This is a genomic window from Sphingobacterium endophyticum, assembly GCF_009733535.1.
In the GTDB taxonomy this organism is placed as follows: Bacteria; Bacteroidota; Bacteroidia; order Sphingobacteriales; family Sphingobacteriaceae; genus Sphingobacterium; species Sphingobacterium endophyticum.
Map to the genome: position 1 here is coordinate 171,865 of NZ_SMMI01000007.1, position 57,671 is coordinate 229,535.

45 protein-coding genes and 1 riboswitch (2 of these 46 only partly in view) are annotated in these 57,671 nt (G+C 34.7%); of the genes, 25 read left to right on the forward strand and 20 right to left on the reverse strand.

Going from position 1 to position 57,671, the window contains the following annotated elements; all coding sequences use genetic code 11:
• From E0Y80_RS11130 to E0Y80_RS11145, 4 genes are all read left to right on the forward strand, one after another.
• Positions 1 to 702: the 3' end of a ribulokinase gene (locus tag E0Y80_RS11130; protein WP_156307736.1), read on the forward strand. The gene continues 963 nt to the left of window position 1, outside the view; 702 of the gene's 1,665 nt are visible here — the last part of the coding sequence; the start codon falls outside the window, past its left edge; the stop codon is at positions 700 to 702.
• 7 nt (positions 703 to 709) lie between these two features.
• Positions 710 to 2,788 (forward strand): hypothetical protein, encoded by a 2,079-nt coding sequence (locus tag E0Y80_RS11135; RefSeq protein WP_156307737.1) that lies wholly within the window; start codon positions 710 to 712, stop codon positions 2,786 to 2,788.
• A gap of 40 nt (positions 2,789 to 2,828) precedes the next feature.
• The gene (locus E0Y80_RS11140; protein ID WP_156307738.1) at positions 2,829 to 3,824 is read left to right on the forward strand and encodes a LacI family DNA-binding transcriptional regulator; all 996 of its coding nucleotides are present in this window, start codon (positions 2,829 to 2,831) and stop codon (positions 3,822 to 3,824) included.
• Positions 3,825 to 4,076: 252 nt separating this feature from the next.
• Entirely contained in the window at positions 4,077 to 4,967 is an 891-nt protein-coding gene (locus E0Y80_RS11145) for an AraC family transcriptional regulator (RefSeq protein WP_156307739.1), read from the forward strand.
• Between the two features lie 362 nt (positions 4,968 to 5,329).
• Here the strand turns inward: E0Y80_RS11145 and E0Y80_RS11150 are convergent, their stop codons facing one another.
• Positions 5,330 to 5,836, reverse strand: a complete 507-nt coding sequence (locus E0Y80_RS11150) for a DUF6702 family protein (RefSeq protein ID WP_156307740.1) — start codon at positions 5,834 to 5,836, stop codon at positions 5,330 to 5,332.
• A gap of 113 nt (positions 5,837 to 5,949) precedes the next feature.
• Here E0Y80_RS11150 and E0Y80_RS11155 point away from each other — a divergent pair, with 113 nt between their 5' ends.
• Both E0Y80_RS11155 and E0Y80_RS11160 read left to right on the forward strand, forming a co-directional pair.
• Positions 5,950 to 6,525, forward strand: coding sequence for a HupE/UreJ family protein (locus E0Y80_RS11155; RefSeq protein ID WP_156307741.1), 576 nt, complete (start codon positions 5,950 to 5,952; stop codon positions 6,523 to 6,525).
• On the forward strand, positions 6,522 to 8,888 hold the full coding sequence (locus tag E0Y80_RS11160) for a M1 family metallopeptidase (protein WP_156307742.1): 2,367 nt from the start codon (positions 6,522 to 6,524) through the stop codon (positions 8,886 to 8,888). The genes E0Y80_RS11155 and E0Y80_RS11160 overlap by 4 nt, the downstream gene beginning before the upstream one ends.
• A 46-nt stretch (positions 8,889 to 8,934) precedes the next feature.
• Here the strand turns inward: E0Y80_RS11160 and E0Y80_RS11165 are convergent, their stop codons facing one another.
• The 3 genes from E0Y80_RS11165 to E0Y80_RS11175 all read right to left on the reverse strand — a co-directional run bounded on the left by E0Y80_RS11165 (position 8,935) and on the right by E0Y80_RS11175 (position 11,258).
• A complete protein-coding gene (locus E0Y80_RS11165) occupies positions 8,935 to 9,480 on the reverse strand; it encodes a GNAT family N-acetyltransferase (protein WP_156307743.1) in 546 nt (181 codons plus the stop codon).
• A complete protein-coding gene (locus E0Y80_RS11170) occupies positions 9,477 to 10,133 on the reverse strand; it encodes a TetR/AcrR family transcriptional regulator (protein ID WP_156307744.1) in 657 nt (218 codons plus the stop codon). The genes E0Y80_RS11165 and E0Y80_RS11170 overlap by 4 nt, the downstream gene beginning before the upstream one ends.
• Before the next feature lie 69 nt (positions 10,134 to 10,202).
• Entirely contained in the window at positions 10,203 to 11,258 is a 1,056-nt protein-coding gene (locus E0Y80_RS11175; protein WP_156307745.1) for a helix-turn-helix transcriptional regulator, read from the reverse strand.
• An 805-nt stretch (positions 11,259 to 12,063) separates the two neighbouring features.
• Between E0Y80_RS11175 and E0Y80_RS11180 the strand changes: the two genes are divergently transcribed.
• Both E0Y80_RS11180 and E0Y80_RS11185 read left to right on the forward strand, forming a co-directional pair.
• Positions 12,064 to 13,161 (forward strand): slipin family protein, encoded by a 1,098-nt coding sequence (locus E0Y80_RS11180; RefSeq protein WP_156307746.1) that lies wholly within the window; start codon positions 12,064 to 12,066, stop codon positions 13,159 to 13,161.
• Positions 13,162 to 13,244: 83 nt separating this feature from the next.
• Positions 13,245 to 14,666: an RtcB family protein gene (locus E0Y80_RS11185; RefSeq protein WP_156307747.1), complete on the forward strand. Its 1,422-nt coding sequence runs from the start codon at positions 13,245 to 13,247 to the stop codon at positions 14,664 to 14,666.
• Between the two features lie 26 nt (positions 14,667 to 14,692).
• On the opposite strand, the gene E0Y80_RS11190 is transcribed toward E0Y80_RS11185, so the two are convergent.
• From E0Y80_RS11190 to thiS, 7 genes are read right to left on the reverse strand one after another with little or no spacing between them, the layout of a single operon-like run.
• Complete coding sequence (locus E0Y80_RS11190) at positions 14,693 to 15,391, reverse strand: HesA/MoeB/ThiF family protein (protein ID WP_156307748.1); 699 nt, start codon at positions 15,389 to 15,391, stop codon at positions 14,693 to 14,695.
• Positions 15,392 to 15,409: 18 nt separating this feature from the next.
• Positions 15,410 to 16,528: a 2-iminoacetate synthase ThiH gene (gene thiH / locus E0Y80_RS11195; protein ID WP_156307749.1), complete on the reverse strand. Its 1,119-nt coding sequence runs from the start codon at positions 16,526 to 16,528 to the stop codon at positions 15,410 to 15,412.
• Between the two features lie 3 nt (positions 16,529 to 16,531).
• A complete protein-coding gene (locus E0Y80_RS11200; protein ID WP_156307750.1) occupies positions 16,532 to 17,305 on the reverse strand; it encodes a thiazole synthase in 774 nt (257 codons plus the stop codon).
• A complete protein-coding gene (locus E0Y80_RS11205) occupies positions 17,277 to 17,924 on the reverse strand; it encodes a thiamine phosphate synthase (protein WP_156307751.1) in 648 nt (215 codons plus the stop codon). Before E0Y80_RS11205 ends, E0Y80_RS11200 begins: the two co-directional genes overlap by 29 nt.
• Positions 17,921 to 18,517 (reverse strand): thiamine phosphate synthase, encoded by a 597-nt coding sequence (locus E0Y80_RS11210; protein ID WP_156307752.1) that lies wholly within the window; start codon positions 18,515 to 18,517, stop codon positions 17,921 to 17,923. The genes E0Y80_RS11205 and E0Y80_RS11210 overlap by 4 nt, the downstream gene beginning before the upstream one ends.
• A complete protein-coding gene (thiC, locus tag E0Y80_RS11215) occupies positions 18,514 to 20,325 on the reverse strand; it encodes a phosphomethylpyrimidine synthase ThiC (protein WP_156307753.1) in 1,812 nt (603 codons plus the stop codon). Before thiC ends, E0Y80_RS11210 begins: the two co-directional genes overlap by 4 nt.
• 18 nt (positions 20,326 to 20,343) lie before the next feature.
• Positions 20,344 to 20,550, reverse strand: coding sequence for a sulfur carrier protein ThiS (thiS, locus tag E0Y80_RS11220; protein ID WP_156307754.1), 207 nt, complete (start codon positions 20,548 to 20,550; stop codon positions 20,344 to 20,346).
• A gap of 59 nt (positions 20,551 to 20,609) precedes the next feature.
• Positions 20,610 to 20,708: riboswitch (TPP riboswitch) on the reverse strand.
• Between the two features lie 436 nt (positions 20,709 to 21,144).
• Between thiS and E0Y80_RS11225 the strand changes: the two genes are divergently transcribed.
• The 3 genes from E0Y80_RS11225 to E0Y80_RS11235 are packed head-to-tail and all read left to right on the forward strand — an operon-like array spanning position 21,145 to position 27,207.
• A complete protein-coding gene (locus E0Y80_RS11225; protein ID WP_156307755.1) occupies positions 21,145 to 24,369 on the forward strand; it encodes a DUF1553 domain-containing protein in 3,225 nt (1,074 codons plus the stop codon).
• A gap of 4 nt (positions 24,370 to 24,373) precedes the next feature.
• The gene (locus E0Y80_RS11230) at positions 24,374 to 25,885 is read left to right on the forward strand and encodes a DUF1501 domain-containing protein (RefSeq protein ID WP_156307756.1); all 1,512 of its coding nucleotides are present in this window, start codon (positions 24,374 to 24,376) and stop codon (positions 25,883 to 25,885) included.
• On the forward strand, positions 25,882 to 27,207 hold the full coding sequence (locus tag E0Y80_RS11235; RefSeq protein ID WP_156307757.1) for a c-type cytochrome domain-containing protein: 1,326 nt from the start codon (positions 25,882 to 25,884) through the stop codon (positions 27,205 to 27,207). The genes E0Y80_RS11230 and E0Y80_RS11235 overlap by 4 nt, the downstream gene beginning before the upstream one ends.
• Before the next feature lie 61 nt (positions 27,208 to 27,268).
• Here the strand turns inward: E0Y80_RS11235 and E0Y80_RS11240 are convergent, their stop codons facing one another.
• Entirely contained in the window at positions 27,269 to 28,051 is a 783-nt protein-coding gene (locus tag E0Y80_RS11240) for a hypothetical protein (RefSeq protein WP_156307758.1), read from the reverse strand.
• A gap of 223 nt (positions 28,052 to 28,274) precedes the next feature.
• On the opposite strand from E0Y80_RS11240, the gene E0Y80_RS11245 reads away from it, so the two are divergent.
• A complete protein-coding gene (locus E0Y80_RS11245; RefSeq protein ID WP_156307759.1) occupies positions 28,275 to 29,129 on the forward strand; it encodes an EamA family transporter in 855 nt (284 codons plus the stop codon).
• Between the two features lie 73 nt (positions 29,130 to 29,202).
• Positions 29,203 to 29,451, forward strand: a complete 249-nt coding sequence (locus E0Y80_RS11250; RefSeq protein ID WP_156307760.1) for a DUF7218 family protein — start codon at positions 29,203 to 29,205, stop codon at positions 29,449 to 29,451.
• Between the two features lie 7 nt (positions 29,452 to 29,458).
• Here the strand turns inward: E0Y80_RS11250 and E0Y80_RS11255 are convergent, their stop codons facing one another.
• Entirely contained in the window at positions 29,459 to 30,202 is a 744-nt protein-coding gene (locus tag E0Y80_RS11255; RefSeq protein WP_156307761.1) for a DUF6882 domain-containing protein, read from the reverse strand.
• Positions 30,203 to 30,674: 472 nt separating this feature from the next.
• On the opposite strand from E0Y80_RS11255, the gene E0Y80_RS11260 reads away from it, so the two are divergent.
• Positions 30,675 to 32,363, forward strand: a complete 1,689-nt coding sequence (locus E0Y80_RS11260) for a tetratricopeptide repeat-containing sensor histidine kinase (RefSeq protein WP_156307762.1) — start codon at positions 30,675 to 30,677, stop codon at positions 32,361 to 32,363.
• A 6-nt stretch (positions 32,364 to 32,369) separates the two neighbouring features.
• On the forward strand, positions 32,370 to 33,035 hold the full coding sequence (locus tag E0Y80_RS11265) for a response regulator (RefSeq protein ID WP_156307763.1): 666 nt from the start codon (positions 32,370 to 32,372) through the stop codon (positions 33,033 to 33,035).
• A gap of 361 nt (positions 33,036 to 33,396) precedes the next feature.
• On the opposite strand, the gene E0Y80_RS11270 is transcribed toward E0Y80_RS11265, so the two are convergent.
• Complete coding sequence (locus tag E0Y80_RS11270) at positions 33,397 to 34,089, reverse strand: response regulator transcription factor (RefSeq protein ID WP_156307764.1); 693 nt, start codon at positions 34,087 to 34,089, stop codon at positions 33,397 to 33,399.
• Between the two features lie 574 nt (positions 34,090 to 34,663).
• Between E0Y80_RS11270 and E0Y80_RS11275 the strand changes: the two genes are divergently transcribed.
• The 3 genes from E0Y80_RS11275 to E0Y80_RS11285 all read left to right on the forward strand — a co-directional run bounded on the left by E0Y80_RS11275 (position 34,664) and on the right by E0Y80_RS11285 (position 39,003).
• Entirely contained in the window at positions 34,664 to 36,055 is a 1,392-nt protein-coding gene (locus E0Y80_RS11275; RefSeq protein WP_156307765.1) for an RtcB family protein, read from the forward strand.
• A gap of 5 nt (positions 36,056 to 36,060) precedes the next feature.
• Positions 36,061 to 36,684 carry a peptide chain release factor H gene (prfH, locus tag E0Y80_RS11280; RefSeq protein ID WP_156307766.1) on the forward strand — a complete coding sequence of 208 codons (624 nt, stop codon included), beginning with the start codon at positions 36,061 to 36,063 and terminating at the stop codon, positions 36,682 to 36,684.
• Between the two features lie 138 nt (positions 36,685 to 36,822).
• Entirely contained in the window at positions 36,823 to 39,003 is a 2,181-nt protein-coding gene (locus E0Y80_RS11285) for an alpha-galactosidase (protein WP_156307767.1), read from the forward strand.
• A gap of 38 nt (positions 39,004 to 39,041) precedes the next feature.
• Here E0Y80_RS11285 and E0Y80_RS11290 read toward each other — a convergent pair whose 3' ends face one another.
• The 6 genes from E0Y80_RS11290 to E0Y80_RS11315 form a co-directional block, all read right to left on the reverse strand.
• Positions 39,042 to 40,541: a RagB/SusD family nutrient uptake outer membrane protein gene (locus E0Y80_RS11290; protein ID WP_156307768.1), complete on the reverse strand. Its 1,500-nt coding sequence runs from the start codon at positions 40,539 to 40,541 to the stop codon at positions 39,042 to 39,044.
• A 21-nt stretch (positions 40,542 to 40,562) separates the two neighbouring features.
• On the reverse strand, positions 40,563 to 43,670 hold the full coding sequence (locus E0Y80_RS11295; RefSeq protein WP_156307769.1) for a SusC/RagA family TonB-linked outer membrane protein: 3,108 nt from the start codon (positions 43,668 to 43,670) through the stop codon (positions 40,563 to 40,565).
• Between the two features lie 95 nt (positions 43,671 to 43,765).
• Positions 43,766 to 46,084 carry a glycoside hydrolase family 95 protein gene (locus tag E0Y80_RS11300; RefSeq protein ID WP_197091564.1) on the reverse strand — a complete coding sequence of 773 codons (2,319 nt, stop codon included), beginning with the start codon at positions 46,082 to 46,084 and terminating at the stop codon, positions 43,766 to 43,768.
• A gap of 10 nt (positions 46,085 to 46,094) precedes the next feature.
• A complete protein-coding gene (locus E0Y80_RS11305) occupies positions 46,095 to 46,952 on the reverse strand; it encodes an SMP-30/gluconolactonase/LRE family protein (protein ID WP_156307771.1) in 858 nt (285 codons plus the stop codon).
• Between the two features lie 10 nt (positions 46,953 to 46,962).
• On the reverse strand, positions 46,963 to 49,164 hold the full coding sequence (locus tag E0Y80_RS11310) for an alpha-galactosidase (protein ID WP_156307772.1): 2,202 nt from the start codon (positions 49,162 to 49,164) through the stop codon (positions 46,963 to 46,965).
• A 30-nt stretch (positions 49,165 to 49,194) separates the two neighbouring features.
• Positions 49,195 to 50,145, reverse strand: coding sequence for an aldose epimerase family protein (locus E0Y80_RS11315; protein ID WP_156307773.1), 951 nt, complete (start codon positions 50,143 to 50,145; stop codon positions 49,195 to 49,197).
• A 161-nt stretch (positions 50,146 to 50,306) separates the two neighbouring features.
• Between E0Y80_RS11315 and E0Y80_RS11320 the strand changes: the two genes are divergently transcribed.
• The 7 genes from E0Y80_RS11320 to E0Y80_RS11350 form a co-directional block, all read left to right on the forward strand.
• Complete coding sequence (locus E0Y80_RS11320) at positions 50,307 to 51,194, forward strand: AraC family transcriptional regulator (protein WP_156307774.1); 888 nt, start codon at positions 50,307 to 50,309, stop codon at positions 51,192 to 51,194.
• An 82-nt stretch (positions 51,195 to 51,276) separates the two neighbouring features.
• Positions 51,277 to 52,593, forward strand: a complete 1,317-nt coding sequence (locus E0Y80_RS11325) for a sugar porter family MFS transporter (protein ID WP_156307775.1) — start codon at positions 51,277 to 51,279, stop codon at positions 52,591 to 52,593.
• A 24-nt stretch (positions 52,594 to 52,617) separates the two neighbouring features.
• The gene (locus E0Y80_RS11330; RefSeq protein ID WP_156307776.1) at positions 52,618 to 53,406 is read left to right on the forward strand and encodes an SDR family NAD(P)-dependent oxidoreductase; all 789 of its coding nucleotides are present in this window, start codon (positions 52,618 to 52,620) and stop codon (positions 53,404 to 53,406) included.
• Position 53,407: 1 nt separating this feature from the next.
• Complete coding sequence (gene dgoD / locus E0Y80_RS11335) at positions 53,408 to 54,556, forward strand: galactonate dehydratase (RefSeq protein WP_156307777.1); 1,149 nt, start codon at positions 53,408 to 53,410, stop codon at positions 54,554 to 54,556.
• A 7-nt stretch (positions 54,557 to 54,563) separates the two neighbouring features.
• The gene (locus E0Y80_RS11340) at positions 54,564 to 55,322 is read left to right on the forward strand and encodes an HpcH/HpaI aldolase family protein (RefSeq protein WP_156307778.1); all 759 of its coding nucleotides are present in this window, start codon (positions 54,564 to 54,566) and stop codon (positions 55,320 to 55,322) included.
• Between the two features lie 155 nt (positions 55,323 to 55,477).
• Positions 55,478 to 57,271, forward strand: a complete 1,794-nt coding sequence (locus E0Y80_RS11345; protein WP_231596023.1) for a class I mannose-6-phosphate isomerase — start codon at positions 55,478 to 55,480, stop codon at positions 57,269 to 57,271.
• 22 nt (positions 57,272 to 57,293) lie between these two features.
• A protein-coding gene (locus E0Y80_RS11350; RefSeq protein ID WP_156307779.1) for a glycoside hydrolase domain-containing protein crosses the window boundary here: on the forward strand, positions 57,294 to 57,671 show its beginning. It continues 1,869 nt past the right edge of the window; only the first 378 of its 2,247 coding nucleotides appear in the window; it begins with the start codon at positions 57,294 to 57,296; its stop codon lies off the right edge, out of view.

Here is a 57,671-nt window from a genome sequence, read left to right on the forward strand (position 1 = left end):
GGGTCTATTGTTCCCGAATTCATTGGTTTGGAGGCTGGACAATCTGCTTTTGGAGATGTCTATAATTGGTTGAAGAACTTGCTGTTGTGGCCAATTGGGAATAACATGAAAGGTATTGCATCATCGGGTAGTCAGGCCGTTCTTGAACTAAAAGAAGAGCTTGAGCAAAATTTACTTTCAAATCTTTCCGAATTGGCGAAGCAACAGCCTGTAGGAATTGATTCCGAACTAGCATTGGATTGGTTTAACGGAAGACGAACTCCAAATGTAGATCCAATAGTAACAGCAGGCTTGATTAATTTAAAACTTGCCACAGGACCAGTTCAAATCTTTCAAGCCTTGGTAGAGGCTACCTGCTTTGGGTCTAGAGCAATTGTGGAACATGTTGAAGCACAGGGAGTGGTTATTGAAGGGGTAATTGGTATCGGTGGGATTGCTAAAAAATCGGATTACGTAATGCAGACTTTAGCTGATATTCTGCAAAGGCCTATTAAAGTGCATCGATCAGAAGAAACATGTGCGATGGGAGCGAGTATGCTTGCTGCAACTGCGTCAGGGATTTATGATAACCTCGAGGAAGCCATGGATAAAATGGGGTCAGGTTTTGAAAAGATGTATTCCCCTTGTTTAGAAAAAAAAGAACTATATGACTTGCGCTTTAAAAAATATCAAGATTTAGGGAGTGCTATTGCAAAGATTTAATTTAAAAATGAGCTGTTTAAGTAAAAGTATCATGTTGGGAATATGGATTGGGATGCTCTTGTGGTCCTTCCAATTACTTGGGCAAAAACTGCCAACAAGTTTAGATCCCTTTATATCCAGCATTGACTTCAGCTCAATAGAAGGGAAAAAACCAACCATTGAAATCCAAAAAATGGATTCAAATCTGTATAGGTTTGAGGTAATTTGGAATATTAAGAAGGACTTGCCATTAAAAAATTTAAGTTTAAATATATTTCCAGATTTCAAGCCAATTTATCATTGGGCACCACATTTAACACCTACAGAAAATCATATTATTGCGCAGCATGTTTTTCGGTCACCTGCGTTGATAGTGAGTAATTCGGAATATTATTTAGGAATTGTCCCGGATCTGACACTTTTAGAAACGAAGCCGGCAATACCTTGGTATCTGGATTTAGATGCTGTCAATAACAAATTGACATTGGGATTTTCAAAGTCTAAGATTACTGAACATGTCCTTTATGAAAAAGAAGATATAACATCATTTTCGAAAGGTATTTATCGATTAGCCTTTTATGTAATGATATCAAGGGCAGAAGAAGATTTTGAAAATCCATTTGCTCGCATAAACAGTTTTATGTGGAAAAATTGGGGATCTAAATTGTTTGAAAAAGGAGAGCCAATCAGGAACAATAACTTAGAACCCTATATAGAAAACACTTATGCTTGGGCTTTTAAATATTGGCGCGGTGCTGTATGGCAACAGTTCGAGATCAATGGAATAGAAGTGGGAGCTCCTACATTTATTGTGAATGTCACTCAAAGTCCAAACTATCCTAATGAGGTCAATGAAAGAGAGTTTCGATCAATTTGGAACCAAGCATGGTTTAACTCTTTTAGGTCAGCATCTGGGTTGTATCGATATGCTAGGCGAAAAAATATAGATTCCCTCAAACGTTATGCTGAAACGACAAAGGAATTGGCCTTATCTTTTCCACAAAAAAATGGATTCTTCCCCGGATTGATTGCGACTGAAATGGTAGATGTAGAAGTTGCTGGCAAGAAATATAGACGATCCGCAGGTTGGGAGACAAAGTATTTTGGCAATTCCAACCGTAATCCATTTACTTGGGATGCTAAGCATGCACCATATCATGTCTTGGACATGAGTTATACGGTTCTACTGATGCTGGATTGGTATACTGAACTGGAACAGGATCAGCGGTTGTTAGATTACGCGAAGAATTATGCAGATGCCTTAGTAAAGGTACAGCGTGAGGATGGATATTTTCCAGCATGGTTGGATCTGAACACACAAACAGATATGGAGGTTTTGAGCAAATCTCCCGAATCAGCACTTTCAGTAACCTTTTTATTAAGGCTATTTCAAATTACAAAAAAAGCACAATATAAAATTGCGGCTCTCAAAGCATTACAGATAATCGAAAAAGAAATCATACCTGCAGGAAAATGGGAGGATTTTGAAACTTATTGGTCTTGTAGTCGCTTTGGTCATGATTCGCTAGTAGACCAAAAGGTTAAACGCAATAATATGTATAAGCAGAACACTTTGAGTATTTTCTATACTGCTCAAGCAGAGATGGAGGCATTCAAATTGACAGGAGATAGACATCATCTAAAAGTTGGTCAAAGGGTTTTAGACGAATTATTGATGTGGCAATCAGTGTGGCAACCATTATTTATTTATATCCATGCTTTAGGAGGTTTTGGGGTTATGAATGGCGATGCAGAATGGAATGATTCTAGGCAAAGCCTATTTGCTGAATTAATTATGGAATATGGGTTGAAGCTTGATCGTAAGGATTACCTTGAAAGAGGCATTGCAGCATTAGAAGCATCATTTGTGATGATGTATACTCCCGAAAATAAAGAGACAAAGGAGCAATGGCAACAGCGCTGGCCGTTTTTAGGAGTTGAAGATTACGGATTTATGATGGAAAACTATGGTCACGATGGTTTTACGGATTCGAATGGGATTGGGATCGGAGAGTTCAGCATTTATGATTGGGGTAGCGGGGCTGCGGCAGAAGCTTATAATCGAATAATTGATCATTGGGGAGAAAGTGTGCTTATTAAGAGGTAATCAGTATAAATTAATAAACTATAAATAATATATTTACAAGATGGTGAAAAAAGTGTCATTAAAGGATATTGCGCTGAAGATTGGAGTCTCTACGGCATTGGTATCTTACGTATTGAGTGGCAATGAAGAAAAGGGTAGAGTGGGGAAAGAAACCGCAGAAAAAATAAGACAAGTTGCCAAAGAATTAAATTACCAACCCAACCACATCGCCAAAAGCTTAAAAACTGGGAAGACCAATACAATCGGACTTATAGTTGCCGATATTTCCAATCCATTTTTTGCGTCTATAGCAAGAGCTGTTGAGGATGAATCAGGGAAATATGGTTTGACCACCATTATTGGAAGTTCGGATGAGAGTCCTGAAAAATTAAAAAACCTGGTCGAAGTTTTCATCAAAAGACAGGTAGATGGATTTATCATTTCACCGCCAGACCATTCAGAAGAGACTATAGAGTACATAATTTCTTTGGGAATTCCTATATGTTTAATTGATAGACATTTTGACCACGTAAAATCAAGTTATGTAGTTACAGATAATAAAGAATCCATGCAGAAAGCTGTAAGCCATTTATTAGGAATGGGCTATAAGAATCTTGCTTTTATAGCATATAATAGTACACTGCAACATATGAAAGATCGAGAGCAAGGTTTTTTGGATGCTACATCAGAAATATATTCCCAAGTTTATAAAATCAATTTCAGCAAACAGCATGATGAGCTAGCCTCAACAATTGAAGTTATTTTAAATGAGCAGAAAGCTGATGCTATTGTTTTTGCTACCAATACCCTTTCAGTTGCAGGGTTAAAATATTTAACTCAACATAAAGTTAAAATACCTCAAGATCTTAATGTGATGTGTTTTGATTTTAGCGAGGTATATGATTTCTTCTACCATCCAATAATTCATGTAAAACAACCTATTGAGCAATTGGCAAAAGAAAGTGTTACCATTTTGTTTAACCAAATGAAAGAAGAACATCTTCAACAGCTGGTATTAAATTCTGAATTAATAACCAAAACAAGAGTTATGGTCTAATTTTTAATTGTATTTCGTATTTAGGCTGGGAGTATATTTTTTTATTTGATAAGAATTTGATTTTCTGATGTTTAAATTTTCAATTATTAAATATATTTCTTGAAATACTTGGGATGTTTAGTTTTAAGTATATAATATTTTCAAATTATAGTATGCATTTCCAAAAAATTGATATTTTTGTTTTAACTAAATTATGAATATCATATTCTTCAGTTCGTCTAACCAACGAAATGGGGAAAAAAATTGGAATGTATGGAAGCGTTAAAGACCATGGAATCGAGATATCCGATTGAATTTACTGTGCCTGCCTTTGGTGCCGGATCATTTTATATTCAAGAGGACCTAAGGAATGAATTCTACAGTCACTACCATAGGCACAAAGAAATCCAAATATCCTATATTTTAAAAGGTCGCGGTTCTGTTGTTATTGGCAACTTGATTCAACCATTCTTTGAAAATGAAATTTATATCCTGAAAGCCAATGATCCCCATATTTTTATTAAGGAGACACCGGATGATGAACAGATACATGTCGTGCATATATTTGTTGCTTTTGATAAAATGCAAGCATTTTTCAATATGCAGGAGCTACATAGAATCAGGGATATTTTTAAATTATTAGATTCAAGTAAGAAGCTCCTCCAAAAATACAGTCTTCCAATCCGATCAATCTTTCAATCCTTATTACGAGAAGACGGCCTGCCGAAATTAATGCGCGTTCTAGAAATATTCGATTATTTAATAGCGAATGAAAAAGAGATGATTTCTTTATATTCAGGACTACCGGAATCTAATTTCAATGATAAGGTCGGTGTACGGATTAATGAGGTATTAAGATATTCCTTAGAAAATTATAATAAGGAAATCAGTATTGATGCGGTTGCAAAGTTAATTCATATGACACCTTCAGCCTTTTGTAAATACTTTAAAAAGCATACTATGAAAACGTATGTTACTTTTTTAAATGAAATTAGGATTGAAAAAGCCTGTCAATTATTGATCAATAAATCCACGGAGAATATTTCAGAAGTTGCTTACCAATGTGGATTTAATACAGTTGTTCATTTCAATAGGGTTTTTAAACATATTTTACATAGCTCTCCGTCAGAATTCTTACATAGACATGCTGTTAATTTGGCATAGGATTGGAATTAATGACTAGACAAAGTCTAACATTCTGTTTATTAGCAACAAAATTTGTTTTTTGGCTTAGAATTTGTTATATTATTAGCAAACAATAAAAGAAAGGTTAATAATATGATTAAAAAAGAAAGAACAAAAAGAGAAAAATTAATCCAGAACCCATTTTCATTTTATGTAACGAATGTCGGGTTTATTGGAAACCAACCAAGTCCACAAAATAGAAGTGTTAACAAAAAGAGTTAACTCTTCTTACAAACAAACCAAATTAAAATTAGATGTGCTTTTTGAGATAAAAGCATTTTGTGTTTCTAATGAGTTCGCTTTCAACTAACTCAATTTTCCCTTCATATTTTAATGCAGTCTTAAAAAATAAAAGAGGCAATTCTCTTGGGGTTATCAAGTTTTGTACTTTTCTTAACGTTATTTACGTTGATATGCATGATGTTGGATTGGGATTTAAAATCCTTATAAAGCAATTGATTTATTATATCCATCTTATGGATATTCTGTATGTCTGAAACCTCGAAATAACACCAGGCCACATCTTCTTCTATTTCATAACCAACATACTTTAAGTTTCGATCCTTATTGTCTAAAGCTAACTTAAGGTTCTGTCGAATGTACCTAGCTATAGCAGAGTCAGTTACTGATTTATTTTTTGGGTTTATAATCTCTATTTTTTTACCTGAATGTTTTTTAAGTGCCACTTCAAGATCGTCATAAAATAGGCGGCAGGAAATTTCTACTCGTTTTTTACTCGGATTAAAGTCTATAGCAGTTATACTAACATAAAATGGGTGTGCATAAGCCAAAAATGTAATGCATAGACATAATGATATTAATCCTATTTTTATTTTATTCAATTTCATTTTCCTGTTTTTATGCAACAATTATGTGCTAAATTATTTAAAATCTTTAAATGCATTTGTCAATATTAAAATAATATTAATTTTGTTATGTTTTTATTACAAGAACCTAAATAATGAGTGATTTTTCCATCTATTTTCAACTTGGTTGGCAACATATTCTAGACCTAACTGGTTATGATCATATTCTTTTCGTACTAGTCCTATGTTGTAGTTATACCTTAAAAGATTGGAGACGGCTATTATGGTTGGTAACAGCTTTTACAGTAGGACATTCCATTACATTGGCTTTAGCTGCATTCAAAATTGTTCGAATAGATACGAGTTGGATAGAATTTTTAATTCCAATCACGATTTTAATTACAGCATTATATAACCTACCAAAAAAGCGGAAGCAACGCAATCCATACATTTTATATGTGATGACCCTTTGCTTTGGACTTATTCATGGATTAGGTTTTTCAAATTATTTACAATCCTTACTAGGACAGGAGGCCAATGTTGTATTGCCATTACTGTCTTTCAATATAGGATTAGAATTCGGACAGTTAATCATTGTCTTTTTTGTAATTCTATTATCCGAACTTATGCTTAAGATTTTTGCAGTTTCAAATCGAGATTGGAGTTTCTTTTTATCTTCTGCTGTGATCGGTATTTCATTTATTATGGCCCTTGAACGTATTCCACTATGAAACCAAATAGTCAATTAATCAAATCACTTTGTTTGGCATTGCTAGGATCAGTAAGCCTACAGTCTTCACATGCTCAAATGCAGCATAACCCTGGTTCAAACCATGGGAATAAGTTTGAACAATTGGGCAACCTACTTTCTGATCCGAATATTTTCAGGACAGCCTCGGGAGCTCCTGGATCCATGTATTGGCAGCAAAAAGCTGATTACGTCATCGATGTTGAGGTTGATGATCAAAATCAAACCTTAAAAGGCTCTGAAACCATAACTTATACAAATAATTCTCCTGATCCGCTCAGCTATCTTTGGTTACAGCTAGATGAGAACGAGCATGCTGACCAAGCTGAGAGTAAAAGATTTGATCAGAGTAGCCTCCAAGAGAGAATGTCTTTGGATGAGCTAAAAGAGATGGTCCCACAAAAGAAAGGCTATGGGGTCAATATCCATAAGATAACGGATGGTGCGAATAAAGCATTGGATTATACAATCAATTACACGATGATGCGTGTAGATTTGCCAACACCTTTAAAACCGGGAGCAAAGATCGTACTCAAAATAGATTGGGACTATAAGATATCGGACCGAATGGTTGAACACGGACGAGGAGGTTACGAACATTTTGCAAAGGATAATAATTATTTATATACCATCGCACAATGGTTTCCTCGCATGGCCGTATATTCTGATTTCCAGGGCTGGCAAAATAAGCAATTCACCGGTAGAGGAGAATTTGCCTTAGTCTTTGGAGATTATAAAGTAAATATTACAGTTCCATCTGACCACATTGTGGGAGCGACAGGTGAATGTATCAATTACAATCAAGTATTGAATTCTACGCAACTTGCACGTTGGAAGCAAGCCCAAAACTCCAAAGAACCCATTGAAATAGTGACTCTAGATGATGCTAAAAAAGCAATTCAACAAAAAGCAACAACAAAGAAAACTTGGGTTTATGAAGCAAAGAATGTAAGAGATTTTGCTTTTGTTACATCCCGTCGTTTGATTTGGGACGCATTGAAAGTAAACGAAGGTATTGAAGGGAATCAGCCATTAGCTATGTCCTATTATGGACCAGAAGCCTATCCCTTATATCGTAAATATTCAACCAAGGCAGTTGCACATACATTAAAGACCTATTCAAAGTATTCAGTTCCTTACCCATATCCAGTTGCCATTTCAGTTGAAGCAGCAAACGGAATGGAATATCCCATGATTTGTTTTAACTACGGTCGTGCGGATGAAGATGGGACCTACACAGAAGCGGTTAAATATGGTATGATCGGCGTAATTATCCACGAAGTTGGCCATAACTTTTTCCCGATGATTGTCAATTCAGATGAACGGCAGTGGACATGGATGGATGAAGGATTGAATACATTTCTACAGTATCTAACAGAACAGGAGTGGGATAAGGATTTTCCTTCTCGTCGAGGTCCAGCATATAAAATTACAGATTATATGAGATTGCCGAAAGATCAGTTGGAACCAATTATGACGAACTCAGAAAATATTGTCCAATTTGGACCAAATGCATATGCAAAACCTGCAACAGCATTAAATATTTTAAGGGAAACCATCATGGGCAGGGAGTTATTTGATTATGCTTTTAAAGAATATGCAAAACGATGGGAATTTAAGCATCCAACACCTGCAGATTTTTTCCGAACGATGGAAGACGCATCAGCTGTTGATTTAGATTGGTTTTGGAGAGGTTGGTTCTTTACGACAGATCCTGTAGAAATTTCTTTGGAAAACGTAACGCAGTATAGAATGACGGGTGCTGAACCTAAAAGTACACAGAAGCAAAGAAAAGAGGCCTTTGATAAAGATTTGAACAGTATTACCCGCCAACGAAATATGGCCGAAAACATGGCATTTCTTGTAGAAAAAGATACTTCATTATTGGACTTTTATAACAAATGGGATCGTTTTGCTGTAAAGCCTTCTGATGAAGTAAGTTATCAACAATTCTATAATACGCTGAATGATCAAGAGAAGGATATATTTAACGGTAAGACATCCTTCTATGAGCTTAACTTTAAAAATAATGGTGGGTTAGTTATGCCATTGATAATAGAGTGGACATTTACAGATGGGAGCAAAGAAATCGATAGAATTCCTGCATATATTTGGAGATTAAATGAAAAGGAAGTTACTAAAGTATTTGCAAAGGATAAACAGGTGGCATCAGTTCAGTTAGATCCATTGAGAGAAACAGCTGATATTGATGAATCCAACAATGCATGGCCAAGGACATCACAACCATCCAGGTTTGAGCTTTACCAACAAAATGGGAGGGCTGTACGTGGACAATCTGCAGAAAGCAACCCTATGAAGGAGGCTAGAAATCAAAACAATAATTAATTGTTAATTAAAATAAAAAACCGATTCTTTTTAAGGATCGGTTTTATTATTCCGTTTCGGATTTCAATTTACTGAATACCAATAGATCTCGAAATTGATAATTGCCAATCCATTCGCCATTTCTTTTGGTTCCTTCCAACTTAAAGCCCAAACGCTTTGGTATATTTATGCTTTTCTCATTACCTATTGCACAGCAAATTTGAATACGTTCCAGATTTAGATTATCATAAAGTTCATTTATTAAAATATCTACAGCGCGAGTCATAATGCCTTTTTGCTGGTAGTCTTTGGAAAGCCAATAACCAATCTCCGTACTTTTATTTATTAGATCAACTTCCTTAGTTCCAATTAATCCTATCATTCGGTCATTTAAGCAAATTTTGTACACATAATCCTTCTTTAATTTTCTATTTAAGACGGCCATTTCGACGAAACCTTTGCTGTCCTCTACTTTATTTGTGAATTGTACAAATGGTAACCATTCACCTAAGTATTCACGTTCAGAATCGATGATGTTATACATTCGGATGGCATCACTTTCAACAATAGCCTTAAGGGTTAAATCAGGTGCTATGGTAATAATCCTTTTCATGAATGGTCTTTGCTCAAAATATTTTTCAAAGCCAGAACAATTCTCTGCCGATCGGATTCTGTACTTAAGTCTAATCCACAGAATGTACTTCCATTAGTCTGGGCATGCATAGCAAGATAATATAGGCCAGCTGTCTGTAATGCCAAAGTCGCTCGGATATCGGTCTGCTGATTTCCTGGTTTTCCCTTTTCGTATTTCTGAATTAATTGTTCTCCAATCTCTTCCCGCTGGTCAGCTAATTTTCTAAGGATTTCTTTATCTTCGGATAATTCCCACTGAAGGATCCGCTGTAAGATTGTATCATTCATAACCGTATCAAATTGTCCGATCAGCAATGCCTGCATTTCTTCTTCACTAATTGTTTCTTTTGCCAGCAGGGAAGAAATCGTTGTTTTTGCCTTTGTTTTCCAGTAATCACGTTTTTGGATGTAAATTTCTACGAGATTATCTAAATTGTCAAAGTAGGTGTAAATCAGTTTTCTATCAACTTTTGCTTCAGACGCTATATTCGCAATAGTAAGACCTGGATATCCTTGCTTTTTTAATACTTTTCCAACAGCATTGATGATTTTATTCATCGTTCTGGCCTTTTCACGAACAGGTCCAGAGGTGACTTTTCTGGATTTCTCTTCCGAAGGGTAGATTTTTTTCATTCTTGTTTTAAAAATAGATGATTAAATGTACGCATTAAGTCACACCCTAGAGAGAAAGATGAGAGAATTCTAATTCTTGTCATCTTTTTTTTCGACTTTTTTATATGCTATTTCTACATATTTATTAAGCGCTTTGAAATGCCTGTATTGGATTCGCTTCTGTAATGATAATGGAGCTAAAACCTTAATACATTCTCCAAAACCAAGTATTTCTCGTTCCAATTCCAAATTCAGGATTACATCAATTCTAATAATTATGCTGCCATCCTCATTTTTATTTAGGATTTGCTGTGATGAATGCAAAGGTTTTGTTTCGACATAGGGTGCATTGGATTTGTCTATTTGTAACAAAACTTTATTAGCGCGGTCCCTTTCAGACTTTGTTACTCCAATGACATCTTCAAAATATTTATCTAGACTAACTCCAACATGGGGCATAAAACCACTTTTTGACATTTCATCAATTTCTTCGATTCGGTCTAAAGCAAGTGTGATAATTGTACTTCCATTTTTTTGTTTGCTGATCAAGAACCATCGGTTCCTGAATTCCTTCAAAAGGTAAGGGTAATATATCTTTTCAATAGCTTGTTGCGACCTAAAGGATTTATACTTTATTAATAAAGGAATCTCTTCTTTAATTGCATGATAAATCGGACTGATCCATTTCAGGCCTTTCAATAATGGATTTCCCTCCATCTGAACAATCGACTTTCCATTAGTTGAACTGGAAAATAGGTGACTTTCCAAACGGACTATCATATCACTCATTTCATCAAAAAAAGAAAAACCATTCAAGTGTTTAAGTACATCCACAGCATCTTTCATCTTTTCCATATCAACAATAGAAATTGGAGAATTGCTGATGCTGTATTTCGGGTCCTCATAAGAATAATATCGTCGCTCTCTGACAACAATGGGAGCATTATACCCTAACTTATTACTTCGCATGAGTTGAATGTCTCCTTGTATTGTCCTTTTGCTGATTCCATTATTAATTCCCTCAAGTTCATAGAGTCCTTGAGATACCTTTTCAATCAAATCTTCTAAAGTCCATTTCCTATGCTTTTGTCTTAAGCATTGGTCGATGATTTTATATCTAATTAAAGCGAGCTTATTTGCGGACATATTCGTATTTCTAATGAATTGATATTTCAAATTTAATTAAATGAAAACAACTGCGCAATTAATCTGCGTAGATAGCATTATTTAAAACATATTTATAAAAATAAAATAAAAATATTTCTCTTATTATTAAGTGTTTATGATGAATTTAAAAAATATTTTTATTTATTTTTTTATTGCGCATTATGATTGCGTAGGGTCGCTTGCATCTTTGTGTTGTCGGAAATGACATTGTTCTTTGATTAATCAAGCGAAAGCTTTTTATAACGATATATATCCGTATGGATATATGTTCTATAATATGGATTTACTATTCAAGTCACCTGTTTCTGTATAGCAGGGTAGTGCTTTGCTTAAATAGCAAAAGTATCCTGATAGGAATGAAATTTTATAGATCATAATTTGTGTGTTGCAGGTTCGAATCCTGTCACTGATTCTTCAGTGTAATTCAATGGCTGAATAACAAATCCGAGGAGTATTCCTCTCAACATTTTTCTGTTGACCGACGTTTTATACGTCCTAATTAGAGTTTGATCTTCTCTAAAAAGATCAGAAGCAATTCGTTCCGTATTCGGTCTAGGTAAAATTAACCAGAGGCAATTGGTGACAATCTTTGTAGTTTTTTGCTAGACCTAAAACAAAGGAAAACCATTTTCTAATCCCCATTGATCAAAAATGAAGAGCCAATGAATTAGAAAAAATTTTCCAAATGTTTTAGAACTACCTTAAGATTCCGATCTGAACTGATGAATATGGAACAAATGCTTTTTGATTGTATAATTCAATAATGATAAAATAAATAATAGCTATGAAAAGGATAGTAATTAACAAAAATGAAGCAGGTATGGTAGTTAAGAACAACGTTGTAAAACGTGTGTTGACTGAAGGGTCCTATTGGTTAGGATTTAGAGAAACCTTGAAAATCTATGATATGGCAGAATCTTTCAACGTGAATCATGACATTGATGTTTTGTTAACTATTCCAGAATTCAAAGCACTTGTGGAAGTTGTAGAAGTAATGGATACTGAGGTTTGTTTAGTATTTGTCAATAATCATTTCAAATTCTTATTAGAGGCAGGAAGGCATGTTTTCTGGAAGGGAATGAATGAATATCGCTTTCAAATTGAAAACATGGAGCATTATGAAGTTCCAGAAACAATCAGCAAAGCGTATTTGAAGGCAAATGTTTTCAAGAAGTTTTTATCCAATTTTCAAGTTGAAGTTTATCAAAACGCATTGCTTTTTGTAAATGGAGAATTCGTCAAAGAATTAAAAACTGGTGAATACTTTTTTTGGAACATGTTCAATTCTATTAATGTAAGAACGATTGACAGCAGAATACAACAGATGGAAATCCAAGGTCAAGAAATCTTAACGAAAGATAAAGTTCAGGTCAGGTTAAACTTTAATCTTCAGTTCAAGGTGGTTGATATTAGAATAGCATTAATAGAAAATGTTGAATATATAAATCAGTTGTATTGTTTGATGCAAATGGCTATAAGATCTTATGTTGGAAATTATACCCTAGATAATTTGTTAGAAAATAAGGATAGCCTTTCCGAATATATATTGAACGATAATGTAGAAAAAGCTGAAAGATTAGGGTTGAACTTAATTTCAGCAGGTGTAAAAGATATAATCCTGCCGGGAGAGATAAGAGATATCATGAATCAGGTTTTGGTTGCTGAAAAGAGGGCGCAAGCCAATATCATAACTCGAAGGGAAGAGACGGCTTCCACTAGAAGTTTAATGAATACAGCCAAGTTATTGGAAGAAAATGCTATGCTTTTCAGACTGAAAGAGATGGAGTACGTTGAGAAGATTGCTGAAAAAATCAATAACATTTCAGTTTCAGGGAATGGTCAGATTGTGGATCAATTGAAACAATTGTTTTTACATAAATAAAAAAGATGTGCAGCAGAATAAAATGGTTCTGCTGCTATTATTAAGAAATCAGATTTGAGAAAATTTTAATAAATTAATTAGAAATGGAAAACAGAAGGATTAATGGTAATGATTTAATTGCCATAGGATATAAAGAGAATGAAGCATTAGGTGTTGCCTTACAGATCAATAAAAAAAGATTAGGATTTAATCGGGAAGAAATGCTTCAAAAATTTAAGGAAGTCTTAGAGAATCCAGAGGGGTATTTAGAAGATAAAAATTTTGCATCGCTATCCAAAATGTTGTTAAATGTTACTCGATTGGAAAAAGAATATATTAAGCTAAAAACGGAGATAGAGCCTTATCAGATTTATGGGGAGGAGCATATCGAGGAAGGAGCCAGGAAACAGATGAATACCGCGATGAAATTGCCAATAACCGTTGGAGGAGCATTGATGCCAGATGCGCATCAAGGCTATGGTCTTCCTATCGGCGGAGTTTTGGCGACAAATAATTCCATTATTCCATATGCAGTTGGGGTTGATATTGGATGTCGAATGGCATTATCTATTTTCGACTTACCTTCATCCTATATCGAAACTAATCGGGAGGAGCTGAAAAGGATAGTTTTAAAAACAACCCGATTTGGAGCGGGAAATGGATTTTTAAAACATGAGCGTTTGGATCATGAAGTTTTAGAAAATTCACTTTTTCAGGAGAATGATCTGGTAAAATCATTGAAGGATAAAGCTTGGACTCAACTAGGTTCATCTGGAGGAGGTAATCATTTTGTTGAGTTTGGAATGATGGAATTCAAGGAAAATGATGTTGAATTAGGAATAGCAAAAGGGAGTTATTTGGCACTATTGACTCATTCTGGATCGAGAGGTTTGGGAGCTACTATTGCAGGTAAATATACCAAGATTGCGATGGAAATGTGTAAGCTTCCTTACGAAGCGAAGCATTTAGCCTACTTTGATTTGGATTCAGCGGAAGGGCAAGAATATTGGTTAGCAATGAATTTGGCAGGAGATTATGCTTCAGCTTGCCATGAGGTGATTCATGAAAAAGTTTTGACAGAGCTTGGCGCAGAACGATTGGCAAAAATTGAGAACCATCATAATTTTGCGTGGAAAGAATTTTGGAAAGGAGAAGAAGTTATAGTCCATCGGAAAGGAGCGACACCGGCAGCAGAAGGTGTAATGGGTATCATTCCGGGATCAATGGCTACTGCCGGTTTCTTGGTGAGAGGTAAAGGTCAGGCCAAAGCTATTAATTCGGCATCACATGGGGCAGGTAGATTAATGAGCAGAACAATGGCAATAAAAACCCTTTCTAGGAATGATGTAAATAAACAATTGGAAGATTTGGGTATTACGTTAATTGGTGCTGACTTGGATGAAGCTCCAATGGCATATAAAGATATTCACACTGTAATGAAGGCTCAAACCGACCTTGTAGACGTCGTGGCTAGTTTTCATCCAAAAATCGTAAGAATGGCGGATGATGGTTCAAAAGAAGATTAAGTAATTGGTCACATTAAAATCTACCTTTAAAATTTTATTTGAGTGAATTTCCATTCATAGCAATCTATTATTGTCAATAGGTTGCTTTGCACTGGAAGTTCGATGATAACTTTTAAAGCTAACATAGCCATCATGCTTCCAACGATTCCGGGTAATGCACCAAGCACACCGAATTGGTCACAATTTTGTATATCCTCATCTTTTGGAGCTTCAGGAAATAGATCTCTTAGGGATTTACTTCCTTTATAATTGAATATTGCTACCTGACCTTCAAAAGAAAATATACTTCCGTAAACTAGGGGTATTTTTAATTTGACACAAAAGTCATTGATTAAATAGCGGGTGTCAAAATTATCTGAACAATCCACAATAAGATCATATCCTTCAAAAAGATCTTGGATATTCGTTGCAACCAATTTTTCATGGATTGGAATAAATTCAATGCTGGAATTAAATTCGTCTATGAAATTCCTGGCGCTCTCAACTTTTGGCTGTCCAATAAACTTCTCTTGGTGAATTACCTGCCTATTGAGGTTATGGATTTCTAAGTCGTCAAAGTCAACAACCCCCAACTTTCCCACTCCCGCAGCGGCTAAATATTGAATTACAGGAGATCCTAAGCCACCCGCCCCTATAATTAGCACCTTTGCGGTATTTATTTTACGTTGTCCTTCAATGGAGACTTCTTCCATAAATATTTGTCTGCTATAACGCTTAAAGTCCATACCCAAAAGTTGTAAAATTTATTGAGTTGACGAAAAACATATATCCCAATCTTTCATGATTGGGTCATATCCATGAGAGATGATCCTCTTTTTGATCTCGTCCATTGATCTTTCATCCGAAATTTCAAACTGCTCTAAAGATTGGGGGTCAACGGCATATCCTCCAGGATTCGTTTTAGATGCCGCGCTCATTGTTGTAGCACCCAATCCTATGATGTGATTTCGGAAGTTTTCATTCTCACGCGTTGATATGGAAATTTCCAGATCTGGATTCCAGATTCTATAAGCACAAATTAACTGAAGAAGATGCTTGTCCTCCATTATAAAATTTGACTCAACAAATCCTTCCGCTGGCCTTAATCGGGGGAATGAAACAGAATATTTGGTCTGCCAATAGGTGCGATGCATATATTCTAGATGCATTGCATTATAGAAACTATCAATCCGCCAGTCTTCCAAGCCTAATAAGACACCCATTCCAATCTTGTGTATTCCTGCATTTCCAATTCTTTCTGGCGTATCTAACCTGTAATTGAAATTTGATTTTTTCCCCTTTGGATGATAGGATTTGTAAACTTCCTCATGATAGGTTTCTTGATAAACTAATACCGAATGTACCCCTGCTATATGTAATAGCCGATAGTCCTCTTCTGATAAGGGCTGAACTTCGATTGAAATGTTGGCAAAATAGGGTTTCAGAAGTTGAATTGCATTAAGAAAATACGGGGTGTCTACGATTTTATTAGCTTCACCAGAAACCAGTAAAATATGATTTACACCCATATCTTTTAATGTCATAGCTTCAATAATAATTTCCGTATTACTAAGGGTCTTTCTTTTGATTTTATTGTCCATACTGAAGCCGCAATAAGTACAAATGTTTTGACATTCATTGCTCAAGTACATTGGTGCAAATAATTGAATGGTTTTTCCGAACCGCTGCTGGGTTAATTTCTGGCTTAGGGTAGCCATTTCTTCAAGGAAGTTTTCGGCGGCCGGAGAAATCAGATTCAAAAAATCATAAGTATTTTTTTTAGTTCGTTTTAAGGATACTTCAACATCAAATGCTGTACAGTTCTTAATTTTTTCTTGAACTTCAGACCAACTAATCTGATTTAAATAAGTCTTAATGTCCATAAATTAATCCAGTAAAAATGAGGTTAGGGGAGAAGAAGCAATAGCATGTTGGTTTTGAATAGAGAGCCCCGATTCAAATGCTATTCTTCCGGAAATTACAGCAAGTTTAAATGCTTCAGCCATTTTTATTGGGTTTGTTGCGGTAGCAATAGCAGTATTAACAAGTACAGCATCGGCGCCAATTTCCATCGCTTTTGCAGCATCCGATGGACTGCCAATACCCGCATCAACCACAACCGGAACCTTAGCCTGATCTATGATAATTTCCAGAAAATCAATTGTTTTCAATCCTTTATTACTGCCTATAGGAGAGGCTAGTGGCATCACAGCTGCAGTGCCTGCTTCTTCCAATTTTTTGCATAATACAGGGTCTGCATGAATATATGGCAAAACAACGAAGCCAAGTTTAGCCAATTCTTCTGTAGCAACTAAGGTTTCAATTGGGTCTGGAAGTAAATACCTTGGGTCTGGATGGATCTCCAGTTTTACCCAATTTGTTTCAAAAGCTTCCCGAGAAAGCTGAGCTGCTAAAATAGCTTCCTTGGCATTTCTTGCACCTGAAGTGTTGGGTAGTAGATTAATATTTTCTAAGCTTATTGAATCAAGTAAAAGATCGTGGCCGGACTGATGGTCTATTCGTTTTAATGCCAATGTTACCAACTCACTGCCAGAGACCTGTATGGATTTTGACATCTGTTCCAAGTCTCCAAATTTTCCCGTACCTAAAAACAATCTTGACTGAAAGGTCTTATCTGCTATTTTGAGTAGATTCTTCATAATAATTTTTCATAATGGATATAGAACTTGGATGATTATTAATGCTGCTAGAAATAGCAACACCATAAATATCAGCTTCAATTAAAGCTGGAATATCGTTTTTGTTAACACCTCCAATTGCAAATATTGGAACGGATTTGATTCTATCTTCGCGTAGTATGGATGTCATATTTTGGTAGCCCTCAAGTCCCAAAATTGGACTTAAGTTTTCTTTATTTGTTGTAAAACGCAATGGTCCAAGTCCTATGTAGTTGCATCCCTCGCGATTCCGCTGTAAAATATCGGGATAGGAATTTGCTGTTCCTCCAATAATTTTTTCTGTTCCTAATGTCAACCTAGCTTGGAAAACAGATTCGTCTTTTAATCCTAAATGGACCCCATCCGAATCGAGATCTTTAGCTAAGTCTATATGATCATTAATAATATAGGTCGATTTGTAGGATTTACAGAGATCTTTAGTTAGAGAGGCCAATTTTAATAGCTCTTTATAGCTACTGAAATTTTTCCATCGTAATTGAACCCAAGAAACTCCAGCATCCAACGCTGTTTTAATATTTTTTTCCTGTTCAGTCAGGCTTTTTCCACTGGATATATATTGTATTCGTGTTAGCTCTTTCATATTTTATAAAGGCAGTCGGCAGATTTTTTACATGATAAAAAGTAGTCAGATGGATTCGATTGACTCCAAATTGAACCCATTAAAGCAACAGAAAGATTGTTTTGTAATACTGTAGCTATGTTATCTTTATGAATCCCACCTAAACCTACGGCACGAACATCTTTATTACTGATGGAAATTAATTGTTCCATCAAATGGCTTTGATTTCCATATCCGGGTTTAGAAATGCTGGGAAACAATGGGCTAATAAATGCATAATCCCATTCTGATCCCATATTATTAAATTCTGATATACTATGTGTGGAGGTTGAAAGAGCATATTGTTCAATGTGTCCTTTGTATTCATTGTTTACTCTGGCCATTGAATTAAAATGAAGCCTATTAATACTAAAATGCTCAATTAAATAATGATGGGTATGAAGGACTATTCGGTCAAAATAATGTAGGTTAAATTGAGCGAGGTAGTTTATTGCATCATCTTTTTCCATTCCATATTTTCTAAAATGAAATAAATCAAGACCATGATCTAACATGGTTTTTACATGATTTATTTCATTCTTAATAGTTTTTTCAGGGGAAATGACTATGATCATAAGTAAATTTCTTTCCCTTTTTCAATAAATTCTTTTGATTTTTCTAACATTCCTTCTTCTGTTGCGTCCCTGATTTCCTGGGTAATTTTCATTGAACAAAATTTGGGTCCACACATGGAGCAAAAGTGAGCAACTTTGGCAGCATCAGCAGGCAGGGTTTCATCATGGAACGATCTAGCGGTATCTGGGTCAAGGGATAAATTGAATTGGTCTTCCCATCTAAATTCGAAGCGAGCTTTGCTGAGGGCATTGTCTCTATATTGTGCTCCAGGGTGGCCTTTTGCCAAATCAGCTGCGTGAGCTGCCAACTTATAGGTAATTACCCCATCCTTTACATCTTTTTTATTGGGAAGTCCAAGGTGTTCTTTTGGTGTAACATAACATAGCATGGCACATCCATACCAACCTATCATTGCTGCACCTATGGCAGAAGTAATGTGGTCATATCCTGGAGCAATATCAGTAGTAAGTGGTCCTAAAGTATAAAAGGGAGCCTCATCACATTCTTTCAACTGCTTTTCCATGTTTTCTTTAATCATGTGCATTGGAACATGTCCAGGGCCTTCTATCATAACTTGAACATCATGTTTCCATGCTATTTTTGTTAACTCACCTAGGGTCTCCAATTCTGCAAATTGTGCCTCATCATTGGCGTCCGCAATGGAACCGGGTCTTAACCCATCACCTAATGAGAAAGCAACATCATATTGTTTCATGATTTGGCAGATGTCTTCGAAGTGCGTGTATAAAAAGTTTTCCTTATGATGATATAAACACCATTTAGCCATGATAGAACCCCCGCGAGAAACTATCCCGGTAACTCTCTTGGCAGTCAGGTGATTGTATCTTAATAATACCCCTGCATGGATTGTAAAATAAGAAACGCCTTGTTCTGCCTGTTCAATTAAAGTATCTTTAAATATCTCCCAAGTAAGGTCCTCAGGTACGCCTTTTACTTTTTCCAATGCCTGATAAATAGGGACAGTTCCAATTGGAACAGGAGAATTTCGAATGATCCATTCTCTAGTTTCATGAATGTTTTTTCCAGTGGAAAGGTCCATAATTGTATCAGCTCCCCATCGGCATGCCCAGACGGCCTTTTCAACCTCTTCCTCAATGCTGGAGCTTACGGCACTATTTCCAATGTTCGCATTTATCTTAACCAAAAAATTACGGCCTATAATCATGGGTTCACTTTCAGGGTGATTAATGTTGTTTGGAATGATTGCACGGCCAGCTGCAATTTCTTGACGGACAAATTCTGGACTAATGTATTTAGGAGTATTGGCACCAAAACTTTCTCCAGCATGTTGTTGTGCCATTCCTTTTGTAGCATGTGCTAACTGATCATTCTTCTGATTCTCACGGATTGCTACATACTCCATTTCAGGAGTAATAATCCCATTTTTAGCATAGTGTAATTGAGTAACGATGTTACCTAACTTGGCTCTTTTAGGCTTGTGGTTATATGAAAACCTGAGTTTGTCCAAGCTGCTGTCTTTTAATCTTTGTAGGCCATAGGATGAACTTATTTCCTCCAAAACGTCCACATCTTCTCGGTCCAAAATCCACTGATCTCTAATTCTATCTATTCCATTACGAATATCAATATCTGAGGTTTCATCCGTATATGGCCCTGAAGTGTCATATATTGTGATGGGAGGATTTATCTCAAAACCTCCATTGCTCAGCTTGGTAGGGCTTAAGGTTATTTCCCTCATTGCTACTTGAATGGGATGGATATTTCCGGGGATAAAAACTTTCCTGGAATTTGGGAAGGGGTTTGTTGTGATTTTTTGGTCTGTCATGTCTTTAAATATTTTCTGTTATCCACCTGGGGTAGCTGTAATTATTAAAATAGAATCATTTTCTGAGAGTAGGGTAGTTGACCAACTATCCTGAGGGATAACTTGATTGTTAAGGGCAATAGCAATTCCTTTGGTTTTGCCTTTCAGCTCCAATAGAATAAGTTCCGCTAAGTTTTTCGGTGGAAATGCAAAGTTTATTAATTGTTGATTGATTTTAAGTACCATTCCAAATTAGTTTAAGCAAAGAAGCTTTAGGAATGGCGACAATAGGTACAGAACACCCATGAAGACATTTTACTTTTCCCTACGCTAGTATGATCTAGATCAGGTTGTAAGGGTAAAATCTCAGCCTGCAACAATTGCAGACACCCCTAAAGCAGGGGCAAGTTAATGAATATGATTAACTAAAAGAAATTTTTGTGATTTTTGAATTTAATGTATGTACATGTATGCTTTACTGGTTCTATGTTTGGATATTTCAAATATATTATTTACCTTAAAACGTAGATACCCTCATTTATCTCATTATTTATCAATTTATAAACTTAAATTCTATAATTTTCAATAAGAAGAATTAATGTGTGTACATTTTAACTTGTATATATTTCTGATTCGAAGATTATTTAGAATTAAATAAATTAGACAGTCAATTCTAGGGCAAAAACCTAAATTAATTTTTAAAGAAGAATTCGGCTTTGACTGTATTAATTATGATAAATCTAAATCTTTTGATCTGTTCTATTTATATAGATGATTGCGCAAAATAAAATTTTTGAGATTAGAACTTTAGGAATAAAATAGTAAAAAATAAACGTGTACATGAAGAAAATAGCATTCATATTTATTTCTATAGTAGCACTTATTTATGTGATCACATTTTTCTTTGGCTCTGAAAAAATAGAGCTACCTGAAGACGTTGAAGAAGCGTATAGCACCTTGCCAAAAAAACTGGATTACAATGTGGATGTTAAACCGATTCTATCGGATAAATGTTTTGCATGCCATGGGCCAGATGTGGCCAGACTGGAAGCCGGACTTAGATTGGATGTTGCAGCATCTGCGTATGCTGAACTCCCTGAAAATAAAGGGAAATATGCCGTTAAACCGGGTAATTCTGGAAAAAGCGAATTGTCGCATCGAATTCTTTCAGATGATCCGATGTACATAATGCCTTCGGCAAATTCAAACCTTTCCCTTTCTGCCAAGGAAAAAGCGATCTTAATTAAATGGATTGAAGAAGGTGCAGAATATAAACCACATTGGGCATTTGTTAAGCCAACTAAAAGTAAGGTTCCTTCAGTAGATAAGGACTTCAGAGTAAGTAATGAGATTGATAATTTTATTGTCGCAAAAATTGTTGATAAAAAATTAACCCAATCTAAAGAAGCAGATAAAGAATTATTATTAAGGCGACTCTCGTTGGATCTTACAGGATTACCTCCGACTATCCAGGAAATAGATGATTTTTTAAATGATAATTCATCCAATGCATATGAAAAGCAGGTAGACCGTTTATTGAATTCCCCTCATTATGGTGAAAAGATGGCTACTGACTGGTTGGATGTGGCTCGGTTTGCGGATTCTCATGGTTATACTGTTGATAGAATTAGAGATATGTCCCCCTATAGAGATTGGGTGATTAATGCCTTTAATACTAACATGAACTATGATAGATTCTTGCAATGGCAACTTGCAGGCGATCTCATGCCCAACCCCAGTAAGGAAATGAGGATTGCAACTGCTTTTAATAGGAATCACCAGCAAAATATGGAAGGCGGTATCATTGAGGAGGAATTTCAAACCGAATATGTTGTAGATCGGACAAATACCTTTGGTGATGCAATGCTTGGGATAACAGTGAGTTGTGCAAAGTGTCATGACCATAAATATGATCCTATCTCACAAAAAAACTATTATGAATTGTATAGTTTCTTTAACAATGTAAAGGAGGCGGGGCAAATATCATTTGATGATACTATGCCTGCACCAACCATGTTATTGCCATCCAAAAAACAAGAGATAATCATTAAAACCTTGAATCAAATGATTCAAGAACAGGATTTAAAAATTAATACTGTAGAAAAAAAGAAAGAATCTGAATTCAAAAGATGGCTTGAAAGTAGTCAATTTGCATCATTGACTCAAGAGAATTTCTTGGCACACGGCCTTCAGGCATCCTATTCATTTGACCATCATTTGAAGGATGCAGTAGATAGTAGAAATTCTGCCGAATTGAAACGAGATGGGGGTCCTGGTGATGCGCCAAATTATGTATCAGCGCATTCTGGAGCAGGGCTTAAGTTGAATGGTGACGGATGGTTAGATTTAAATCCTACAGGTATTTTTGCTAAAGATGATCCATTCAGTATCAGTATATGGGTTAATATTCCGAAATCGTTAAAAGAGGGAGTAATTTTCCATAAAAGTAATGCTGAGAGACTTTATAATTTTAAAGGTTACCATTTATTGCTTAAGGACAATAAATTGGAAATCAACCTTTCACATGCCTACCCTGCAGATGCAATTACAAAATTGAGTATTGATGTAGCACCTCGGGATAAATGGATAAACTTGACCATGACGTACAATGGGACTTCCAAAGCATCAGGATTGAGGTTGTATGTGGATGGTATAGAATCTAAAATGGAAACTGTAACAGACCGACTTGTTAAAGACATTTTGTTTCCAGGTTGGCAGCCGGCATTGCAGTTAGGAGCATGGGCTAGAGGAAAAGGGTTTACAGATGGACAAATTGATGAGGTAAAAGTATATAGCCGAAATTTAAGTCCAATAGAAATTGAATGGATAGCGGGAATAGGTAAATCCAAGGCTAACTTAGTTGGCAATGACCTGTCAGATATAGAAAGAAACTCTTTTAGACAATTTTATTTCGAAACCATTGACCGTGAATCCAAAATTGAAAGGTCTATTCTTCAGCATTATAAAGCAGAACTAACAAAGAACATTGAACCAGTTCAAGAGCTTATGGTGATGGAGGAGATGGACAAACCAAAGAAAGCATATCTTCTGAAAAGAGGAAATTATGATATGTTGGGAGAGGAAGTATTCCCCAATACTCCCGAAAGTATTTTGTCCTTTTCCAAGGATTTACCAAAAAATAGATTTGGATTGGCACAATGGTTAACTGATCTGGAAAATCCATTAACTGCAAGGGTTGCAGTCAATAGGTTATGGCAAAACTTCTTTGGGGTTGGACTTGTAAAAACATCTGAAGATTTTGGTAATCAGGGAGAAATGCCTAGTCATTTAGAATTGCTGGATTGGCTTGCGGTAAAATTTATGGAATCAGGCTGGGATATAAAGGCAATAAATAAGAAGATTGTCATGTCGGCAACATACAGGCAAGACTCCAAGATGAGTGATCAGGCTCGACAAATTGATGTGGAAAATAGATTATTGTCATGTGGACCAACCAATAGATTGACTGCAGAAATGATTCGTGATAATGCTTTGTTTGCCAGTGGTTTGATGAATAATAAGATTGGAGGTAAAAGCAGTAAACCGTATCAACCGGAGGGTTTATGGGAAATAAATAATACTACCTACCAACAAGACAAGGGTCAAGATATTTATAGGCGAAGTTTGTATGTCATAGTCAAGAGGTCAGTTCCAAATCCAACTCTTTCAACCTTCGATGCTACATCCAGGAGTTATTGTGTAGTAAGAAGGCAGAAAACTAATACACCATTGCAGGCATTGGTAACATTGAACGATCCAACCTATTTAGAGGCAGCTAAGGTATTGGGTGAGGATATGGCTAAAAAGAAAGATATCAATCAAGCCATTCAAGATACCTTTAGAAAGCTAACGGGAAGAAATCCCTCGGTAAAAGAATTGGACTTATTAAGGAGGTTGCAAGAAAATGAATGGAAGAAGTTTAAGCATAACCCTCAAAAAATAAAAGGATGGATACATACAGGGCAATATCTTATTGACCCCTCGTTGGATTCAGTAGTTATAGCTGCGAATGCTGTAGTTGCCAGTACGATTATTAATTCTGACGCCTCAATTACTAAAAGATAAACTTATGGGACATCATCACGAAAAGGATTTTAGGTTGCATGGTGAAGAGTTTGATCCATTAAACAATAAAATGGATAGGAGAGACTTCTTTATAAAAACTTCAATGGGAATTGGAGCCTTAGCTCTCGGGTCCTTATTTGGGAATAAGTTTTTCGCAAAAAATCGACCTGCGGTATCTGCTGCAACTTCTGATTTGGAAAATGAAATTCTGCGTGCGTTACCTCATATAGCCCCTAAAGCAAAACGGGTTGTTTATCTTTTCATGAGTGGAGGGCCTTCCCAATTAGAAACATTTGATTATAAACCTAAACTAGTAAATCTGTTGGGTCAAGATCTTCCGGACTCAGTCAGACAAGGTCAAAGGCTAACAGGAATGAGTGCCAACCAAAGCACACTTCCTATGGTTCCTTCTTTTTGCAAGTTCCACCAGCATGGAAAAAGTCAAACTTGGGTGAGTGACTTATTGCCTTTTACTTCAAAAATAGTGGATGATATTTGCTTGGTAAAATCTGTCCATTCTGAAGCAATAAATCATGATCCCGCGATTACTTTTTTTCAAACAGGGAATCAGCTACCAGGACGTCCTTCAATTGGTTCATGGCTAAGTTATGGATTGGGTTCTGACAATGAGAATCTACCAACATTTATTGTCCTTGTTTCAAAAAATGCACCTAAGGATCAACCTTTATATGCTCGATTATGGGGGAATGGTTTTTTACCTTCCAAACATCAGGGAGTTCAATTTGGCTCAGGTAAAGACCCGGTACTTTTTTTAAATAATCCAGAAGGTTATGATGGTGAGGATCGTCAGGAAATGCTTGATTATCTTTCAAAATTGAATGAAATGCAAGAGAGTGCCTATGGAGATCCAGAAATCGACACCAGAATCTCACAATATGAAATGGCCTACAGGATGCAAACTTCTGTACCCGAAGTGATGGATGTATCAGATGAACCTGAAGAGGTGTTTGAGCTTTATGGACCAGATAGTAAAGATCCTGGGACTTATGCAGCTAATTGCCTTTTGGCGAGAAAACTCTTAGAAAAGGATGTTAAATTCGTGCAGCTATACCATCAGGGCTGGGATCAACATAACAGCTTACCTTCAGGAATTGCCCAGCAATGCAAAGCTACAGACCAGCCTACAGCAGCTTTGATAATGGATCTCAAAAGAAGAGGACTATTAGAGGATACTTTAGTTATTTGGGGAGGAGAATTTGGACGGACTGTTTATTCTCAAGGTAAGCTAACTGCTAATGATTATGGAAGGGATCATCACCCTCGCTGCTTTACGATGTGGTTAGCAGGTGCAGGGGTGAAACCCGGTATTAGTTTCGGAGAAACAGATGATTTTAGCTATAATATAGTGAAAGATCCAGTTCATGTACATGATTTTCAAGCTACCTTGCTTCACCTTACAGGTATTGACCATGAACGTTTAACCTACAAATTTCAAGGTAGAAGATTTCGATTAACGGATGTTGAAGGAAAAGTTGTAAAAGAGATTCTAACATGATGCTTTTAGATATTTTTACTTTCTCTGGTCGATTACATCCACTAATCGTTCATCTTCCTATTGGATTTTTGATCATAGCAATTGTTTTTGATATTTTAAGCTATATTCCCAAATATCAAAATTTAAAACCAGCTGTTTCAATTACTCTTTTCTTAAGTTTTATCGCAGCTATTTTGGCATCTGTATTTGGCTATTTGCTATCATTAACAGGAGAATATGACCTTAACATATTAGAATCCCATAAATTTTCCGGAATCTTATTCGCTTTATTGACAGGAATTTATTGGTTAGTCAGCATAGATACTTTTAATTTAAGGTCGAAAATGGGTAATCGGTTAAATTCAGTTCTTTTAATAGGCCTAGGTGTGTTATTGGCTTTTACAGGACATCAGGGAGCAAGCCTTACCCATGGTCAGGAATATTTAAGTTTTAAAGTATTAACTTATAAATCCCGGAATAAACCGAAGACAATTAATGAAGTCTTAATTTATGAGGATCTAGTTGGGCCAATTTTAAAAAGTAAATGCGTTCAATGCCACCGTGCTGATAAGATGAAAGGAGATCTTAATTTAGAGTCTTTTTCTGAGGTAGGTAAAGGTGGTAAATCTGGCCATGCTGTGGTAGCAGGTAATCTTGAAAAAAGTGAGTTGTTTCGACGGGTTACTCTTGATTCAGACCATAAAGAATTTATGCCAAGTGATGGGAAACCAGCACTAACGAAGGATGAAGTGGAAATTGTAAAATTCTGGATTAATGCCGGTGCCTCAGGAGATAATGTGCAATTTATTTCGATGAAAGATCATCAGAGAATTAGACCTGTAATAGAAAGTTATGTAGGGTTATCTTCTTCCTCAAATAAACTGGAGGCGATTCCTTCTGATTCTAGCTTATTAAATCCTGATATTCCAACTGATATTAACATGGCAGACATTAACGCTTTGAGAGAAAAGGGGTTGAAAGTTCGAATAATGCTGAATAAACCTCTGATGCTAGATGTAACTTTAAGATCAAATTCCGGAATAAAACTTCCTGAAATCAGTCCGGTTCTTTTAAAAGTTTCAAAAAACATCATCTGGCTCAACCTCTCAGAAAATGAAATTGCAGATACAGATTTGAACATATTAAAGGAATTCCATAATCTTGAAAAAATTCGGCTTGACAAAAATCCCATTACTGATCAGGCTAGTGAATTTCTTGTTGGATTAAAAAAGTTGAATGCTGTTAATCTAAATGAAACAAATATTACAGAAAAATCTTTAAATATATTAGCGAAAAATCCCAATATCAAAACTGTATATTCTTGGAATTCAAAACATAAATAGTCAACAGAAAATATAGTTGAATTGGCGGGCAATTTTTTTATAAGATGTTTGCAGAAATATATTATTTCAGGATAAATTGATTTCCAGATCCATTATCCTTGAATTCTTTATAGGATTTTTTAACATATACATGTAGATCATAGGATGTCCAAGTTTTGGCAACTTCGAATTCTGGGCGATATGCAACCATAAAACGCTCTAATTCATCGTTATCCATAGGTATAATATCATATATGCTGACCTTATTGAAGATCTGATCTATCTCCATGTTTTCTAATTCTTTATCCATGAAATCATTAAATCGACGAGCATTTTTGCCTGCCTTACTGAATTTTTCATAGAAATAGGTGATTGGAGAACCACCAAATGGGTTAAGCAAATATAATGGAGGTTTCCCATTATAAAATATTCCACCTTTAACATCATAATCACGTTTCATATTTTCCAGTTCCCTGATTTTTCCCGCTTTGGTATTTCCCATAATCACAATCTCTTCAAGTACTATTGGTTTCTTTTGTAGAAAGATTTGATCTGGGAGGTAATATGCTTCAATTTTTATGCTGTTCCAATGTGGATGCACAAACATGATACTATCGTAAGGATGAGCATCAATCGTAAATAAACCAAAATTGTCAGAATATAAGGTTTGCTTAGTTCGCTGATTAATAATTTGGACATTTTTTAAAAGTAATGTACTATCACTGGAATAAATGGTTCCGGAATATTGATATTGGGTTTGTGCGAATGAGAAGGTGAAAGTTGATAGGATAGAAAGTAAAATAAAATATCTTAAGAGGAATTTCTTTTTGAAAATAATATCTAGAATGCTTTTGCTGAAATTCATAACCAACAAAATTAATGTGCTAATAATTAGCTGTAAATTACAAGTTTTATTGGAGTAATTTTTTTGCTTTAATCTTATTTAACATTTATTTCGTTTTGAAAAAGTTAAACTCTTTTTTTGTTTCTTTTCATATTATGAAATAGGGTGATAAACATAATATTAAAATCCTTGAATAGTTTAATATTTGACCTATCTTTGAAACCGTTAACCTGCGAAATATCTGATGATTCGAAATTCAAATATTGCTGTATTTGCGGCTATTCTTTCCATGATTTGTGTTCAGGGCGGGGCATCATTTGCCAAACAACTATTTCCAGTTATTGGTCCAATTGCAACTACCACGCTTCGTATAGGATTAGCGGCAATTCTTTTGTATCTGATTAATAGGCCAAAGATATTTACGTTTAACAAACAGCAATGGTTGTATTGTGGGATTTATGGTGTTGGAATTGCCGTAATGAACTTAATATTCTATATGGCTATTCAGCGAATTCCATTGGGATTAGGGGTAACGATTGAATTCGTTGGGCCGTTGTTTTTGGCCTTTGCACTTTCCCGAAAATGGCTGGATATCCTTTGGGCCTCCTTAGCTTTGACAGGAATATTATTAATAGTTCCATGGCAAAGTAATGGGATAGATTTGCTAGGTCTAGGATTAGCATTATTGGCAGGGGCATTTTGGGCAGTTTATATTCTGATGGGTGCAAAACTATCGAAAATTATGGATGGAAGGCAGGCTGTTACTACAGGTATGATTATCGCAACGGTTTTTATTCTTCCATTTGCATTTTGGGATGGATCAATAATGAATTTAAACTTAGGATTATTTGGGAAAGGGTTATTAGTTGCTATCCTGTCATCGGCATTGCCATTTTCATTGGATATGTTTGCCTTGGGTAAAATGCCAGCAAAAACGTTCAGTGTGCTTGCAAGCCTTCAGCCAGCATTTGGAGCCATATCTGGATTATTGATCCTAGGTGAGTTTTTGAGCTTTTCTCAGTGGCTTTCGGTTTTCTGTGTAGTATTAGCAAGTATAGGTACAACTGTGTTCAATAATAAGTCAAATAAGGCAGTTTAAGAGTAAGAAATTAAAATCATTTTCAACTTTTTTCAATTCAACTTGTTGTATTGATAGAAACAAATGTTGTATTATGCCGAAAAATAAGACTCCGCAGTTAAAAAAACCTGACACTTATGAAGCCTTGGTAGAAGAGGGTATGAGTAAGGAAAAAGCTGCAAGAATTTCAAATGCCCAAGCTGCTGGTACCATAGATCATAACTCAAAAAGATTAGAAAAACGTTCTAAAATTGAACTCTTAACTGAAGCAAAAAAAATTGGAATAAAAAACAGACATAAAATGACGAAGGAACAATTGATAAATGCAATTAGGGGTAATTGATACCCCTTTAACCTTCTAGATTGATAACACGATTGGACGAATCCAATGTTGCTGTACAAACATTATTTTCTTTTGTTCCGATTATCTGATCACCTTTTTCTTCAATCTTATATCCTTTATCTCTAAGATAAGATATTAAAGTGTTTTTATGGTCAACCTCAAAATTTGAGATCACTTGGGGGAAAGTAGTAAAAATTCGATAATGAACATTATTTCTATTTTGCTTAATTCGATCTGATTTTACGGTCATTAACATGATTCCACTCCCATAATCCGCCAAGTAATAGCCGTCAGCATTAAACATTCCTACTGCTATAAGACCAAGTCGATGAAGGTTTTCCTGATCAAATGAATATTCTGCTTTTCTAAGCTCATCGATCTTAAATTTATTGCCATAGGATTTTAATTCCTTTGCGTCTTTAATTAATTCATCAGGTAGATTTGATTGCGTATTTGCCCAAGCCCATAGCCAAGTATTGACAGAATAAGAGAAGCTACCAATTATCTGAAGCGGAAATTCTAAGTCATCTCCAAATGTAATCGTCCCTTTTGTCAAATCAGCATCCCAACTCTTTTCATTTGTTAATTCAGAGAAGTCCACTTGTTTCTCAAAGCCCATAGCAACGTAACGTTCTAACAATTCTATTTCGGTTTTAATGGGTTCGAACTTCGGAGTATCTTCAATGGTTTGGTGTTCTTCTTTTTCTTTTTTAGGTGTAGATTTTCCAAATAATCTATTTAAAAATCCCATAATAAATTTTGTATGTTGCTTTTATGAATTTAAGTTAAGAAAGGATGTGGGAAATCCATAGAAAGACTTGAGTATTGATTAAAGAAATTCATTTTTCGTAGTGTTATATCTACTGTTTGTAGACGAAAGTCTATATCGACCAAAATCAATATAAATTAATCTAAATAATATATTTAAATACTAAAATTTAATACCTGTGATTAAGTATAGTTTTTGTTAAATTAAAGCTTCAATATTTCAATTCAATTTAATAATAGTGAATATAAATAAACTTAATATTTGATTTGTTTTACTCTGTATAAAACATTGATAATGTTGTTTTAAATATTTTCTAAATAAGTATCTATTTTTGAATATGTTAGCATGGATTGTTTCTCAATCAGACATTTTTTTTCATGAGTGTCATTTTTAGCATAAAATTTATTAATAATCTATCCATAAATGATTATTTTAGAAAAATAAATAGTTACCTGTGAGACCAATGTTAATCTTTGTATGGATATTAATTTTAATATCCTGCAATAAAACTGTAGTTAAAGAATTAAATCCCATTGAAAGTGAACATCTGGAAAAAGCGTACGGCTTTTTAGACAATAATGAGTCTGATAGTGCTTATCTCTATTTTGATAAAGCGAGGATATCTGCTATAGAACAGAATGATACGGCTACAATTGTAGCGAGCTTAATCAATATGGCAATAACCCAAGCTGAATTTGGTGATCATTATACTTCCCAGGAAACATCGACTAAAGCATTGGAATATCTGAACGAGCAAGATACTGCCGATCATTCTTATTTAAGTATGCTTTATAATAATTTAAGTAATGCGTCAGATTATTTAAAACAACCTGAAAAATCAATAGAATATATACAATTAGCAATTGACTATGCTAAGGATCCAAGGAATATTAAAGTTTATAAGAATAATTTAGCGAATAACTACGCGGATCGTAAGGAATATGATAAATCAATTCAATTGTATGAGGAAATTATTGCTACAACGGATTCAAACAGCACGGATTATGCGAGATTCATTACGAATTATGCAAGAATTAGGAATCGAATAGACTCTAATTTTAACCCATTGCCATTAATGAAAAAAGCCTTGAAAATTCGATTTGATCAAGATGATTATTGGGGACTGAATTCCAGCTATTCAAATATTGCTAATTATTACATGAAAGTTGATCAAGATTCAGCTTTAAACTACTCAAATAAACAATATGAAATAAGCAAAAAAATAAAAAATCCTGAAGCACAAATAGCTTCATTACAACGAATTCTATCACTTCGAATTAATTCAAAAGACAAAGATTTATTTAAAGAGTTCTATAAGTTAGATGACAGTGTTCAATTGGCACGACTTTCTTCCAGAAATCATTTTGCATTAATTCGGTTCGAGACTGAAAAGAATAAGTTGCAAAATATTCAACTGAAAAATGAAATAGTTAAAAAGCAATACAATATAAACCTACAGAGAATTGGCATTGTCGCTCTATTCATTATAATAGGTTTGACATCATACTATGCTTGGAATTGGCATAAAAGGAAAAAACAAAGGATTGAATTAGAAGCAGATAATAGGATTAAGGAAAGCCAGCTGAAGACATCTAGGAAAGTACATGATGTTGTTGCAAATGGAATTTATAGAGTGATGGCAGAACTTGAAAATAGAGAAAGTATTGATAGGGAAGAGATACTTGATCGGCTTGAATTAATGTACGATAAGTCGCGTGATATTTCATATGAAGCTGAAGACAATATCGATAATAGGGTAGGTTTTTATTTACAAATTTCTGAATTATTAAAATCTTTCGCCAATGATCATCGAACAGTTTTGATTGCTGGAAACGAAGAGGAAATGTGGAAATTATTAAGTAATAATCAGAAATCTGAAATTGAAAAAATCCTACAAGAATTGATGGTCAATATGCAGAAACATAGTTTTGCAAATGAAGTAATTGTCAAATTTGAATATGATAGTTCAGATCTTTTAATCAATTATAAAGATAACGGAATAGGTATCAAAGAAGATTCTAAAATTGGTAACGGTTTAAATAATACGGAAACCCGTATAAATAATCTAAAAGGTAAAATTACTTTTGAACATCATTTAGAAAGGGGATTGGAAATAAGGGTTTCCATACCCATTATTAAATAGACTTTTATGTTTAAAAAAGTATTAATAGCTGAAGATCATGAAGTTGCAAATCTTTCTGTCAACAAAACTGTTACGGAGCTAGGGGTTTTAGAAACTAAATATGTGTATTACTGTGATGATGCCTTGAACTTGATTCAAAAAGCACTACGTGAGGGGGAACCTTACGATCTTTTGGTTACAGATTTAGTTTTTGAGATGGATACCATTCCTCAACAAATAAATCATGGGAAAGATTTAATTAAAGCAGCTAAAGAAATTCAACCTGATCTTAAGGTAATCGTATTTTCTTCCATCGATAGGATAAATCTCATTGAAGATCTTTTTAGAAACCTTCAGATTGATGCATACGTACGAAAAGCACGGCATGATGGTCAGCATTTTAGAGATGCAGTTCGAGCTGTAGCTAGCAATAAAATTTACCAATCTCCAGATATCAGATTAGCTATGAGGTCTAAAAACTCGCATGAATTCACTAATATGGATATTCAAATTATTCTTTCATTGTCTAATGGTATCCTTCAAAAAAACATTCCTCAGATCCTGCAAGAAAAGAACATCCGACCTTCAGGTCTAAGTAGTATAGAAAAAAGATTGAATTTGATGAAAGAGGTCCTGGGCTTTACAAAAAATGAGCAGTTAGTTCTGTATTGTAAAGAGAAGGGATTGATTTAAAATAAAATCCGAATAAAAGGGAAACCGTAAAAACTTGTTTGAACTTTAATTTATTTTTGTTCATCATTAGGTGATGCCAAATCAGATTAACCAATAATAAAGAGAGAGCCGTCCCAAAATCTAATTTTGTTACGGCTTCTTTATTTCCTTTAAATTGATAAATAAATTGATTTATCTGTACAATTGCTTGAACTCTTGTTAAAAAATGTTAATCCAGATAGGGTTACATACGTTCGGCACTAGCTTTGCGTTTATAAGAGTACAAACAGAGTAAAAGAGTAATGAGTAAATAATTTCATAATTTAGGTTAATAATTGGTTAGTTAGAAAAACCTGAGCTTCCCCAGCTCAGGTTTTTTATTTTATGTCAATTCAAAATTGATAGCAAATTTTAATAATTCGGCGAAAGACTTACAGGCGATTTTTTTACTGATGTTTTTTCTATGAGTAGCAACAGTATGACTCGAAATATATAGTTGATCAGATATCTCCATGGTTGATAATCCATGCGTGAGCATTTTTATAATCTCTTTTTCCCGATTGGTCAATAATGCATATTTTTTGTAATTAATTTTTAGATACTCGTTGACTTCAAGGGTTTTATTAACTCTTTGCATTAAAAAATCCATGCCATCTACGGGGGTTGACAAAACAATTAACTTATTGTCATTGGAGAATTCTAATAATTTGCAGGTAGTTAAACACCATACAAAAGATTGAGTGGAATAATTGTGAACACGTTGGAAAAAACTGTAGGTTTTATCGTAATCTCCTGCAACGATAAAATGGATTAAACCATTGGTAAAGTTGTCTATTTCTTCTTTAATGAAGAATTTGTCATAATAAGAAGAACCCATTTCAATAATCTCTTCTGGACAGGTACCTAAATAATTGGTTCCCCAATTATTCATATAACTACATGCAACAGGTTTCAACTCCACGAGGTCATGCATCATCAAACTAGCAGGTAATATATGCCCTAAATCAGGAACAGTATACTCACCATGTTGAATACTCCTGGAAATTTCAAATAAATGCGAGACTAAAGCATTCATCCTATCAAGAATTAGTTTGGTTCTTTAAATTGTTTAATTATGATACAATTTACTTAAAAATATGAAAGGCAAAAATTATTTAATGTAAAATTTTAATTAAATATTAAATCATTTATGTTTTATATTAATATTTGATTTGCTAGTGTACTCCCCAATATGGAGGTTGAAAATCTATATTTGGAAGTCCATATAAAAGTCTTTCATTTTTCAGGTAGTCATGATTAGTAATAAAAAGATCTAGAAAATAATTTGTATAAATGGGAATAATTTACATAGTTTTGTGGCGATAAATAATTTTTTACCCTTAAAAGAACGAAGATATGTTTGTGAAATATACATCAGAACTAGCTTTAACAGCAAATGGATTTGCTGAAGCTTCTCTTCGTGCTTTATCTTTGCAATAATATTTTCTAAAATATATGATAAAAGCCCGAAGAAATTCGGGCTTTTTTATTTTCGCAAAATTGGGAAATCCTTGCGATTTCTAACCTCAATTTCATGATTTAATCTTGCCCGAATTGTCAAAAACTAATGCTGCAAAACATGCAGTTTTTTTTAAACAAAATTGATAATAATGGGAAGTAAACTTTCTGGGAAAGACCTTATTAAATTGGGATTTCCAAAAACAAATGCAATTAATATTGCTCTTGGACAGATAACACGCTATAGAAAACGTGAGAAAAAAGATCATATTTTAATTGAAGCAAAAGAGGTGTTATTAGATCCTCAAAAATTTTTAGGTCATGGTACATGGGGAAAAGTTGCAGAGGGGTTGGTAAAACCTGTCGATGTTAGGATGCAACAATTGAAAATTCATAGGGCTCCATTTACGATTTTTGGAGAAAATGAAATTGATGAATTGGCAAAAAGACAACTTTATGATGCTTTAAAGTTACCCATTTCCTATCAAGGTGCACTTATGCCAGATGCTCATGCAGGATATGGTTTACCAATTGGAGGAGTCTTGGCTACTGAAAATGCTGTTATACCGTATGCTGTTGGTGTTGATATTGGATGTAGAATGAGCCTGTCTATTTTTGACTTGCCAGCAAGTTATATCGTGGGGCGTAGTTTTCAACTGAAAAATATCCTTAAGGAAAATACAGCTTTTGGATTGAACGAAACACAAAAATCCAGAGTTGACCATGAGGTGTTTTCAAGATCTGAATTTCAAGATATACCTATTTTGAAATCTCTAAAGGACAAAGCCTATAAACAATTGGGTTCCTCTGGTGGAGGTAATCATTTTGTCGAATTTGGAATTGTTGAATTGTCTGAAACTAGAGAGGACTGGGGATTAGGTAAAGGATCCTATTTGGCAATCCTTTCACATTCTGGTTCTAGAGGATTCGGTGCTAATATTGCCAAACATTATAGTTATTTAGCAACAAAGCAGTGTCCATTACCAAAACACGTACAGCATCTAGCTTGGCTGGATTTGGATACCCATGACGGTCAAGAATATTGGTTGGCCATGAATTTAGCTGGTGATTATGCCAAAGCCTGTCATGACAATATTCATCAGAGATTGGCGAAAGCTTTAGGAAAGCGGCCAAAGATCACTATTGAGAATCATCATAATTTCGCATGGAAGGAAATAATGAATGGAAGGGAGTGCATTGTTCACCGCAAAGGTGCAACGCCAGCTTCGAAGGGTGTTTTAGGTATTATTCCTGGATCAATGACCGCTATGGGTTATATTGTTGAAGGAAAAGGAAATGCAGAGAGTCTGAATTCAGCATCCCATGGTGCCGGTAGAATCATGTCTCGAGGCGCTTGCAAAAATAACATCACTAGAAGTGAGATGACTCAGATTTTAGAGAACAACCATGTTGAATTAATTGGAGGCTCTGTCGATGAAGCACCCATGGCATACAAGAACATCGAGAAAATAATCGGATTACAGGCTGAATTAGTCCGTGTTTTGGGAACCTTTACACCAAAAATTGTAAGGATGGATAAATAATTAATATGGAACAGAATTTACAATTAAGTACAGGGAGAGGACCAAAAGAATGTTGTTTAGCCCTACAGCATGTATTCAATACATTGACATCCGAATGTATGGATAATGGAATAAGAGTTTTGGTATTAAAACAGGAAATGACAGGTGATTTACCAACTTCAATACTTTTAAAATTAGAAGGAGATAATTTATGTTCAATCCGAAATAGATGGTATGGAACAATACAATGGATATGTTCCAGCCCGTTTAGACCAAAACATCCAAGGAAAAATTGGTTTGTAGCTGTGCAATATTTAGATAATTCTCCTCATCAAGTGGAATTATCAGAATTAGATGTGGAGTTTCAAACCATGAGAAGTAGTGGGGCAGGGGGGCAACATGTTAATAAGGTCAGTTCAGCAGTGAGAGCGATCCATAAACCAACAGGGTTAACTGTACAAGTGATGGATAGCAGATCTCAACTCCAAAATAAACAAATTGCACTACAAAGGTTAAAGCATCAATTATTGGGAGAATTTGAAAAAGAAAAATCAAAATATCGAAAAAATAATTGGACGGAACTGGTTCATATTGATCGAGGCAACCCAACGTTGATTTTTGTCGGTGAAAAGTTTAAGGAGAAAATCTAAATTGGAAGGAGTGCTCGAAGGAGCACTTCTTATTTATGTAATTTAATCCATCATTAAAATATTATTGTTCATTTAAAATTGTCTTTTACGTACTATTTTTATGAAAGGACAGCACTAAACCCTTAATAATCTTTAATTATGATTCGAGAACTGATTGCCTTATCGTTGTTTCTAATTTCAAGTATTCAAATATATGGTCAGAATAAACAAGAAACTTTTTACCTAACTAACACTAGGTTGGATTTTAATTTAGAGGAAGGTACTTATTCTCTCGGTTTCGGAAATGGCTTAACAATGAAAGATCTATGTGCGACTATTGTTTTAGATCAATACGACACGTTAAACTCTATGCAATTTAATAAGCACTTTGTACAAGTAAAAGATTATTCCGACAAAATGGGTGAAGGGAAAATTATTACTTATCAGCATGAAGATGATAACGGGTTGATTTTAAAAAATAATTTCATTCAATACAAGAATGAAAATTTCATAATGATTCAATTAGAAGTTAGCCACATTAAAAACGAGGTTTTAGAATCGAATTATTTAAGTCCATTAAGCAGTAAAACCTTTCCTAACAGTAAGATTCAATTTGGATCTGAAAAGCCTATTCTTGTCGATTTTCCATTTGATAATGATAATTGGTTAGAATTACTTGCATTACCGTGGCCAAAAGACCATGAAAATCCAATTTATGGTGTTAGCCACGAAATTTTTATGATCTATGATCAAAATAGTATGAAGGGGTTTGTTTTAGGAAGTCTAGAACATGACTTTTGGAAAACGGGTATACAATACAAAACTGATTTTAAAAAAGGCGAGTTAAATGAATTTATTGTTTATTCAGGAGCTTCGAGACCTGATAATCCTAATCTACCTCCTAATTTCGGTGGTTTGGATGGCACCCATGACCTAATTGCACATGGTAAAATGAAATCCAGGGTTTTAAAATCTGCATTAATTTTTATCGATGCATCGAGCGATTTTAGAAAATCTGCCCAGCTATTTGGAAAGACTCAAAGTAAACATGTTGGAATTTTAAAATGGCATCATTCAACACCTTTTTATTGGAATAGTTTCCCAATAGAATCGGTGTTGGGACATGAAAGCATTATGATGCCAAAAGATGTTTATGCAATTGTAGATAGTCTTAAAAAATTTAAAAATTTGAATAAAATTGGACAGACCTATTTAAGTATAGACTCATATGATCAAAACATTTATTCCACTGAGGTATTAAAGAGAATAGGCGATTATGTAAGGAAAAATGGGCAAGAATTAGGTTTTTATGTAACTCCATTTTCCTTGTGGACCTGGTCCAATCAAATTCAAACTGCTAAATTATTAGGTACCGATGTTCCATTAAAAGAAGTTATCCTTAGAGATCATGGAGGAAAACCTATTCCATTTAAAAAAGGAGATTGGGGTGCATTTCCATTGGACCCTACTCATCCTGCGACAAAACAGTCCATGATATCTCAAATTATGAAAGCTAAAGCAATAGGTGCAAAACTTATTAAAGTAGATTTTGTAACAGCTGGCTCGTTAGAATCTTCATCTTGGTACAACCCTGAAGTAAGATCAGGTATGCATGCCTATGATTATGGGATGAAACTATTTAAGAATTTAGTCGATTCAATTATGGGTGATGATGTTTTTTTAACCCTAGCAATTTCTCCAATGTTCCCCCATCAATATGCACATACACGATTCGTATCTACGGATGTTCATTCTCACCTAAGAAATAGTCAGCCGGGTTTTACGCATTATGGAAGTACAGCATCGTCTATGATTACTGCTTCGCATATGGGTTGGATTCAGGGAACTTTATGGCCATATACGAATATGGATGCCATAGTTATGCGAAGATTTCAAAAAAATTTAGACCTTAAGGAATCTGAAATAAAAGCAAGAATAATTTCGCTTATAACTCTAGGTAGTATTTTAGGCGATGGAACAGATTTTAGGGATCAGCTTTCCAATGAAAGAGCTATAAAATATTTAAATAATGAAAGGATAACAGATTTTTTTAAAAATCCTCGCGCATTTGTGCCACTAAAGTTATCAGAAGGGATAAGTATGGACCAACAATTGACCTTCTATAGGTCAGGTGAAAAACTATTGTTAGCTGCATTGAACTTTCATGACAATAATGAGTTTGAAGCATCTTTTGATTTAAAAGAATTAGGTGTTTTTGGAAAAGACTTAACGGTTATTGATTGTTTCACAGGAGAAGAGGTTGCGAAAATCAATAAAATGGATAAAATATTTAAAATTAAAATTTCTGGAGGAGAATCTGTTCTTTTAGAGGTAAAATAGAAAAGAGGAAATTAATGTTTTCCTCTTTTCTAAATATATTAATATCCTGGATTCTGGTCGCTTTCGTTGATAGCGTCATTTTGTTTTATTTCAGATTCTGGGATTGGGTAACGATTATGAAACTCTTTTATATTTCCAGAAGCTTTTGCCCAAGGGTTTCTTTGAGAGACATACTTCAGCAAATTTCCAGTACGTATTAAATCCATTCGTCTCCAGCCTTCAAATCCTAATTCTCGTATCCTTTCATCCATTATTCGTTCTCTTAATTGGGATTGGGATGATCCTACCCATGTATATCCCGTTGGTATTTGGTTGTTGAAAGCTCTTTTTCTTACGGTTGTATTTAACAGGGTTATTGCTTCAGCGGTTCTATTCAATTCATTCAAACATTCGGCTTTAGATAAAATGATATCGGATAATCTTAAATAATAAATTAGACCTCCAGAATACCAAAAATTCTGTTTTCCTTGAGTTCTAATATCTTCAAATTTTTTGGTGTGAGGACCTAATTCATCCTGTTGTCCGGTCCATGTTACTTTAGGTTTTCTTCCATCAGGCAATGTGAAATCATAGCGAATACTAGCTAATTTGCGGCTATCTCCGGGTTCCCAAACTCCACCTTTATCAATATCATTTGCATAATAATCTGTAGGCATTATAAGGTCATATCCACCAAAATATGTGTTTCCGTCTAAATCCGCTACTGCACGAGATCCAGCATGGTGTTGCGCCATATTATTATCAGGACTTAGGTTTATAAATTGAAATGCATAAATGGATTCTGTACTATTCTGATTTAATGTTGTATTAAATAAATCCGCATAATTATCAAGTAATTTGTATTTCGGAATTACTTGATCAAAATAGGTTATTGCTTTTTCATAATTTCTAATACCGGTTGCAGCTGGGGCATATAGATAGACTTTCCCCAACAAAGCCAAAGCTGCTCCACGTGAAGGTACTTTTTTATCTGTTGGTGAATCTTCAAGATGTTCAGCTGCATATTCCAAATCTTGTATAACTAATTCAAATACATCTTTTTCAGGCTGTCTTGCCTCCCGCATATTTGACTGGTCAATTATTGGAATTGGTCCCCATAACATAACAAGCTCAAAATTTAGAGTTGCACGGATAAATCTTGCTTGTGCTTGCAAACCTGGAGTTTTTGCATAATATGCTGCCTTCGCAGCGGCAGTGATAACTGGCCAACGCTTACTCCATTGTTCTGCTAAGGATGTATTACTTGCATTTAACGCGTTACTATAAGTGTCTAATGATCCTTGAACATTGTTCTCAACTATTTGCTGCCCACCTTGTTTTGCTTCATCGGTTCCTAAAGTAAACATAAAACCGCCACGATCTTGTTTTGTATTCCTCCATTGAGTGTACAAACCTGAGATTAATAACTTAATATTTTCCTCGTCATCATATACTTGTTCTTCTGTTAACATGGTCTTTGGCAACTCATCTAATGAACAAGCATTTAGTGATAGTAATAATGCTAAGCAAATTGCTGATTTATATAATGGTTTTTTCATGATTGTATCTTATTAAATGGTTTATAGTCCTATGTTTAATCCAAAGACAAATGTCCTAGCTGTAGGATACCAATCCCCATTCTCAGGATCATATCCCTTATATTTTGTAATGTTAAATAGGTTATTTCCTGAAATATTAAATCTTAAACTTTTCAATCCTAAAGTTTCAATTGTATTTTGAGGTAATTGATAACCTAATGATAAAGTTGCCAACCTTAGAAATGATGAGTTTTGAACCCCCCATGAAGTTTCTCCAGAAGAGAATCGCTGAGCATTATCATAAGTTGCTCTTGGGAAATCTGTACTTGGGTTTTCTATTGTCCATCGGTTTAACATATCTTTATGCGCTGGACCATAGCCTGTACCCGACATTAGTCCTTCATAAAATCCGCTTAACGCTTTTCCACCATAACTGTATATGAATACCGCACTTAATGACACATTTTTATAATTTAGGTTCGTATTAAATCCACCGTAGAATTTTGGATCTTTTTTACCAATGATGATACGGTCATTCTCATCAATGACTCCAAATCCATCTTCACCTTCTTTTTGTTGATCTTTTGGGAGGATATCACCTGGTTGAAGTTTCTTACCTGGCAAAACTAAATTATTCACATAATCCATGTCAGATTGTTGAATAATACGGTCATATTCCCACATGTAAATTGTGTTTAAGGATTCTCCAATAAAATAGTTGCCTTCTCTTTGAATATCAGTTCCCGTAAATCCTCCAAAGTTATAAACGGCATCAACATCCCCGAATAGTTTTGTGATCTTATTTTTGTCCATCGAAAAGTTTGCGCCTAAATTCCAATTGAAATCATTGTTTTCTATTAGTTTTGCATTGACAGTTAATTCAACTCCGCGATTAGACATTTCTCCAATATTTACAATCGCATTTCTATAACCTGTTAATGTTGAAAGAGTTCGGCGCATCAATAAATTCGAGTTAACAATATCGAAGTATTCAGCAGTAATACTTAACCTATTGTTGAATGCAGCAAAGTCTACCCCAATATTTAACTGTTTTTGTTTTTCCCAGGTTAGGTCTGGAGTTCCTCTAGTACCAGTAGAATTGAAAACTACATTTCCCGACGTATAAGCTGGTGAATACAAACTATAAAAAGCATAATTAGGTATTCTCTGATTACCCACTTGTCCATAACCGACCCTAAATTTCAGGAGATCAATATTTTGCACATCTTTTAGAAAATCTTCTTTTGAGGCATCCCAGGCTAAGGCGATGGAAGGAAAAATCCCCCATCTATTTCCAGTTGCAAACTTTGACGATCCATCTGCCCTTGCAGTAATAGTTGCAAAATATTTACTGTTATAATTGTAGTTTGCTCTAGCTAAATAGGAAAGGATTTGAGAATTTGCAAAATCTGAACCCAATGCAAAATTTAACTTATCGTAGGCAGCGCCCAAATTATAATACCCAAAATCATCTATTGGAAAATCCCTCGCAGTAACATTTGTGTAATTATTGGAATATCTTGAATAATTAATCGCTGCCAATCCGTCGAAATTATGCAATCCTATTGATTTATTATACGTCAAGGAATTGTCCCATTGAATATTATTATAAGTGTCAAAATTATGACTTGCTTTGCCTTTATATGAATCACGTTTTGCTTGCTGAATGTCACTTGGGATATATTCGTAATATTTACCTTGAACTAGGTCTACAGAAAATGTTGATCTGAAATTTAATCCTTCAATAGGATTGATATTGATATAATTAGCTGAAAGGAGCTTATTTCTAAACCTATCCTTATTAATACGCATACTATTCAATGGGTTTTCAAGATTCACATCCCAATTATTGCCCCAAGCTAAATACAAAGAATCTGCACTAATTGGTAATAATGGATTTGCACCTTGTGCTACTGAAAAGACTTTTCCATCAACATAATCGTCCTTTGTAGATGTATATGATGAATTAGTCCCAACTTTTAACCAGGATTTTACCTGTCTTTCAGCATTTATTCTTCCTGAATAACGTTTATAATTGGAGGTTTTAATCAAACCTTGTTTGTCATTAATGGCAAAGCTCAAATAATAATTTGTTTTCTCATCACCACCAGAAAATGATAATGAGTGGTTGTGTTCAAGAGCCTTTCTAGTAACTGCATCTAGCCAATTATAACTGTTTCCATTTTTATAAGTTTCATTTTCATACGGAGCAAACCATAATTTCCCAGGACCAAAAAGTTCTTGATTAATAAAATCCTCTCTTGAAGCTCCAGGATTAGCATCGAAAAACTTTTTCCCTACTGTTTCAGAGTTTTCCAAGGCATCGATCCTTAATTCATACATATCCTTAGCCCTAAGGGTTAGGTCTGTATTTGCAAATTGCTGGAAACCAACCCAGCCGTCATAATTGATTTGGCCTTCACCACTCTGTCCTTTCTTTGTTGTAATTACGACAACACCTTGTGCACCTCTAGAACCGTAAAGAGCAGTTGAAGAAGCATCTTTTAAAACGGTAATAGAGGTAATATCATTAAGATTAACCATATTGAAATCAGACTCCATAACTACTCCGTCAACGACATAAATTGGAGAACCTCCAAATTGCATTGAGTTATTACCTCGGATTTTAATGGAGGCATCTCCGCCTGGTTGAGGATTCGTCTGGATAAACACACCAGCAGCTTTACCCTGAAGGGCATCATTGATATTTGTTACTGGCCTATCCTTTAACTTAGATTCATCCAGGGAAACTACGGCACCAGTCAAATCTCCTTTTTTCAATGCCGCTCCTACAACGACAATTTCTTCAATCTCTGAATCGTCAACCTTTATTGTAATATCTACACTACTGTTACCGTTCAAGGGGCGGCGAACTGTTGTAAATCCCAATTTGCTGAAAATTAAAGTCTCATGAGTACCAGCCTGTAAATTGAATTTCCCCTCTGAATCTGTTTTGGTTGCTTGGTTTCCATTAAGCACTTTAACAGTTACATTTTCTACAGGGATCCTGTCCTCATCATAGACAATCCCTGTGATTGTAGCATTGTTGTTCTGTTGAGCCTGTGTTTTCAAGTAAAATCCCAATAAAAAAATATGGGAGACTAAAACATAAATTGCTACTCTAAAATTAAATAGATTCTGCTTTTTCATTCCGTGAATGGTTTACTATTGGTTATAAAAAAAACTGTAAGCAATCTACTATGCTTACAGTTTTTATAAATAGAGGATATTGGGTTATAGATGGATTATTTAATTTTTACTTGTTCTAGGGATCCATTTACCATCACCTTCATATACTTTTTTGAAGGACAGTATAATTTGTAGCTTATTATTTTCCCGTTTTTCCATTCCATATCAATTGAGATATTTCCTTTTGCTTTTAATCCTTTGACCTTTCCATATATTTTCCAATCCTGCGGGATAGCTGGAAGAAGTTCAATGTTGTCTGGATTATTCTGCACTAACATTTCGGCAATTGCTGCTGCACCGCCAAAATTTCCATCAATCTGGAATGGAGGGCCAGCAGTAAACATGTTGGGATAGGTACCACCACCAGCACCATAATTGATATGAGTATCTTTGCGTGGAGTTAACAATTGCTTGAATAATTTATAGGCTCGCTCTGAATCATGTAATTTAGCCCAAAATATCATTTTGTAAGCAATTGCCCAGCTTGGCCCATCATCTCCACGAACATTTAAAGTCTTTTTAGATGCTTCAGCTATTTCTGGAGTTCCCATAACGCTAATTAGATTCGCAGGATATAGGCCATATAAATGAGAAATATGCCTATGTTGAGGGTCAACTTCTTTATATTCCTCTAACCATTCTAAAACTCTTCCATCAGATCCAATCTGAGCAATAGGAGGTAAGTTCTTGATTTTGTTGGATAAGGTATCTGCAAATGAATCTTCTAAATCTAATATTTTATTTGCAAAGATTACATTCACAAATAATTCTCTAATAATTTGATTATCCATAGTTGGCCCCATACTAACATTAGCATGTGTTCCATTTGGAAGGTAAAATGCATTTTCTGGAGATACGGATGGACTAGTTAGCAACCATTTCTTTTTTGGGTGCATAAATAATGATGAATTGTAGAATTGAGCAGCTCCTTTCAATATTGGATAGATTCTTTTAAGGTATTCAATATCTTGCGTATACTCAAAATGGGACCATAAGTTATTGCATAGCCAACCTGATCCAGCATTTGCAATTCCCCAAGACGCTGCTTCTCCAGGTTCTGTAAAGCCCCAAATATTGGTAATGACATGGGCTACCCAACCTGGTGCATTATAATAAGCTTTTGCTGTTTTTGATCCAGGAATCTGAAGTCCTTCAACAAGTTCCACTAAAGGAAGTTCAAGTTCACTTAAATTAGCTGCCCCTAAATGCCAATGGTTCATCTGCACATTTACATCCAAGTGGTAATCTCCATTCCAAGCTGTCTGAATTTGATTAGCCCAGAGTCCTTGAAGATTTGGCGGTAATAGTCCGATTCTAGTGCTTGAAATACTTAAATATCGGCCAAATTGAAAAAATAAGCTTGCCATACCAGGGTCTAATCCAGGATCCTGCTGAAACTTTTCCAACCTAATATCTGTTGGTACTTTATGATTTTGCTGGTTTCCAATTTGTAAATCCAATCTACCAAATAATGATCTATAATTTTTGATATGATTCGCTATTTCTTTATTCCAATTAGATTGAATTGCATTATTTAACTCTTCTTTACTTGTCTTTAAGTAATCAGCATCCTTAAAATTAGTGCCTGTTGTAAGGTATATGTTAACCTCGCTTGCATTTAAAATCTTGATACTGTTTTCTGTATATTCAATCTTTCCATCCTTTGTATTAACGGCCAACCTACTGATAAACTTCATTCCTTTCCCATCTATTCCGTTTTCTAATTGGCCTTCCATAATGAGGACATTGTTTTCCAAACTGATATGTGCTTTTTCTTCTCTAGTTAAGGTCAGTTCCAAAGAAATACTCTTTTTTTTACTGGCACTCAGCTTAATAAATCCAGCATCATGATGAAATGAGGTGAAATATTCTCTTTTATAGGTTATATTTCCTTTTGTAAATTGAACTTTAGAAATAGCATTGTTTAAATCTAATTCTCTTCTATATTCGCTTATTTTCTGATTTGGACCATAAAACTGCTTGATTAACAAATTGCCCATGGTCTGATAACAACCCCATTGAGGCCCGCCAGAACCTGGGCCCTTACAAATAAAATGTTGATTGATTAGCTCTTGAGCAATTTCATTTTTTCCCTCCAATATTAATTTTCGGATCTCTCCAAGGTATTTGTTGGCCTCATAATTATTGGCATCTTGAACTGATCCTGACCATAAGGTAATGTCATTCAATGTTATTTCATCCAAATCTACTCCAGAGGAAGGCATCATACCAATTTTTCCATTTCCCAAAGGAATATGCTCCTCCCATTGTTTTGCAGCAGATTGATACCACAATATCAAGTTAGGATCCTTTGCAATAGAAGCAATCGGAGAAAAAATAAACAGAATAATAAAATAAGGTAGTGTAAACTTCATGATTTGCATTTTACCAATTTAACATAGGTTCTTCATAGCCAATATCTGGAAGTTGAATATGGTAAACTCCAGCTATTTTATTGGGATTTTTTTCATCACGATTCGAAGTCGTAATAAATAATTCATTCATCTGCGGGCCGCCAAAAGTACATGAAGTAGGGTTGATAGCAGGAACAGATATACTTTCAATGATTTTGCCAATATTCAAATCAAAGACTAGGATCTGACTTCCACCCCAATTTGCAATGTATAATTTTCTGCTTTTAGATATACACATTCCATCAAGTGATCCAGGTCCATCAAACTGAAAAATAATCTTTTCATCGATAAACGAATTGTCCTTATATTGAAATTTCCTAACAGAGTTTACCTTGGAATCAATAAAATAAACAGAATTATCTTCGAATACAATCCCATTTGGAATTGTTACTGATTCTAAAATTGGATAAGCTCCATATTCTGAAATTTCATATAAACACGCATCAGGCAATAGGGGAGCATTGTCACCATTATTTAGATTGTTCATACTTCCTAATAGCCAAGTACCCCAAGGTGTTACCGCACCATCGTTGAACCTGAAATTTTCAGATTTCTCAGGTTGAATAATGAAAGTTTTCTTTCCAGTGCTAACATCAAATCTATATATTCCACTTTCTAAAGCTATTAGAAGATTATTTATAGTTCCTGTCAAAGCAACGCAACTTATAAATTCATCAAAATAAAAAACATCAATTTTATTATTTTCATATTGATGACAGAACAATGATTTGCTCAATATATCAACAAAATATAAAATACTAACCCTTGGATCCCAGATCGGTCCTTCTCCTAGATTAAGGGATTTATCATACAATATTTTCAGTTCCATGAATAATAATTTAGTTAATTGCTTTTAATTGAAGTACCACACTTCTTCTTCCATTATACAGCATTGGATTCAAACCTATTTTCATCAAGAAATCTCCGGAAAGAATTAGATTCTCATAGATTGGATTTCTTAATTCTTTAATAAAAATTTCACCAACTTGGTAATTTTTGTTTGGATCTAGGCCAAACCATTTAATTGGGTTAGGAGTATTTGATACTTGACTATATTCTGTTAAATAGTTAAACATGACTGCCTGTGATTTATCTTTTGAGATATAAGCTATACAGGCATGATTAAGTTCCCTTGGATTAGCGAGTCGATATTGATCACCATGCCATACAATATCCTTTATCAAATTATATTCTTGGACAGCAGACTTTGCATAATTAACTTCTTTTTGATTTAATTCTTCAAGATTTAAATCAAAACCCATTTTACCCATTGCAGCAACATCAATTTTAAATTTTAAATCTTGTTTTCCAACGGTTGTTACATGATTTGCTGATCCTATGGCAGGAAAAAACAGGGAGTTTTCATATTGCATAAATATTCTGTCCAAAGGATCCGTATTATCACTTGGCCAATATTCCGTAAAATAAGGCAAGGCGCCATAGTCTATACGTCCTCCGCCTCCAGAGCACAACATCATTGGTAAATCAGGATATTTTGCCCTGAATCGATCTAACACCTTATAGAGTCCTTTTGTATATTCTACATAAAAGTTGCCTTGATGGTTCAAAGTTTGTGAATGAGCATTGTAGATTACAGCATTACAATCCCATTTGATATAGGCTAATCCTGGGTTTTTGGAAAGTAAATTGTCCAAAATTGAATATACATATTCTTGAACATCAGGATTTGTTAAATCTAAAATTAATTGATTCCTAAAATAATATTCATCTCGATTTGGTTGTTTTACAACCCATTTTGGATGTTTTTCATAGAGTTCACTCTTGGGACTCACCATCTCTGGCTCAACCCAAATTCCAAATTTTACACCTACATCCTTAGCATCTTTAACAATGGAAATGATGCCGTTTGGTAATTTCAATTTGTTCTCTTCCCAGTCTCCAAGTGCAGAAGTGTCAGCATTTCGAGGATATTTATTCCCAAACCATCCATCATCTAACAAAAAGAGATCAACTCCTAATTCTTTAGTGTTTTCCAATAATTGATGAATCTTCTTTTCATCAAAATTGAAATAGGTACTTTCCCAATTATTTAATAGGGTATATCTTTCCCCCATACCATTAACTATTCTGTATTTCCTAGCCCAATTGTGATAATTGCGGCTTGCATCTCCTAATCCATGGAAGGATATAGTAAATGAGAATTTTGGTGTTATAAAATCTTCATTTGGTTTTAAAAAGTATTCCGAAGCATAATTGTTTATTCCTGCAATTATTCTAAGGTTTTGCTGAGGATCTTTTTCAAATTCAACCTTGAAGTTTCCACTATAGTCTAATCCCCCCAAAAGTACCGTTCCCTTGTTTTCTTCAATTTCGTTATTCAATCCTAGAGCAAAATATGATGACTGAAATAAATTGGTCCTTGTACCTAATTTGCTGTCCAATACCTTTATTCCATGGGTAAGTTTTTCATTTGAAGGTTGCATTTCTTGAAACCAGTCACCATGAAAACTTCTTAAATAAAACTGAGGGCTTTTTAAGCTTAAATTAGCGGAGGCAAATTTACTCAATTTGACAACGTTTTTTTCCTTATGACGTATAACTGACCATTGTTCAATCAAATTTTCCTCTATGCTTATTAAATAATGTAATTCTACTTCAAAAGGATAAATTTGGTCTTTTAACTTAACAATTGTCTCCTTTTGATTGGCATTTATCTGTTTTGTTTCGTGAGCTTGATACTTCAAATCAAGGGATTGATTGCCGTCTGAATGAATAACACTTATTGCAGGTTCTAAAAGGTTTCGTGTTCCTGATGCTGTGAAGGCTGATTGATACATATTCGTATAATCATGGCCTTGATTATATTGTTTGCTCATTGCCTTATATTCAGATGGATTACTTAATTTATTCCCAAAATAAATCATATTCACATCTTTATTTTCTTCAATACTCAGAACCAATGCCGTATTCTTCATTTCAAGGATAATCTCTTGCATTGTTTGAAGTTCCAATTGTTTCTGTTGACAAAATGAAGAAGCGCCAATGATAATTAGAATGAAGCTTAAAGTTAATTTTCTCATGTAGTTCTTAAATTGGTTGAATAAAATGAATTAGTAATTCTCAAATTCATAAGTAATATTATGAATATATTGATCTCCAGGCTTCAGTACTACTGAAGGGAAAATATCAATGTTCGGACTGTTTGGAGCATAATGAGGCTCACAGCAGATTCCTGAACAGGGTATTAAGCCTCCCTCTAAAAATTTTCCAAAATATACTTGTAAACTCGGATAGTCTGAACTAATTTTTAATTTTCTTCCTGTGTTTAAATCTGTCAATATTGCCTGTTCCTTAAATTTATGATCAGGTTGAAATATATAATTTGCATTAATAATCTGCTCTTTTTTTTCTGCAACCTTAGCCCCTTTACTCAAATCATAAACTTCTCTATGAACAAGTTTATCAAATGGCATAATCGGAATATGGTTTTCATCCATTGGACTGTATCGATCTGTCAATATTTGAATAAAATGACTATCTATGCTCTTTCTATTGTCCGATAAATTGAAATAACTGTGATTGGTTAAGTTTAAGATTGTTTCACGGTCCGTATTTGCAAGATAGGTTATTTTTAAAGTTTTGTAGTCGTCTAATTCATAAATTACATGAATATTAATGTTTCCAGGGTAACCCTCTTCTCCATCCTTACTTAAATAAGAAAATTCAATCCTTGTATCCGTTTGGTTTTCCAAGATCCACATTTTCTTATCTAATCCTTCAAAGCCACCATGCAAATGATTAATTCCATTTTCATTTTTGCTAAGCTGTACCTTTTCTTGTTTGATCTGAAATGAAGCCTCTGAAATTCGATTGGCATACCTTCCAATCGTACAACCTAAATAATTTTTATCATTCAAATAATCATTCAATTCTGGATAGTGCAGAACTGACTCAATAAGCTCTCCCGTTGATGATGGGACCAAAATACTGATGATTCGGCATCCATAATCTAATACCTTTACTTGCGTATTTGACTTATTTTTTAATAGAAAGCTTTTCATTCATAAAAAAATATAGTTTTTTTGAAATTTTTGTTTATAATTTAGATAGACTTAAGATGAGGAGTTTACCTGTTTTTTTCAAATTTACCGACAATAAAAACTAATTATGATAGAGTTATTCTCCATTTAGATGGATTATTTTCTTATAATAGCAGTTGCCAATGGACACTAAAACAAAACTTGAAGGATTTGAAGGAGAAATTAGAATTGTAGTTCCTCCAATTATTATTAAGGATAATTCACATTCTAAGTTTTTTGATTTATTCTACCTTACGGATATAGGATATTATCCAAAAGCTAAAAATCATTTTTGCAAACGCCCATCAGGTTGTGCGGAACATATTTTAATCCATTGTGTAGCTGGAAAAGGTGTCTTATTGATTGATGAGGAAGTAATAAATTTGGAGGCAAATCAGTATGTTGTTATACCAGCAAACACTTCCCACCTTTATCATGCTGATGCACTGAATCCCTGGACTATTTATTGGATGCATTTTTCTGGTTCTCAAAGTAATTTGATTGTCGATGAATTAATGAAGAGGGTTTTGAGCAGTCAAAATGTGGTTTCTTTTAATGGAGTCTTAAGTGAAAACTTTAACAGGTTCTGTAAACTCTTGCTTAAGGGATATAGTCGGGAGATTTTGGATTATATATCTCTAAATCTTTCTCATTTCTTTAGTGGGTATCTTTATCCCAATTTGTTTGAAGGAAAAGAAAAAAATGACGAAGATGTCATTGAAAAATCCATCAATTATCTAAAAAGTCAACTTCACAATAAGATTGTATTGGCGGATATTGCAAATTATGTAAATCTTTCTATATCTCATTTTAGCAAACTTTTTAAAAATAGAACTGGATATACCCCAATCGAATACTTAAATCATTTAAAGATTCAAAGAGCTTGTTATTTACTGCAATTTACTGATAGGCGCATTTCAGATATTTCATTCGAATTGGGAGTAGAGGATCAATATTATTTCTCACGTTTATTTAAAGATCATATGGGAATATCACCTAGCCTTTATCGTTCAAGCCTCAGTGAGTCATAAGAAAAAAATCCATTATTACCCTTTTATAGTACATTCCTAAAATAAGAATTGCAGGTATCTTAGCTTATGTAAAACCAAATTTATGATAAGCAACAAACATAGAAAAGTATTTCTTTACAGCCTAATAGCATCATTGGGAGGATTGCTATTTGGATTTGATATCGCAATATTTTCAGGTACAATCCCATTTATTACACCATTGTTTAATCTAAATCCTTCTGAATTAGGTTGGATTGCAAGCAGTTTATACGTCGGATGTATGATTGGCGCAATTTTGTTTGGAAAGATTACGGAATTATTAGGAAGAAAAAAATCTCTCCTTCTAGTTTCCATAATTTTCATTATTTCCTCAATATTAATGGGACTCGCAAATACATCAAATCAACTTGTGTTTTGGAGAATAGTAGCTGGTTTTAGTGTTGGAGGAGCATCTATATTATCACCTTTATATATAGCAGAAATTAGTCCTCTTCAAATTCGAGGAAAAATGGTTTCCATCAATCAATTAGCAATTGTTATCGGAATTCTTTTAGCTTACATGACCAATTATTTTTTAGCTCATTTAGAGAGTAATTGGCGTCTGATGTTCATGAGTGGATGTTTACCTGCAGGATTGTTTATAATTTTTGGATGGTTATTGCCGGAAAGTCCTAAATGGTTGATTTATAAAGGTGAATTAGAAAATGGATTGCAATCATTGATTAAGATCCTTGGTCCGGAAGATGCAATATTAGAACAACAAGATATTATTTCACGGAAAAAAGAACTTGAGAATAATTCCAAAGTGACATGGGCATCTATTTTTTCAAATCAAAATTATTTTATACTCATTATCATTGCAATTGTAATAGCCGTATTCCAACAAATTTCTGGAGCAAACGCTGTACTTTTTTATGCTCCAATAATTTTTGAAAAGGTTGGAATGAATGTCGAGAGCCAATTATTCATTCAAATATTGATTGGTTCGGTTAATTTGATTTTTACGCTTGTAGCTATCCGACTTGTTGATCAAGTTGGAAGAAAGAAATTAATGCTCATCGGAGCAGCTGTGATGTCAATCCTTCTCTTTTTAATTGGATTTTCTTTCGAAGGGGCTTTAATCCCTCAAGGACTGTTAAGTTTGCTCGTATTGCTTTTTATTGGAACATATGCTGCAACCTTAGCACCAGTTACCTGGGTCATTATTTCTGAGATATTTCCATTCCAGATTCGAGAAAAAGGAATGGCGATTGCCTCAGCAATGCTTTGGATTGCTTGTTTTGGAATTACATATATATTTCCAGTCATGCTTGAAGAACTGAGTACTTTTCAAACCTTTTTAACGTTTTCTATTCTTTGTGCTATATTTTTTGTTTTCCTGTTCGTTGTGGTGAAGGAAACAAAACATAATAAACTTTAACCAAAAAATGATTTGTTTAATACTATGGAAGATTTTAAAGATAAAATCGTAATTGTAACAGGTGCGGGAAACGGTATAGGAAAAGGAATCTCAGAACAATTTGCAAGACGAGGTGCTCAGGTTGTTCTAGCCACTTACCTAGATTCTGAAGGATTACAAGTTGAAAAGGAATTTATAGATAAAGGGCTTAAAGCCAAATATATTCAAACCGATGTACGTAGTGAAGAGAGTATATCAAACATGGTCGATGAAACCTTCAATACTTTTAAAAGAATAGATGTGTTAATTAATAACGCGGGTGTTACGATTTTTAAACCCATGGTTGATGTGAGTTCTGAAGATTGGGATCTTGTAATAGATACGGATTTAAAAGGTGTTTTTTTCTGTTCAAAATATGTTGCCAAGAAAATGATCGCGAATGAAAATTCAGGGTCAATAATTAGCATCTCCTCAAATCATGCCTATCGTACATTACCAGATACAGAAATGTATGCCGCAGCAAAAGGCGCAGTCATTTCAATGAGTAGGAGTATGGCACACAGTTTAGGAAGGTACGGTATTCGGGTGAATACTGTTTCTCCGGGTTTTACTGATACCCACCATTATCAAAAATGGCTTATGGCTAAGGAGGATCCGGCTCAGGTGGAGAAAGATGTTTATGCATTACATGCTACTGGGACGATTAGTACCCCCGAGGACATTGCTAATCTCGTTTGTTTCTTGGCCAGCGATCAAGCAAGAAATATTACAGCATCAGATCATTTGATTGATGCGGGGCTAACAGCTAGATTGTATCATTCAGATAAATTCTAATATGAAAATTGTCAATTTTAAACTCTACAAAGTTCCACCAAGATGGTTGTTCTTAAAAATAGAAACCGATGAAGGTATTTTTGGATGGGGAGAACCTGTAATAGAGGGTAGGGCAGATACAGTTTCAGCGGCTGTTACTGAACTCATGGAAAATTTGATCGGAAAAGATTCTGCAAGAATAGAAGACCATTGGAATATGATGTATCGTTCTGGGTTTTATCGTGGAGGACCGATATTGATGAGTGCAATTTCGGGAATAGACCAAGCATTATGGGATATTAAAGGCAAAAGTTTAAATCAACCTATCCATTCCCTTCTAGGCGGTAAATGTCGCGACAGTATTGATGTCTATTCTTGGGTAGGCGGAGATGAACCAAAAATATTGATCGAGGAGGTCAATAAAGTAGTTGAGAAAGGCTTTCATACGATTAAAATTAACGGAACAGGCAGATTAAAGTATCTTGACTCATTTAAAGAAGTAGACAATCTGCTAGAACGGATGGATTTATTGAAATCTAATTTTGGTTCTTCTTTACGCATAGGAATTGATTTTCATGGTCGTGTTCACAAGCCAATGGCTAAAATTCTACTCAAAAAACTCGAAGAATATAACCCGTTATTTGTTGAGGAACCTTTATTGTCGGAAAATATGGAGGGTATTGCTGAGTTGGGGAGGAATTCTTCTATTCCTATTGCATTAGGAGAACGTTTATATTCCAGATGGGATTTTAAAAAGGTTTTTGAGAGTAGAGCTGCAGATATTATACAACCAGACTTATCTCATGCTGGGGGAATTACAGAATGCAAAAAAATTGCAGCAATGGCAGAAGCCTACGATATTACAGTTGCGCCACATTGCCCACTAGGACCAATCGCATTGGCTGCATGTTTACAGGTTGATGCCATTTCTTATAATTGCGTGTTGCAGGAACAAAGTTTAGGGATTCATTATAATAAATCAAATGATCTGTTAGACTATATCAAAAATCCTGAAATTTTTAATTATTCAAATGGGTTGGTGAGTATTCCTGAAGGGCCAGGTTTAGGCATTGACGTAAATGAAGAATATGTTATCGAAATGAGCAAAATTGGTCATAATTGGCATAACCCAATATGGAGACACAATGATGGTTCAATTGCAGAATGGTAAATGAAATATGATAAGATTTATTGAAAAATTAAATGCCGGCCAAAGTGTAATTGGTCCATTTTCAAAAACCTCTGATCCTTCTATGATTGAAGCGATGGGATTTGCGGGATTTGATTTTATTATTATAGACCTTGAACATGGTCCTAATAGCATATTAAATGCTCAAAACTTAGTGAGAGCGGCTCAGATTGCTGGTGCTTTCCCTATTATTAGAGTGGCTGAAAATGGAGCAACACATATCGGTAAGGCATTGGATATTGGAGCTCTCGGCGTTCAAGTTCCTCAGATTACCAATGCTGAGGAGGCAAGACTTGCTGTTGAATATGCTAAGTTTGGACCTATAGGTATGAGGGGAGTGTGTCGATTTGTACGTGCTGCCGAATTCTCTAACAAAGACCGCTTTGAATATTTTGCTGATGCTAATCAAAGTTTCCTAATCCTTCAATTAGAAGGGGTTGAAGCAATTAATAATTTGGAGGAAATTATTGATGTTGACCATGTTAATATTATCTTCTTAGGTCCATATGATCTCTCTCAGGCTATGGGAGTTCCTGGACAAATCAATCACCCTTCTGTAATCGAAAAGATTGAATATATAGTTTCCAAATGCAAAGCAAAGGGAAAGAAAACTGGAATATTTACAGATAATTTACCCGATGCGAAAAGATGGAAATCCTTGGGCATTGATTATATCTCATTCTCTGTAGATGTTGGTATTATTCAGGATGCTTCCAAATATATAATAGCTCAAATTTCTCAAGAATAAGCATTATTAAAAACCCATTTTATAATGGCATAATAGTATAGTGAAAATACATATGTATAAACATATTGAAATTTACTCTTTGATATGTAGATACAATAAGTTATTATTGTGTTGTAAACCAGTCAATCAATATTTAAAAGGTTCAACAGAAAGATATGTTCGAAATTTCAAATGCTATGGGAAGCACTTCAATAAAAAGGGGAACGAAGCAACCGGAAATGCCTTCGAAAATTAGTGTAACCCAAAGAGATGGATATAGTATTTACCCATTCTTCCAAATAGAATCAGGATTGATTCATGGGGGATATTCTTCACTCGTAGAATGGATAGTAGCAAATAAAACAGTCAATGTAGATGGCTATCTGGGCGTAAATTGGGATGGCATAAAAGCTGAATTAGTTGAAGAGTTCGAGAAACGTTCAATTCAAGTAAATTGGATAGACACGGATCAATTTTTAAAATCGGAAGTTGAAATTAATTCAATGGTATCGCCATTTATGGGTTCCGATGATTCTGTTTGGGGGAAAGTTTGTGATTTATCGCTTAGAGATTTTTATCGAATTGAAGATCTTGAAACTGTTTTAGCTGATGAAAACTCAGAGATAAATATTGTTTGGGGGGTAGGGGCAGGATATGTTAAGGGGATTAAGTCTACAATATATATTGATATTCCGAAAAATGAACTTTTATTTAGGGTAAGAGGAGGATCAGTCTTTAATCTTGGTTCCAGTCAATCGTTAAATGTAATGACAACCTATAAACGATTATATTTCGTTGATTGGATTGTTCTAAATAAGCGTAAAAAGGAATTATTACCTGATATAGATTTATTTGCAGATTCACAATGGACAAATACAATAAATTGGATTTCGGGGGATGATTTACGTATTGCCCTAGCTAGATTGAGTAAATCCACTTTTCGTCCAAGACCATGGTTTGACCCAGGAGTTTGGGGAGGACAGCTAATGAAAGAACATTTCCAAGAATTGGCACAGGATGAAATAAATTACGCGTGGTCATTTGAGATTATAGCGCCTGAAAACGGAATTGTATTAGAAAGTAACGGTTTCCTGCTGGAAATCACTTTTGATACCTTGATGTTCCTTGAATCTAAGAATGTATTGGGAAAAGGATATGATCGTTTTGAAGATTATTTTCCGATTCGATTTGATTTTCTAGACACTTTTGATGGAGGAAACCTCTCTGTACAGTGCCATCCATCATTAAATTATATCCAAGAAAAATTCGGAGAGAAGTTTACGCAAGATGAAACCTATTATATCATGGACTGTAAGGAAGATGCCAAGGTCTATCTTGGATTTCAGGAAGGCGTACAACCTCAGGAATTCAGAAAAGCACTTGTTGAAAGTGTTAAAAATGAACAAGAGATTGAAATAACGGATTTTGTTCAAGAATGGGATAGTGAAAAACATAAGCTTTTTTTAATCCCTAATCAAACTGTCCATAGTTCAGGTAAGAATAACTTTGTTTTAGAGATTTCTGCCACCCCCTATATTTTTACTTTTAAGATGTATGATTGGTTACAACGTGATCAAAATGGTAAGCCGAGGCCTATCAATATTGAGCATGGGTTTAATAATCTTGATTTCTCAAGGCAAGGGTCACGGGTGCAAAAGGAGTTTATTTCTAAACCTTATGTTTCTGAGAAGTTGGATGGAGCTGAGATTATTCATTATCCAACACATGAAATCCATTATTATGACATTCATCGTTTTGATATTGAATCAATCATTCAGGTCAAAACTAATAATCAAGCTCATGTTTTGATGCTTGTGGAAGGTTCGTTAATTGAAGTAAAGGATAACCAAGGAATTAAACAGATTTTTCATTATGCTGAGACATTTATTATTCCTGCTGCAGCGGAAGGCTACAGCATTAGAAATCTAGGAAAAGAAACTGCAAGAGTAATTGTCTCATATTTGAAATAAGGATAAACCAATTCTAATAATTATGAAAAGTACACTTTATCTTCTCTTTTCAAGTGCATTACTCTTTGGATGTCAACAATTGGCATCAGCACAGGATGCTGTAATTTGGGAATTGGGCAAACCTAATGGTTCAAGTGAGGAATTCTTTTTGAGCCCTTCTGGATATAAGGATTTCCTCGCCCATGATTTTGGATATGAAGATAATTATTTCATCATTGGCCAAAATAATCTGAAGCAAGAGTTTCCATATATCCTTCCAGGACCAGCTAATGGTTGGGGTGGAACAGGTGGAACATCAGGTATAAGAACACATTTTCTGAATCTGTACTACCAACTTTCAGAGATTGATAAAAATGGGAAATATTCCTTAGAACTAGATTTCGTGAATTCAGAATCTAAA

What these genes read in the sequence shown, in the direction of transcription:
- E0Y80_RS11135 (WP_156307737.1), top strand. Translation starts at nt 710, where the DNA reads ATGAGCTGTTTAAGTAAAAGTATCATGTTGGGAATATGGATTGGGATG.
- E0Y80_RS11140 (WP_156307738.1), top strand. Translation starts at nt 2,829, where the DNA reads ATGGTGAAAAAAGTGTCATTAAAGGATATTGCGCTGAAGATTGGAGTC.
- E0Y80_RS11145 (WP_156307739.1), top strand. Translation starts at nt 4,077, where the DNA reads ATGGAAGCGTTAAAGACCATGGAATCGAGATATCCGATTGAATTTACT.
- E0Y80_RS11150 (WP_156307740.1), bottom strand. Translation starts at nt 5,836, where the DNA reads ATGAAATTGAATAAAATAAAAATAGGATTAATATCATTATGTCTATGC.
- E0Y80_RS11155 (WP_156307741.1), top strand. Translation starts at nt 5,950, where the DNA reads ATGAGTGATTTTTCCATCTATTTTCAACTTGGTTGGCAACATATTCTA.
- E0Y80_RS11160 (WP_156307742.1), top strand. Translation starts at nt 6,522, where the DNA reads ATGAAACCAAATAGTCAATTAATCAAATCACTTTGTTTGGCATTGCTA.
- E0Y80_RS11165 (WP_156307743.1), bottom strand. Translation starts at nt 9,480, where the DNA reads ATGAAAAGGATTATTACCATAGCACCTGATTTAACCCTTAAGGCTATT.
- E0Y80_RS11170 (WP_156307744.1), bottom strand. Translation starts at nt 10,133, where the DNA reads ATGAAAAAAATCTACCCTTCGGAAGAGAAATCCAGAAAAGTCACCTCT.
- E0Y80_RS11175 (WP_156307745.1), bottom strand. Translation starts at nt 11,258, where the DNA reads ATGTCCGCAAATAAGCTCGCTTTAATTAGATATAAAATCATCGACCAA.
- E0Y80_RS11180 (WP_156307746.1), top strand. Translation starts at nt 12,064, where the DNA reads ATGAAAAGGATAGTAATTAACAAAAATGAAGCAGGTATGGTAGTTAAG.
- E0Y80_RS11185 (WP_156307747.1), top strand. Translation starts at nt 13,245, where the DNA reads ATGGAAAACAGAAGGATTAATGGTAATGATTTAATTGCCATAGGATAT.
- E0Y80_RS11190 (WP_156307748.1), bottom strand. Translation starts at nt 15,391, where the DNA reads ATGGACTTTAAGCGTTATAGCAGACAAATATTTATGGAAGAAGTCTCC.
- thiH (WP_156307749.1), bottom strand. Translation starts at nt 16,528, where the DNA reads ATGGACATTAAGACTTATTTAAATCAGATTAGTTGGTCTGAAGTTCAA.
- E0Y80_RS11200 (WP_156307750.1), bottom strand. Translation starts at nt 17,305, where the DNA reads ATGAAGAATCTACTCAAAATAGCAGATAAGACCTTTCAGTCAAGATTG.
- E0Y80_RS11205 (WP_156307751.1), bottom strand. Translation starts at nt 17,924, where the DNA reads ATGAAAGAGCTAACACGAATACAATATATATCCAGTGGAAAAAGCCTG.
- E0Y80_RS11210 (WP_156307752.1), bottom strand. Translation starts at nt 18,517, where the DNA reads ATGATCATAGTCATTTCCCCTGAAAAAACTATTAAGAATGAAATAAAT.
- thiC (WP_156307753.1), bottom strand. Translation starts at nt 20,325, where the DNA reads ATGACAGACCAAAAAATCACAACAAACCCCTTCCCAAATTCCAGGAAA.
- thiS (WP_156307754.1), bottom strand. Translation starts at nt 20,550, where the DNA reads ATGGTACTTAAAATCAATCAACAATTAATAAACTTTGCATTTCCACCG.
- E0Y80_RS11225 (WP_156307755.1), top strand. Translation starts at nt 21,145, where the DNA reads ATGAAGAAAATAGCATTCATATTTATTTCTATAGTAGCACTTATTTAT.
- E0Y80_RS11230 (WP_156307756.1), top strand. Translation starts at nt 24,374, where the DNA reads ATGGGACATCATCACGAAAAGGATTTTAGGTTGCATGGTGAAGAGTTT.
- E0Y80_RS11235 (WP_156307757.1), top strand. Translation starts at nt 25,882, where the DNA reads ATGATGCTTTTAGATATTTTTACTTTCTCTGGTCGATTACATCCACTA.
- E0Y80_RS11240 (WP_156307758.1), bottom strand. Translation starts at nt 28,051, where the DNA reads ATGAATTTCAGCAAAAGCATTCTAGATATTATTTTCAAAAAGAAATTC.
- E0Y80_RS11245 (WP_156307759.1), top strand. Translation starts at nt 28,275, where the DNA reads ATGATTCGAAATTCAAATATTGCTGTATTTGCGGCTATTCTTTCCATG.
- E0Y80_RS11250 (WP_156307760.1), top strand. Translation starts at nt 29,203, where the DNA reads ATGCCGAAAAATAAGACTCCGCAGTTAAAAAAACCTGACACTTATGAA.
- E0Y80_RS11255 (WP_156307761.1), bottom strand. Translation starts at nt 30,202, where the DNA reads ATGGGATTTTTAAATAGATTATTTGGAAAATCTACACCTAAAAAAGAA.
- E0Y80_RS11265 (WP_156307763.1), top strand. Translation starts at nt 32,370, where the DNA reads ATGTTTAAAAAAGTATTAATAGCTGAAGATCATGAAGTTGCAAATCTT.
- E0Y80_RS11270 (WP_156307764.1), bottom strand. Translation starts at nt 34,089, where the DNA reads ATGAATGCTTTAGTCTCGCATTTATTTGAAATTTCCAGGAGTATTCAA.
- E0Y80_RS11275 (WP_156307765.1), top strand. Translation starts at nt 34,664, where the DNA reads ATGGGAAGTAAACTTTCTGGGAAAGACCTTATTAAATTGGGATTTCCA.
- prfH (WP_156307766.1), top strand. Translation starts at nt 36,061, where the DNA reads ATGGAACAGAATTTACAATTAAGTACAGGGAGAGGACCAAAAGAATGT.
- E0Y80_RS11285 (WP_156307767.1), top strand. Translation starts at nt 36,823, where the DNA reads ATGATTCGAGAACTGATTGCCTTATCGTTGTTTCTAATTTCAAGTATT.
- E0Y80_RS11290 (WP_156307768.1), bottom strand. Translation starts at nt 40,541, where the DNA reads ATGAAAAAACCATTATATAAATCAGCAATTTGCTTAGCATTATTACTA.
- E0Y80_RS11295 (WP_156307769.1), bottom strand. Translation starts at nt 43,670, where the DNA reads ATGAAAAAGCAGAATCTATTTAATTTTAGAGTAGCAATTTATGTTTTA.
- E0Y80_RS11300 (WP_197091564.1), bottom strand. Translation starts at nt 46,084, where the DNA reads ATGAAGTTTACACTACCTTATTTTATTATTCTGTTTATTTTTTCTCCG.
- E0Y80_RS11305 (WP_156307771.1), bottom strand. Translation starts at nt 46,952, where the DNA reads ATGGAACTGAAAATATTGTATGATAAATCCCTTAATCTAGGAGAAGGA.
- E0Y80_RS11310 (WP_156307772.1), bottom strand. Translation starts at nt 49,164, where the DNA reads ATGAGAAAATTAACTTTAAGCTTCATTCTAATTATCATTGGCGCTTCT.
- E0Y80_RS11315 (WP_156307773.1), bottom strand. Translation starts at nt 50,145, where the DNA reads ATGAAAAGCTTTCTATTAAAAAATAAGTCAAATACGCAAGTAAAGGTA.
- E0Y80_RS11320 (WP_156307774.1), top strand. Translation starts at nt 50,307, where the DNA reads ATGGACACTAAAACAAAACTTGAAGGATTTGAAGGAGAAATTAGAATT.
- E0Y80_RS11325 (WP_156307775.1), top strand. Translation starts at nt 51,277, where the DNA reads ATGATAAGCAACAAACATAGAAAAGTATTTCTTTACAGCCTAATAGCA.
- E0Y80_RS11330 (WP_156307776.1), top strand. Translation starts at nt 52,618, where the DNA reads ATGGAAGATTTTAAAGATAAAATCGTAATTGTAACAGGTGCGGGAAAC.
- dgoD (WP_156307777.1), top strand. Translation starts at nt 53,408, where the DNA reads ATGAAAATTGTCAATTTTAAACTCTACAAAGTTCCACCAAGATGGTTG.
- E0Y80_RS11340 (WP_156307778.1), top strand. Translation starts at nt 54,564, where the DNA reads ATGATAAGATTTATTGAAAAATTAAATGCCGGCCAAAGTGTAATTGGT.
- E0Y80_RS11345 (WP_231596023.1), top strand. Translation starts at nt 55,478, where the DNA reads ATGTTCGAAATTTCAAATGCTATGGGAAGCACTTCAATAAAAAGGGGA.